General features: G+C 63.5%; 60 protein-coding genes and 1 pseudogene (1 of these 61 only partly in view). 25 read left to right on the top strand and 36 right to left on the bottom strand.

Annotation, left to right across the window (positions count from 1 at the left end):
- Positions 1-134 precede the first annotated feature (134 nt).
- From U873_RS0128030 to U873_RS0128020, 3 genes are all read right to left on the bottom strand, one after another.
- Positions 135-917, bottom strand: a complete 783-nt coding sequence (locus U873_RS0128030) for a hypothetical protein (protein ID WP_025131404.1) — start codon at positions 915-917, stop codon at positions 135-137.
- 97 nt (positions 918-1,014) lie between these two features.
- Positions 1,015-1,248, bottom strand: a complete 234-nt coding sequence (locus U873_RS0128025) for a hypothetical protein (RefSeq protein WP_025131403.1) — start codon at positions 1,246-1,248, stop codon at positions 1,015-1,017.
- A gap of 72 nt (positions 1,249-1,320) precedes the next feature.
- Entirely contained in the window at positions 1,321-1,614 is a 294-nt protein-coding gene (locus tag U873_RS0128020) for a hypothetical protein (protein ID WP_025131402.1), read from the bottom strand.
- A gap of 213 nt (positions 1,615-1,827) precedes the next feature.
- Between U873_RS0128020 and U873_RS0128015 the strand changes: the two genes are divergently transcribed.
- The 3 genes from U873_RS0128015 (at position 1,828) to U873_RS0128005 (ending at position 3,609) form a co-directional block, all read left to right on the top strand.
- On the top strand, positions 1,828-2,115 hold the full coding sequence (locus U873_RS0128015) for a barstar family protein (protein WP_025131401.1): 288 nt from the start codon (positions 1,828-1,830) through the stop codon (positions 2,113-2,115).
- 80 nt (positions 2,116-2,195) lie between these two features.
- Complete coding sequence (locus tag U873_RS0128010) at positions 2,196-3,047, top strand: EcsC family protein (RefSeq protein WP_025131400.1); 852 nt, start codon at positions 2,196-2,198, stop codon at positions 3,045-3,047.
- A gap of 13 nt (positions 3,048-3,060) precedes the next feature.
- Complete coding sequence (locus tag U873_RS0128005; RefSeq protein ID WP_025131399.1) at positions 3,061-3,609, top strand: GNAT family N-acetyltransferase; 549 nt, start codon at positions 3,061-3,063, stop codon at positions 3,607-3,609.
- Positions 3,610-3,674: 65 nt separating this feature from the next.
- Here the strand turns inward: U873_RS0128005 and U873_RS0128000 are convergent, their stop codons facing one another.
- Complete coding sequence (locus U873_RS0128000) at positions 3,675-4,109, bottom strand: hypothetical protein (protein ID WP_025131398.1); 435 nt, start codon at positions 4,107-4,109, stop codon at positions 3,675-3,677.
- Positions 4,110-4,478: 369 nt separating this feature from the next.
- The gene (locus tag U873_RS0127995; protein WP_029978702.1) at positions 4,479-5,069 is read right to left on the bottom strand and encodes a hypothetical protein; all 591 of its coding nucleotides are present in this window, start codon (positions 5,067-5,069) and stop codon (positions 4,479-4,481) included.
- A 121-nt stretch (positions 5,070-5,190) separates the two neighbouring features.
- Between U873_RS0127995 and U873_RS0127990 the strand changes: the two genes are divergently transcribed.
- The 4 genes from U873_RS0127990 (at position 5,191) to U873_RS0127975 (ending at position 7,726) form a co-directional block, all read left to right on the top strand.
- Positions 5,191-5,970 carry a hypothetical protein gene (locus U873_RS0127990; RefSeq protein WP_025131396.1) on the top strand — a complete coding sequence of 260 codons (780 nt, stop codon included), beginning with the start codon at positions 5,191-5,193 and terminating at the stop codon, positions 5,968-5,970.
- A 44-nt stretch (positions 5,971-6,014) separates the two neighbouring features.
- A complete protein-coding gene (locus U873_RS0127985; RefSeq protein ID WP_025131395.1) occupies positions 6,015-6,644 on the top strand; it encodes a DUF4375 domain-containing protein in 630 nt (209 codons plus the stop codon).
- Between the two features lie 66 nt (positions 6,645-6,710).
- Entirely contained in the window at positions 6,711-7,103 is a 393-nt protein-coding gene (locus tag U873_RS0127980) for a hypothetical protein (RefSeq protein ID WP_025131394.1), read from the top strand.
- Between the two features lie 176 nt (positions 7,104-7,279).
- A complete protein-coding gene (locus U873_RS0127975) occupies positions 7,280-7,726 on the top strand; it encodes an NUDIX hydrolase (protein WP_025131393.1) in 447 nt (148 codons plus the stop codon).
- Between the two features lie 151 nt (positions 7,727-7,877).
- On the opposite strand, the gene U873_RS0127970 is transcribed toward U873_RS0127975, so the two are convergent.
- The 3 genes from U873_RS0127970 to U873_RS0127960 form a co-directional block, all read right to left on the bottom strand.
- A complete protein-coding gene (locus tag U873_RS0127970; protein ID WP_025131392.1) occupies positions 7,878-10,325 on the bottom strand; it encodes a TonB-dependent siderophore receptor in 2,448 nt (815 codons plus the stop codon).
- Between the two features lie 109 nt (positions 10,326-10,434).
- Positions 10,435-11,406: a FecR domain-containing protein gene (locus U873_RS0127965; RefSeq protein WP_025131391.1), complete on the bottom strand. Its 972-nt coding sequence runs from the start codon at positions 11,404-11,406 to the stop codon at positions 10,435-10,437.
- Positions 11,403-11,930, bottom strand: coding sequence for an RNA polymerase sigma factor (locus U873_RS0127960; RefSeq protein ID WP_025131390.1), 528 nt, complete (start codon positions 11,928-11,930; stop codon positions 11,403-11,405). The genes U873_RS0127965 and U873_RS0127960 overlap by 4 nt, the downstream gene beginning before the upstream one ends.
- A gap of 498 nt (positions 11,931-12,428) precedes the next feature.
- On the opposite strand from U873_RS0127960, the gene U873_RS0127950 reads away from it, so the two are divergent.
- Positions 12,429-13,049 (top strand): cell wall hydrolase, encoded by a 621-nt coding sequence (locus tag U873_RS0127950; RefSeq protein WP_025131388.1) that lies wholly within the window; start codon positions 12,429-12,431, stop codon positions 13,047-13,049.
- 27 nt (positions 13,050-13,076) lie between these two features.
- Here the strand turns inward: U873_RS0127950 and U873_RS0127945 are convergent, their stop codons facing one another.
- Positions 13,077-13,442 carry a hypothetical protein gene (locus U873_RS0127945; protein ID WP_256245069.1) on the bottom strand — a complete coding sequence of 122 codons (366 nt, stop codon included), beginning with the start codon at positions 13,440-13,442 and terminating at the stop codon, positions 13,077-13,079.
- A 31-nt stretch (positions 13,443-13,473) separates the two neighbouring features.
- Entirely contained in the window at positions 13,474-13,875 is a 402-nt protein-coding gene (locus U873_RS0127940; protein ID WP_025131386.1) for a GFA family protein, read from the bottom strand.
- A 302-nt stretch (positions 13,876-14,177) separates the two neighbouring features.
- On the opposite strand from U873_RS0127940, the gene U873_RS0127935 reads away from it, so the two are divergent.
- The 3 genes from U873_RS0127935 to U873_RS37015 all read left to right on the top strand — a co-directional run bounded on the left by U873_RS0127935 (position 14,178) and on the right by U873_RS37015 (position 15,063).
- Positions 14,178-14,639, top strand: coding sequence for an isoprenylcysteine carboxylmethyltransferase family protein (locus tag U873_RS0127935; RefSeq protein ID WP_025131385.1), 462 nt, complete (start codon positions 14,178-14,180; stop codon positions 14,637-14,639).
- A 144-nt stretch (positions 14,640-14,783) separates the two neighbouring features.
- Positions 14,784-14,906 carry a hypothetical protein gene (locus tag U873_RS37295; RefSeq protein WP_256245063.1) on the top strand — a complete coding sequence of 41 codons (123 nt, stop codon included), beginning with the start codon at positions 14,784-14,786 and terminating at the stop codon, positions 14,904-14,906.
- A 1-nt stretch (position 14,907) separates the two neighbouring features.
- On the top strand, positions 14,908-15,063 hold the full coding sequence (locus U873_RS37015) for a hypothetical protein (RefSeq protein WP_177330322.1): 156 nt from the start codon (positions 14,908-14,910) through the stop codon (positions 15,061-15,063).
- A gap of 29 nt (positions 15,064-15,092) precedes the next feature.
- On the opposite strand, the gene U873_RS0127920 is transcribed toward U873_RS37015, so the two are convergent.
- Both U873_RS0127920 and U873_RS0127915 read right to left on the bottom strand, forming a co-directional pair.
- Positions 15,093-16,280, bottom strand: a complete 1,188-nt coding sequence (locus U873_RS0127920) for a hypothetical protein (RefSeq protein WP_025131384.1) — start codon at positions 16,278-16,280, stop codon at positions 15,093-15,095.
- Positions 16,281-16,426: 146 nt separating this feature from the next.
- Entirely contained in the window at positions 16,427-16,864 is a 438-nt protein-coding gene (locus U873_RS0127915; RefSeq protein ID WP_029978700.1) for a hypothetical protein, read from the bottom strand.
- Between the two features lie 198 nt (positions 16,865-17,062).
- On the opposite strand from U873_RS0127915, the gene U873_RS0127910 reads away from it, so the two are divergent.
- Positions 17,063-17,590 (top strand): DUF1993 family protein, encoded by a 528-nt coding sequence (locus U873_RS0127910; RefSeq protein WP_025131382.1) that lies wholly within the window; start codon positions 17,063-17,065, stop codon positions 17,588-17,590.
- Between the two features lie 63 nt (positions 17,591-17,653).
- Here U873_RS0127910 and U873_RS0127905 read toward each other — a convergent pair whose 3' ends face one another.
- Positions 17,654-17,968, bottom strand: a complete 315-nt coding sequence (locus U873_RS0127905; RefSeq protein ID WP_025131381.1) for a hypothetical protein — start codon at positions 17,966-17,968, stop codon at positions 17,654-17,656.
- A 149-nt stretch (positions 17,969-18,117) separates the two neighbouring features.
- On the opposite strand from U873_RS0127905, the gene U873_RS0127900 reads away from it, so the two are divergent.
- Positions 18,118-18,540: a DUF1801 domain-containing protein gene (locus tag U873_RS0127900; RefSeq protein WP_025131380.1), complete on the top strand. Its 423-nt coding sequence runs from the start codon at positions 18,118-18,120 to the stop codon at positions 18,538-18,540.
- 135 nt (positions 18,541-18,675) lie between these two features.
- Here U873_RS0127900 and yfcF read toward each other — a convergent pair whose 3' ends face one another.
- Positions 18,676-19,308, bottom strand: coding sequence for a glutathione transferase (gene yfcF / locus U873_RS0127895; RefSeq protein WP_025131379.1), 633 nt, complete (start codon positions 19,306-19,308; stop codon positions 18,676-18,678).
- A 192-nt stretch (positions 19,309-19,500) separates the two neighbouring features.
- On the opposite strand from yfcF, the gene U873_RS0127890 reads away from it, so the two are divergent.
- The 3 genes from U873_RS0127890 to metE all read left to right on the top strand — a co-directional run bounded on the left by U873_RS0127890 (position 19,501) and on the right by metE (position 23,105).
- Complete coding sequence (locus U873_RS0127890; RefSeq protein WP_025131378.1) at positions 19,501-20,034, top strand: GNAT family N-acetyltransferase; 534 nt, start codon at positions 19,501-19,503, stop codon at positions 20,032-20,034.
- Between the two features lie 75 nt (positions 20,035-20,109).
- Positions 20,110-20,439 carry a hypothetical protein gene (locus U873_RS0127885; protein WP_025131377.1) on the top strand — a complete coding sequence of 110 codons (330 nt, stop codon included), beginning with the start codon at positions 20,110-20,112 and terminating at the stop codon, positions 20,437-20,439.
- 380 nt (positions 20,440-20,819) lie between these two features.
- Positions 20,820-23,105 (top strand): 5-methyltetrahydropteroyltriglutamate--homocysteine S-methyltransferase, encoded by a 2,286-nt coding sequence (gene metE, locus U873_RS0127875; protein WP_025131375.1) that lies wholly within the window; start codon positions 20,820-20,822, stop codon positions 23,103-23,105.
- Positions 23,106-23,796: 691 nt separating this feature from the next.
- Here the strand turns inward: metE and U873_RS0127865 are convergent.
- Positions 23,797-24,693, bottom strand: coding sequence for a DMT family transporter (locus U873_RS0127865; RefSeq protein WP_025131374.1), 897 nt, complete (start codon positions 24,691-24,693; stop codon positions 23,797-23,799).
- Between the two features lie 120 nt (positions 24,694-24,813).
- Here U873_RS0127865 and U873_RS0127860 point away from each other — a divergent pair, with 120 nt between their 5' ends.
- Positions 24,814-26,148: a PLP-dependent aminotransferase family protein gene (locus U873_RS0127860; protein WP_025131373.1), complete on the top strand. Its 1,335-nt coding sequence runs from the start codon at positions 24,814-24,816 to the stop codon at positions 26,146-26,148.
- Positions 26,149-26,188: 40 nt separating this feature from the next.
- On the opposite strand, the gene U873_RS37740 is transcribed toward U873_RS0127860, so the two are convergent.
- The 6 genes and pseudogenes from U873_RS37740 to U873_RS0127835 all read right to left on the bottom strand — a co-directional run bounded on the left by U873_RS37740 (position 26,189) and on the right by U873_RS0127835 (position 30,758).
- A complete protein-coding gene (locus tag U873_RS37740; RefSeq protein ID WP_371261358.1) occupies positions 26,189-27,052 on the bottom strand; it encodes a methyl-accepting chemotaxis protein in 864 nt (287 codons plus the stop codon).
- A pseudogene (locus U873_RS37735) lies at positions 27,047-27,802 on the bottom strand (MCP four helix bundle domain-containing protein); the annotation flags it as partial. The gene U873_RS37740 and the pseudogene U873_RS37735, both read right to left, overlap by 6 nt.
- Positions 27,803-28,062: 260 nt before the next feature.
- Entirely contained in the window at positions 28,063-28,944 is an 882-nt protein-coding gene (locus tag U873_RS0127850; RefSeq protein WP_025131371.1) for an alpha/beta fold hydrolase, read from the bottom strand.
- 87 nt (positions 28,945-29,031) lie between these two features.
- Complete coding sequence (locus tag U873_RS0127845; protein ID WP_025131370.1) at positions 29,032-29,553, bottom strand: alpha-ketoglutarate-dependent dioxygenase AlkB; 522 nt, start codon at positions 29,551-29,553, stop codon at positions 29,032-29,034.
- A gap of 54 nt (positions 29,554-29,607) precedes the next feature.
- Positions 29,608-29,925 carry a hypothetical protein gene (locus U873_RS0127840; RefSeq protein WP_025131369.1) on the bottom strand — a complete coding sequence of 106 codons (318 nt, stop codon included), beginning with the start codon at positions 29,923-29,925 and terminating at the stop codon, positions 29,608-29,610.
- A gap of 107 nt (positions 29,926-30,032) precedes the next feature.
- Complete coding sequence (locus U873_RS0127835; protein ID WP_025131368.1) at positions 30,033-30,758, bottom strand: murein L,D-transpeptidase catalytic domain family protein; 726 nt, start codon at positions 30,756-30,758, stop codon at positions 30,033-30,035.
- A gap of 153 nt (positions 30,759-30,911) precedes the next feature.
- Here U873_RS0127835 and U873_RS0127830 point away from each other — a divergent pair, with 153 nt between their 5' ends.
- Complete coding sequence (locus U873_RS0127830; RefSeq protein WP_025131367.1) at positions 30,912-32,483, top strand: murein L,D-transpeptidase; 1,572 nt, start codon at positions 30,912-30,914, stop codon at positions 32,481-32,483.
- Between the two features lie 214 nt (positions 32,484-32,697).
- Here U873_RS0127830 and U873_RS0127825 read toward each other — a convergent pair whose 3' ends face one another.
- Positions 32,698-34,578, bottom strand: a complete 1,881-nt coding sequence (locus tag U873_RS0127825; protein ID WP_025131366.1) for an amidohydrolase — start codon at positions 34,576-34,578, stop codon at positions 32,698-32,700.
- Positions 34,579-34,692: 114 nt separating this feature from the next.
- Between U873_RS0127825 and U873_RS0127820 the strand changes: the two genes are divergently transcribed.
- Positions 34,693-35,064: a hypothetical protein gene (locus tag U873_RS0127820; protein WP_025131365.1), complete on the top strand. Its 372-nt coding sequence runs from the start codon at positions 34,693-34,695 to the stop codon at positions 35,062-35,064.
- A 3-nt stretch (positions 35,065-35,067) separates the two neighbouring features.
- Entirely contained in the window at positions 35,068-35,250 is a 183-nt protein-coding gene (locus U873_RS0127815; RefSeq protein WP_025131364.1) for a DUF1289 domain-containing protein, read from the top strand.
- Here U873_RS0127815 and U873_RS0127810 read toward each other — a convergent pair whose 3' ends face one another.
- A complete protein-coding gene (locus U873_RS0127810; protein WP_025131363.1) occupies positions 35,251-35,736 on the bottom strand; it encodes a hypothetical protein in 486 nt (161 codons plus the stop codon).
- A gap of 12 nt (positions 35,737-35,748) precedes the next feature.
- Positions 35,749-36,390: a LysE family translocator gene (locus U873_RS0127805; protein ID WP_025131362.1), complete on the bottom strand. Its 642-nt coding sequence runs from the start codon at positions 36,388-36,390 to the stop codon at positions 35,749-35,751.
- Positions 36,391-36,636: 246 nt separating this feature from the next.
- Between U873_RS0127805 and U873_RS0127800 the strand changes: the two genes are divergently transcribed.
- Positions 36,637-37,311: a hypothetical protein gene (locus U873_RS0127800; RefSeq protein WP_025131361.1), complete on the top strand. Its 675-nt coding sequence runs from the start codon at positions 36,637-36,639 to the stop codon at positions 37,309-37,311.
- A 488-nt stretch (positions 37,312-37,799) separates the two neighbouring features.
- Here U873_RS0127800 and U873_RS0127790 read toward each other — a convergent pair whose 3' ends face one another.
- The 4 genes from U873_RS0127790 to U873_RS0127775 all read right to left on the bottom strand — a co-directional run bounded on the left by U873_RS0127790 (position 37,800) and on the right by U873_RS0127775 (position 41,752).
- Positions 37,800-38,852 (bottom strand): NAD(P)-dependent alcohol dehydrogenase, encoded by a 1,053-nt coding sequence (locus tag U873_RS0127790; RefSeq protein WP_025131360.1) that lies wholly within the window; start codon positions 38,850-38,852, stop codon positions 37,800-37,802.
- A 214-nt stretch (positions 38,853-39,066) separates the two neighbouring features.
- Entirely contained in the window at positions 39,067-39,912 is an 846-nt protein-coding gene (locus U873_RS0127785) for a CAP domain-containing protein (RefSeq protein WP_177330323.1), read from the bottom strand.
- Between the two features lie 100 nt (positions 39,913-40,012).
- A complete protein-coding gene (locus tag U873_RS0127780) occupies positions 40,013-40,708 on the bottom strand; it encodes a hypothetical protein (protein ID WP_025131358.1) in 696 nt (231 codons plus the stop codon).
- An 84-nt stretch (positions 40,709-40,792) separates the two neighbouring features.
- Positions 40,793-41,752, bottom strand: coding sequence for a GlxA family transcriptional regulator (locus U873_RS0127775; RefSeq protein ID WP_025131357.1), 960 nt, complete (start codon positions 41,750-41,752; stop codon positions 40,793-40,795).
- A 98-nt stretch (positions 41,753-41,850) separates the two neighbouring features.
- On the opposite strand from U873_RS0127775, the gene U873_RS0127770 reads away from it, so the two are divergent.
- Positions 41,851-42,306 (top strand): tautomerase family protein, encoded by a 456-nt coding sequence (locus U873_RS0127770; protein WP_025131356.1) that lies wholly within the window; start codon positions 41,851-41,853, stop codon positions 42,304-42,306.
- 26 nt (positions 42,307-42,332) lie between these two features.
- Here the strand turns inward: U873_RS0127770 and U873_RS0127765 are convergent, their stop codons facing one another.
- Genes U873_RS0127765 through U873_RS0127755 form a run of 3 tightly spaced genes read right to left on the bottom strand, consistent with a single transcriptional unit; the run spans position 42,333 to position 44,391 of the window.
- Complete coding sequence (locus U873_RS0127765; RefSeq protein ID WP_025131355.1) at positions 42,333-42,827, bottom strand: PaaI family thioesterase; 495 nt, start codon at positions 42,825-42,827, stop codon at positions 42,333-42,335.
- A 53-nt stretch (positions 42,828-42,880) separates the two neighbouring features.
- The gene (locus U873_RS0127760; RefSeq protein WP_025131354.1) at positions 42,881-43,519 is read right to left on the bottom strand and encodes a hypothetical protein; all 639 of its coding nucleotides are present in this window, start codon (positions 43,517-43,519) and stop codon (positions 42,881-42,883) included.
- Positions 43,516-44,391 (bottom strand): hypothetical protein, encoded by an 876-nt coding sequence (locus U873_RS0127755; RefSeq protein WP_157838128.1) that lies wholly within the window; start codon positions 44,389-44,391, stop codon positions 43,516-43,518. Before U873_RS0127755 ends, U873_RS0127760 begins: the two co-directional genes overlap by 4 nt.
- Before the next feature lie 658 nt (positions 44,392-45,049).
- On the opposite strand from U873_RS0127755, the gene mqo reads away from it, so the two are divergent.
- The 3 genes from mqo to U873_RS0127740 all read left to right on the top strand — a co-directional run bounded on the left by mqo (position 45,050) and on the right by U873_RS0127740 (position 48,525).
- Positions 45,050-46,687 carry a malate dehydrogenase (quinone) gene (gene mqo / locus U873_RS0127750; protein ID WP_025131352.1) on the top strand — a complete coding sequence of 546 codons (1,638 nt, stop codon included), beginning with the start codon at positions 45,050-45,052 and terminating at the stop codon, positions 46,685-46,687.
- Between the two features lie 265 nt (positions 46,688-46,952).
- Positions 46,953-47,675: a GNAT family N-acetyltransferase gene (locus U873_RS0127745; protein ID WP_025131351.1), complete on the top strand. Its 723-nt coding sequence runs from the start codon at positions 46,953-46,955 to the stop codon at positions 47,673-47,675.
- A 67-nt stretch (positions 47,676-47,742) separates the two neighbouring features.
- Positions 47,743-48,525: a DeoR/GlpR family DNA-binding transcription regulator gene (locus tag U873_RS0127740; RefSeq protein ID WP_025131350.1), complete on the top strand. Its 783-nt coding sequence runs from the start codon at positions 47,743-47,745 to the stop codon at positions 48,523-48,525.
- 181 nt (positions 48,526-48,706) lie between these two features.
- On the opposite strand, the gene U873_RS0127735 is transcribed toward U873_RS0127740, so the two are convergent.
- The 5 genes from U873_RS0127735 to U873_RS0127715 all read right to left on the bottom strand — a co-directional run.
- Positions 48,707-49,504 carry a nucleotidyltransferase domain-containing protein gene (locus U873_RS0127735; protein WP_025131349.1) on the bottom strand — a complete coding sequence of 266 codons (798 nt, stop codon included), beginning with the start codon at positions 49,502-49,504 and terminating at the stop codon, positions 48,707-48,709.
- 86 nt (positions 49,505-49,590) lie between these two features.
- Positions 49,591-50,919 carry an MFS transporter gene (locus U873_RS0127730; protein ID WP_025131348.1) on the bottom strand — a complete coding sequence of 443 codons (1,329 nt, stop codon included), beginning with the start codon at positions 50,917-50,919 and terminating at the stop codon, positions 49,591-49,593.
- Positions 50,920-51,073: 154 nt separating this feature from the next.
- Positions 51,074-52,267 carry an L-2-hydroxyglutarate oxidase gene (gene lhgO / locus U873_RS0127725; RefSeq protein WP_025131347.1) on the bottom strand — a complete coding sequence of 398 codons (1,194 nt, stop codon included), beginning with the start codon at positions 52,265-52,267 and terminating at the stop codon, positions 51,074-51,076.
- A gap of 132 nt (positions 52,268-52,399) precedes the next feature.
- Positions 52,400-53,110, bottom strand: a complete 711-nt coding sequence (locus tag U873_RS0127720; protein WP_025131346.1) for a FadR/GntR family transcriptional regulator — start codon at positions 53,108-53,110, stop codon at positions 52,400-52,402.
- A 111-nt stretch (positions 53,111-53,221) separates the two neighbouring features.
- On the bottom strand, positions 53,222-53,702 hold the 3' portion of the coding sequence (locus U873_RS0127715; protein ID WP_025131345.1) for a GNAT family N-acetyltransferase. 47 nt of this gene lie beyond the right edge of the window; the window shows 481 of its 528 coding nt (coding positions 48-528); its start codon lies off the right edge, out of view; the stop codon is at positions 53,222-53,224.

Here is a 53,702-nt window from a genome sequence, read left to right as displayed (position 1 = left end):
CATGCTCCCCCGGGCCACTCATGTACTGGGGCACTCTGGCTCCTTCAGCCCACGAAGAGCAGGGGGACCTGGGCTAACCCTCTATCCGTGCGGCGACATGCGCCATGCGGCTTTCAGAGCCCTTTCGCCAAGCGCTATTCCACATAGCGCAGCCATAGATAGCTCCGATCGGAAATAGCCTTGGTGACGACTGAAATCAAGGCTTGCCGGTGTTCATCGCCGGTGTTGTAGAGCGCACAAAAGTCAGCCGCCACAGCCTTGGCTACGGATGGCTCGGGAGGCTCTGCACGCAGGAAACCAAGATAAGAGGCGCCCACCCCCATCAACTCATAACCATGGGTGAGAGCAAAATGGCGCGCGACGGCAAAATTTTGCGCGGGGTTGAGGTCGCAACTGAAATAGCCGTTGGGAAAAGCAGCCAGCGCCTGACAGGCATGTTCGACTGGAACCAGAAGTGCCGAGAGGGGCTGGTCGAGCAGTGAAACAGGATTCTCCTGATAATCAATCCACTCTTGAAGAGCTTGCTCGTCGAGGGTCAGGCCATGGGCGCAGGCGTCTTCGAACGAGGAGGCTGCGACCAGATCGGTGAAATTGCGCAAGCAGATGGCAAACTCGGCTTTGGTGGTTGGATAACCCAGGTACTCCCCGTCCTCGAAGCATTCGGGAGGCAACCCGACGATGTCCTGATCGGAGGCGTCGTCCAGGCCCAGATTGTTGCGCGCGTGCCCGGAGGTGTAGCGGGCCTGGGACAGGTCATCAAGCGAGATGAGTGGTCTGAAGCCGGGGTGGTTGGCTGCGATCTTCCGATAGGCCTCAATCAGCTCATCCAGGCTGGAAATTGCACTCAGGTTGTACTCATCGCATGTGCCTACGGCTGGGTTTTCAGGCTGTGCGTTCCCGCGAAATTGGATATCCATCAAATTGCTACCTGCTTCAGGTTGATACTGGGGTAAATGAGTAAATCTCAGTAGGGGGGTATGGCCGGATACGACGTAGAAAGCGATTGCCTTTTGACTATTCATCCCTGAGCCGCTCACAAGCGGCCTGCAGAAGATCGGCGTAACGGCCCTCGGGTAGGTTCAGGTGCTTTTCCAATACACAGCACAGGTTCCCCAAGGCTCTTTGTTCTGCTTGATTTTCAAGGGTCAACCGATCGCTGTTGCTGAAGCGGCTGACGAATTCGGACAGCACTATGGCTTCATCCGGAGTCAGAGGAATGAAGAGCGTGTGGTCGGATACTGCAGGCATGTCAGTTGTCCTCTGGCGGATAGCGTCCTTCGATGACCGACAGGAGTCAGGCTTGAGCAGGGCGATGGTGAGTCAATCGAACTGGCTGAAGAACTCCCCCGAGATCATTTGCTCCAGAAACGCCTTCTGCTCGGCGGTCACCAGGCTCCTGGGGGTATAGCCATGTTCATCGGGAGGTGCGAGCAAACGGGCCTGGGTTTCCCTGGCGACTAGGGCCAGGGCGGCTTTTTCCGCGTCGGAGATCACTGCGAAATAGGTCTCCAGGGACTCCAGCATGCGCACGGACAAGTCCTGTTCCAGATAGTCCTCATCGGTAAACATCAGGTGCCAGATGTAATCGAATGCCAGGTTGGCCAGGGTTTTCATCGTGTCGGTGTCCTTGCAGGAAAGAGTGGCGGCATGCTCATTGACGGCGCTATCCGTAAGCCACGACATTCTACCTTGAGCCATTGGCCCAGATCTGGTGAGTGATCATCGATCACGACCCGGTACTGTCTGGGAGGGCATGTCCTCCAAGCCTGCCGGCACCATAGACTTAAGTTATCCTGCTCACCGACATAACCCCTTTGGATGCAGACGATGGACCGTGCAGCGGTGATAACAGTGGACTTGAGCGCCGTGACGAGCTCTCGGCAATTGCATCTGACCTTGAGAGACGCCCTGGATTTTCCCGACTGGTACGGCTGTAACTGGGATGCGTTCTGGGACGCCATCAGTGGGCTGGTCTGCCTGCCTCTTCACATTCAGTTCGTGGGTTGGCCGGCGCTGTGCCAGCGCCTGCCCGAGGATGCGCGCTTGATGACGGAATGCCTGGCCAGGATGACGGTCCAATACCCGGAGTCCGCCGCTGATGTAGGGTTTGACTGAATGCAGGTGTTCCTGCGCCAAGGCAGCCCACCCGACCAGGCCGCAGAAAGATGATTGATAAGCGCACAACAGATCATTCAATGGAGAAGCGATTGAGCATCCAGGACCATCCCGAGGACTACAAGCAATTGCGGCAGGCGGTGGCCTTGCTGGAGTCTCCCTCCTTGACTGCGAGGATCTCCGGCCTGATCGGCTCGCCCATCGAGAGCGCGGTCAAGGCCTTGCCGGCATCGGTCTCGAAGAAGATCAACGGCGCCGTGGTGGCGGCCTTGCATTCCTCCGCCGACGCAGCGTTGTGGAGCCTGGAAAACAGCCCGAAGAAGCAGGCATCGAACCTGTTGCACAAGGTCTATGCAGCTACCTCGGGTGCGGTAGGTGGGGCCTTTGGTTTTGCCGCTTTGTTTGTCGAACTGCCGATCTCCACCACCATCATGATGCGCTCGGTGGCCGATATTGCCCGCAGTGAAGGTTTCGACCTGGATGACTTCGCCACCAAGCAGGCGTGCATCGAGGTGTTTGCCATGGGCGGCAATACCCAGGCCGATGACGCTACGGAAACCGGCTATTACATTACCCGCAGTTTCACTACCCAGGCCATGCAGCAATTGTCCAAGGAACTGGCGGCCATGGCAGCGAAGCAGGGTGCCGGCGCCGCAGGCAGGCTGTCGCCGGGGCAGGTGGGCAAGTGGCTGGCGCTGCTGATCGAGAAAGTCGCTTCGCGTTTCGGCGTGACCATCTCCAGCAAGTTCGCAGCGCAAGCGGTGCCGGTGATCGGCGCCTTTACCGGCGCCACCATCAATGCACTGTTTACCGACTTCTACCAGGACATGGCCCGCGGGCATTTCATCGTCAAACGCTTGGAGGAGAAGTACGGCTTCGAGCCGATCAAGGACGAGTACGCGCGAATCACCGCCCGGCTGGGTGCCCGTTGAAGTCCTGGGTCCGATGAGCGATTTCCCCCTGCTCGACACCCCGCGCCTGCGTCTACGGGAATTGACCCGGGCCGATGTTCCTAAGTTGTTCGCCATTCACTGCGATGCCGAGGCCATGCAGTGGTTCGGCACCGAGCCACTGACCGAGTACGCTCAGGCCGAGCAGTTGCTGGCCTTGTTCGCCAGTTGGCGGACCTTGCCCAACCCGGGTATTCGCTGGGGCATCGAGGGCAAAGCGGAGTCCGGGCTGCTGGGTACTTGCGGCTTGTTCAAATGGAACCGCCAGTGGCGCAGTTGCGCCATAGGTTTCGAACTGGCGCCAGCGGCCCAGGGCCAGGGGTTGATGGGCGAGGCGCTGCACGCCTGCGTGCGCTGGGGGTTCGAGCATATGGCGCTGAACCGGATCGAGGCCCAGGTGCACCCGCACAACCTCAAGTCTCTCAGACTGTTGGAGCGAGTGGGGTTTGTCCGGGAAGGTGTATCAAGAGAGGCGGGTTACTGGCTGGGTGCCCATCATGACCTGGTTCAGTTGTCTCTTTTAAAGACCGATGTCACGGATTGATGCCGCGAGCAGGAATCAGGTTTCGCTTTACCCCCAGGCGCTGCACTGGGTGCTCGCGACATCACTCAATGTCCGTCATCCACCGGATCGTGGAGGTTCACGATCGGCCCCAGGCCATGGAATGAGGGAAACACCTGCCTTGAGTCGATCTTCAAACCTTGTGCCTGCGCGCACTCCCGGGTTTGTGTCGAATTCCAGGTACGGCGCTCGCCAGTGTAGGTGTGGATGAGTTCGCTGCTGTCCCAATACAGACGTTGCAACAAGCGCTCGAACTGAGTCAGCCAGTCCTTATCGATAGCGTAGAAATCCTTGAAGTACATGGAAAAATGTATCAAGTGGCCGTAATAGCAATGCTCCCGGGAGTTTGGCAACAGGCTGAACAGCGGCTTGCTGATCATTGCGCCGGTCACCGGCAAGCTGTGCAGGATGGCCTGGTTGTAGGATTGGGCTTCGGGCGAAGCATCGAAGCAGTGAATGAAACCGTAGAGGATGCTGCTCATCGGTGGATTGTTCTCCAGACTCGGCTATCTGCAACTGATAGTTTGGTTTTGCTTGGCCAGCTGTTTGATCGACCGTGCTCCCGCGAGCAACTTCTCAACAGCGCTGGCGTTGGCTGAATACAAGTGAATCAGCGGCGGACGGAAATCATTCAGGGCAACGGCTTCCTTGGTCCACGGGATCCCCTCATAGCCGGTGCCGCACTTCTTCCCAGGTCATGGTCGAGGTTGGCTGCACTGATATTACCGGCCTTCAACCGCGCGACGACTTCATCTGGCCGTTAGTGCGAACCCAGCCTTCAGGGAGGTGCGCCTTTAAGGCAGGTCTTCAGCGTCATGGCAGCGTTTCCCTGTCTCGTCGAGGCGCGGCCGTCACGCCAGTCTTTTGCGCAGAGCCTCGAGCGCGGCCTCGGCGTACCAGACTTCGACGTCAATCTCGATGCCGTTCAGAACCTCGGGAGCCAGCTCGATGCGCGTGGCAATGCCCTGGCTGGCGAGCAGTCGTTGTGCTTCCTGGAGGCGCCTGCGGCTGGCCGTCAGCCAATGGGCCTGCTCTCCGGAGAGCAGTGCAAGGGCTTGGGGATAGGTGCATGCAAGCTTGCGTCGCAAGTTGATCAGCGCTGGCTTGTCGTCACGCCCAAAGGCCGGAGCCAGTACATAGACGCCACCGGCAGCAGCCCGCAGGTCATATTTGTCCTGCAGGTACTCCTCAACGCTGGTGCAGTTGGCAACTGTCTCGATGGCGCCGGTTTCGACGTCGACCAGATGGGCGCTGACACCTACATAACAGTACTCGGCCAGCCCGTGTACGACGTAGTCCTCGCTGTTGCAGCAAACGGCCCAGTAGTCGCCTCTGGTGGTCAGGGTGCACGACTGGATAACAAAGCGTTCCTCGACTCCCTCCCGTAGAATGCCGGCGTGGTCGGCCAGGACCCTGGCACATGCTTGTTGCGCGGATAACATCGATCCATGACCTTTTTCAATCGTTGCCGGCCCGAGTACCCAGCGTGATGCGGGATCTGGCGGGAGCGCACCAGCAGGCGTTGTTGAATGCACAACAGGATACCAGCCCATGAGGGACGAGATGAAACCCAACCCTGAACTTCGCTTGTGGGCCGTGCTGCTGTCGGGCGGTCTGGTCTATGCCGGGGCCAAGGGGCTGGTCAACGGCTGGAATGGGGCGCAACTCTTCTCCGGGTTTCTGTTCGGCACGCTGATCGCCTTGTGCCTGGGTATTCCCCTGTTGCTGTTGAGCGATCGTCGATGCCCCGGCTTCAGAGGGCGGCATGTTCTCAGTGGTCTGATCCAGGCTCTGGTGGCCTGTCTCCTGATACGGGTTTCGACCCTGCAACTGGTGCTGTTGTCGCTGGGAGGAGGGCTGGCCTGGAGCGCGCTGTACAGCCTGCTGGAGAGTGCCGTACAACGGCTTGCGGTATCCGAGCGGCCGAGTGGGTGGCGGTTGCTGGCGCTGCCCCTGGCGGGCGCCCTGACCCTGGGCGGCCTCGCTGCCTTGCTCTATCCCAAGGGCTCGGAAACTGTGGTGGTACTGCTTCTCGGTGCCGCCATCGGGGCCTGGCTGAGCATGTTGGTCTGTTGGCCAGTGCAATGGCTGGTGGAGCGCTGGCTGCGCACTGCCTGGCGCCATGTCATTGGCGGCGGGCTCAGTGGTGGCTTGATCGGCGCGTTGTCGGGGGTGCCCTGGCCTGTGATCAATCCCCAGGGGCCAGGTGCTGGCATGGGCTTCTGGGGGCCGCTGCTGACCCATGGAATCGTGCCCTTTGTGCTGATAGGGTTGCTGGCCGGTGGACTGTTCAGCTTGCTCAATCGGCTGTTCCGGCAACCCGGTGTTGCGGCCGGAAACTAGACGGCAAACCCTAATCCGATGCATGACCCAGGAAGGCGTCTCGAATGAACGATAACCCCATCACCCAGGTTGGTTTCGATGCTGAAATGCTCTGCCTGGAATGGGCTGATGGCCTGCGGCTGCGCCAACCCCTGAAGCGTTTTTCTGCGCTGCAGGCAGCCAGCGACCAGCAGCGTGCGGATTGCTTGATCCAGGCCCGAGGGCGCTCGGTGTGCTGGCCGCACCTTGCGCCGGACGGCATCACCCTGGAGGGCCACGACTGGATCTGGGAGCACCTGTGCGAGCAGGCCATGGGGCGCTTGAAGGCCTTGGATTGGGCGCTGGATGCCCTGTGTTCCAGGGATCAATCCATCGTTGCCCTGTGGCGCCTGGAGGCGGACGGCTACAACGGCGGTTTCCTGCAGTTCTTCTGCAACTGGGGCGAGCAGACCTGCCAGCTGGCGCTGAATGCCTTGGCGGCCATCGGCGCTCACGCCACCCACGAGCTGGTCAGCCGGCAACGGCAGTTGATTGCGCACCTTGAGGATCATCCCGAACTTGAGGGCTTGTGGGACATTCCGGGGCTGTTGAGTGATGAGCAGCATGAGCTGATCAGTGGCGAGCTGGATGAGCAGCTCTGGTCGGCGATGGAAGAGCTGCCGGCGCTGGCGGCGGATTATTTCTATGGGGGCTGAGGGGGAAGCTGGTCTCGGTGGAACCGGCATCCACCTCAAGTTCCGGGACCGATACGCAGATTCGCAATGCACGCGCTGATCAGCCAGAAAGATGGCTTGGCCTTGTCTGTCAGTAGCAAGGCCAGCGAAGCCGATCGCATCCTCAGCGTGCGACTACAGGGCACCCAGTTCGATGCTGCAATCGTCGTCGGCAATGAGCCGGTGGAAGGTTGTGCCCCATTGCCTGATTTCCTGCGGCTGGCGGCTGATCTGTCTTCTGGTACGCCGCTGCAATGGCGCTCCATGTGCCTGGAGCTGGGGTTCCAGGCGAGTGTCAGCACGTTCGCTGCAGCGCCGCTCATGCTCAGGGTCTTTATGGGGTCGACCTCTGACGATGAGTGCGACTGGCAGGTCAATGCTTCGTTGTTGCTGTGCCCTGTGCAACTGCGTGAGTTTGCCGACGCACTGGAAGTGGCTTGAAACCGGCGGCTTCAGGTTGCCGTTTGCCCAGCCAATTCGAGCAGCCCCGAGACGCGCGGGCACGCGGGGTTTGCCTGAACTGCCCACGATACTCCACGGACACTTCAAGCGTTGGCTCCGGGCCCCCGAAGCGTGCTGTAATGCCGCGCCCAATTATGGCCAATGGACTGCAGCTCATGACCCAACCCCGTATTCGCGCCCTGGCGCTGTGCATTTTTCATCAGGCGGGCAAGATCCTGGTCAACCGCTTCCATGATCCGCACACCCTGCAGTCGTTCTTTCGTCCCTTGGGCGGCGGTATCGATTTTGGCGAAAGGAGCGAGCAGGCCATCGTCCGGGAAATACACGAGGAGCTGGGGCTGCCTATCCACCAACTGCGGCTGATCGGCACTCTGGAAAGCCTGTTCGTCTATGCCGGCAAACCCTGCCATGAAATCGTCCAGGTGTATGACGCGCGGTTCGAGGACCCGAGCCTTTATCAGCGATCCCATCTCGATGCCCAGGAAAGCGACGGCGCGCCCTTCACCGCCAGTTGGCATGACAGCAGCAGCTTCACCGCGCAGTCGCCGCTGGTTCCCGAAGGGCTGCAGGACTTGCTCGAACAGTCGGGAATGCTCGGCTGAGGCGCTCGGCGAAAGTGCCTCATGCAACATGACGAGGGCCGGCGCCAGTGCCTGTGGGATTGGCGCCGAGAATTCGTCGAGGAGGTTTGCCCGGGTGTTGGCTGAGCGAGCCTGATCAGTGCCCCGGACAAGCCGTCCGGGGCGTAGTGCATCAGAAGTCCCAGCGGGTACTGAGCATGAAGTTGCGGGGTTCACCGTAGGCCGCCGAGTTATAGAAACCGACGTTGGTGTAGTAGGACTTGTCGAAGATATTGTTGACGTTGAGGGTGGCCGAGAGGTTCTTGCTGATCTGGTAGCGGGTCATCAGGTCCACCAGCCAGTAGGCATCCTGGGAGATCTCCTCATTGCGCTGCAGGGGCGAGTTGTAGAGCGAGTTCCAGCCCCGGCTTTGCCAGCGCAGACCGCCGCCGACGGTCAGCTTGTCCAGCTCGCCCTTGAGCTTGTAGCTGGTGTAGAGGTTGACCTGGTCCTCGGGCTCGAAGGTGGAGATCTTCTGGCCGTCATCGTCGCGCACGATCTTGTGGGTATAGCCGGCCTGGACCTGCCAGCCCGGGCTCAGTTCGCCGGACACTTCCAGCTCGTAACCCTTGGTCACCGCCTTGGCGCCCTTGAAGGCATAGTTGTCCGGGGTCGGGGTCTGATTGTTGTAGGCGTCGTCGGGCACCGAACGGTTGGTCTCGTGCACTTCGAAGTAGGCCAGGCTGCTGTTCAGGCGCCCGTCGAGGAATTCGCCCTTCAGGCCCAGTTCGTAGTTCTGTCCTTCGTCCGGCTCCAGCAGCCTGCTGTTGCGATCCTTGTTCCAGCTTTCCTGGGGCATGAAGATATCGGTGTAGCTGGCGTACGCGGTGAAGTAGTGGTTCAGGTCGTAGGTCGCGCCGACGTAGGGGACGAAGCGTCCGGTTTCCTTGTAGGACGGTGTTAGCCCGGTCAGGTGGTAATTGACCACACGCCCGCCCAGCAACAGCTTTAGTTCATCGGTCAGGTTCAGTCGGGTGGTCATGTAGGTGCCGGTCTGGCGCACCGTGTCGTCGGTGCGTTGGGCTGGCGCGCCCCAGATCGGCCGCTCGATCTTGCCGTTCCAGTTGTAGAAATCCACCACATTGCCGTTGGCCCCTGGAAAGTCGGGGCTCCAGTAGCCCTTGCCGGTCCAGCGCGAGGTGCCGATGGAGCCGCCGATCACCAGTTCATGCTCGCGGCCGAACAGGTTGAAAGGTCCACTGGCATAGAGGTCGGCGGAATCGCTGGTGGTGTCTCCGGTGTACTTCTGCGCGTTGATCTTGGCCGTGCCGTCGGTCTGCGGCTCGTCGAACTGGATCGAGCCGAGTTCGGCATGGTAGCTGTTGATCTTGTGGTCCAGTTGCAGCTTGGTGACCCAGCCATCGCCCAGGTCGTGCTCGAGCATGGCGAAGGCGGTGCGCGTGTATTGTTCCCAGCCGCTCCAGGTGGTGCCGTTGTTATAGGAGCGCGACATGCTGTTATGGCCGCCCTGAGCGTTGATCAAGGGGAAGGTGCCCGACCAGCTGGAACCCTTGGGAATGTTGTCCTGATAGTCACCGCCCACCGTCAGCAGGGTGTCGGGGGACAGGTCGAATTCGAGGATGCCGTAGTAGGTCGAGGTCTTGCGTGAGTAGTGATCGAGAAAGGATTTCTTGTCCTGGTAGGCCGCCACCGCCCGGCCGCGGACATTGCCGGTTTCGGTCAGCGGGCCGCTGACATCCAGTTCGTTGCGGTAGTTGTCCCAGGAGCCCACGCCCAGGGTGGCGTGGCCCTGGAAGTCGGCGGTGGGCTTCTTGCGCACCAGGTTGATGGTGGCTCCCAGGGAGCCGGCTCCGGTGAGCAGGCCGGGGGCGCCCTTGAGTACCTCGACCCGGTCATAGATGGCCATGTCGCTGAGGGTGTTGCCTGCCGAATAGGCAACGTTGCGCACGGTGGAGGGGATGCCGTCGTACTGGAAGTTGTTGACCGAAAAACCGCGAGCGTAATAGTTGGTGCGGTCGGTGTCGTAGGCCGACACGGTGATGCCCGGGGTGTGGCGCATGACGTCGTCGACGTTGTTCAGGCCGAAGTCCTCCATGTGCTGGCGGGTGATCACGGTGATGGACTGCGGTGTCTGCCGCGGGCTCAGGACCAGTCGGGTAGCGGTGGCGATGGTGCCCGGGGTGTAGGAGCCGGACCCTTCGGTGACGGTGCCCAACTGGTTACTGATGATTTGCGAGGCCCCCAGGTCCATCGAGCCCTCGGCCTGGGGTTGGCGCACCAGCATCACCCCGTTGGCGCCGTTGGGCTCATACCCCAGCGCGGTTCCGGCGAGCAATCGGGCCAGGGCCTGGGTGGCGCTCATCTGGCCACTGACCCCCGGTGATTCCAGGCCCTGGGCCAGGTCTGCCGAATAGGCGATCTGCAGGCCGCTCTGCACGCTCAGTTGATCCAGGGCATTGGCCAATGGCTGGCGGGCGATGTTGAAACTGTGGGTGTTCTGTACCTGGCTGGAAGCAGTGCCTGATGCGGGCTGGGCAGCCAGGGCCTGGGTACACGCCAGGCAGATGGCCAGGGCCAGCAGGCTGCGGCAAGGAAGCGGGTTGTGGGTTGAAAGGTGCATGCGAGCCCCGTGCTGAATAGGAATTATTTGCAAAAGCAAACACCTTGACGGGTTGGCTGCGACAAAGCCGTAAAACTATTTTTCGGGCCCTTAATGCAGCCCATGACGCTTATCGAACCAGCAGAACGCCTCCCGGCAGCCGGGTTATTCGGGTCTGTGTCACCTTGCTCAGGGCCTGGGCGATCGCCAGCGGATCATCCACCTGGTAGTTGCCGCTGACCCGTTGTCGGGCCGCGTTGTTATCGAGCAGCAGGATGGGCGCCGGGTAGTAGCGACGCAGCTCGCCCAGCACCTGGGCCAGGGGCGCGTCCTGGAACGACAGGCGGCCGCTGGTCCAGGCCATCTGGCGCTCGCCGCCGTCCTGATGCAAGGGTTGCAACTGGCGGTCCGTCAGTTGTTGCCAATTCCCGGCTTGCAGCAGGCTGCTGTCGCCGGTGGCGCTGGTCAGGCGCACCCGGCCTTCGCGCACGGCGACTGTCACCTCGTCGCCGCGTTGGCTGACGCTGAACCGGGTGCCGACCACCGTCACCGTGGCGTGCCCGGCCTCGATGGTCAGTGGCCGGGTCGGGTCATGGAAGGCTTCGACATAGAGCTCGCCGCGCAACAGGCGGATGCGCCGGTGGTGCTTGTCGATATCGGTGCTGATGGCGCTGTGGCTGCCCAGCACGATGTGCGAGCCATCGGCCAGGTCCAGGGGTTCGATCTTGCCGGTCGCGGTCAGGTGATCGGCCTGCAGCCGCAGCGGCAGGTCGGTCATCCAGCCGCCACCGAGCATCAGCAGCAGGGCCGCAGCCACGGCCAGGTAACGCTGGGTGGCACGACGACGAGGCCGTGCGACCACGGCGGGAGGCAACTCCAGGTCGCTTGCCAGGTCCTGCAGGGCCTGTTCGAACGCGCGGTCGTTCCATAGGTTTTCCATGGCCTGGTAGGCGTTGGCATGCTCCGGGTCGGCGTTGCGCCACTGCTCGAAGCGCTGGCGCAGACAGGGATCGTGCTCAAGCGCCTGGCGTTGGCTGAACCAGTCGCTCGCCTGTTCTTGTGCGCATTGTTGGGCGCTGGCATGGCGCGGGCGTTCAGTCATGGGATCTGTCGGTCAGTGGCTTTGATGCAGGCATTGAGAGCGGTGCGCAGGTCTTTTTCCACCGTGCTCAGGGACACTTGCAAGCGTTGGGCGATTTCGCCTTGGGAAAGCCCCTGCAGTTTATGCAAAACCAGGATCTGTTGCTGACGTTTGGGCAAGGTCGCCAGGACCTGCCCAAACCGCTGCAACTGCTGCTGGTCCTGGGCCTGGGTTTCCGGGCCGGGTGCCGGGGTTGCCACTTCACTGGCCTGGTTGTCATCCCCCAACTGGCACTCGAAGCGCCGTTTGCTGCGCTGGCTGCGCAGGTGATCGAAGGCCAGGTACTGGGCGGTCTGATAGAGAAAGGGTCGCAGGTGCTCGATAGGCCGGGCATGCAAGGCCTTGGCGACTCGCAGGTAGGTTTCCTGAGCCAGGTCCTCGGCCAGGCTGGCGCAGCCCACCACCCGTGACAGCATGCGGATCAGCGCACCACGCTGGCCGATGAACAGCGTGCTGAGCTTGTGTTGGTTGTCCCCTGTATCCATACCGACGCTCCCCACTGCCTGGATTCGGTAGCCGCGTGAATGGGCGGGTATTTTAATGAGAATTCATATCAATACCAGTTATTTCAGAGGGCCGACGCCAGGCTTGCAGCGCTGCCGGAAACGGCTCCCTTCATCGAGAGCAAGAGGGCATCGGCGGTTTGCAGGCGCCCAGTGCTGGAGGTGCATGCCAGTGTTGTTGAGCGCCAGCTCCACGTGCGGTGATTGGTCAGGCAGGTAGAGGAGGGCCCGCCACCTGCCAGAACGCCTTGAGGCCAGCATTGCTGCTGATGATGATGCGACGGTTGAAGGGCGCCGCTGATGGGCCGCCTGCCCCGGGAATGATTGGCGCCGGGCGCTGTCGACTCAACAAGGCTCCCTGGCGAATCGTTCGCCCCAGTCAGCGCCAGCGTGCCCACCTGAATCGGTTCAATATCTGTTCGCGCACGCTAGCCTGTGGCGGCCAGAGGGGGCAGCAAGACTCAATGGGAAGGTTCGAATATGCGCTTCATTTCAAGCGTCACCTGCCTGATGCTGCTGGTACTTGTCGGTCGGGCCTGGGCCGTGGATCCGCAACCGGCGGTGCAAGCGGCCCAGGACAAGGCCCAGGCTCTGGAGCAAAAGGCCGCGGACAGGCAAAGTCCGAAAGCGGCCCCCCAGGCCGCGGCCATCACCAAGACCGAAGTCCAGGCGGTGGATCCCGCAGGCCAGGCACCGGTGGACGATGCCATCACCTGCCTGTCACGGACGATCTACTGGGAAGCCAAGGGCGGTGAATCCGCCGACATGGAAGCCGTGGCCAATGTGGTCTTGAACCGCCTGGGGCACGAGGGTTTTCCCGGGACCCTGTGCGAGGTGGTCAAGCAAGGCTCGGAAAAGAGCCCTTGCCAGTTTTCCTGGTGGTGCGACGGCCGTCCTGACCAGGTCGAGGAAGAAGGGCGCTACGGCATCGCCAAGGAAATCGCCCGCAAGGCCTTGAACCAGCAACTCCAGGACCGCACCCAAGGCGCGCTGTATTTCCACGATCGCAGTGTGTCGCCGGACTGGGCCAAGGCCTATATCAAGACCACCGAGATCGGCAGTTTCCTGTTCTACAAGCCCAGGGACGTGGCTGCTCGATAGCCGCACCGAGAGGGTTTTTCCCGAGGCTCAGCCTTGAGGTTCCAGCCGTTGCCAGCGCCGGGCGAGGATGACCAGCCTGTGGCGGACGGATTGTGCGAGTTTTTTTTGCGAAGCCAGGCGCAGCAGGGTGTCCCGCAGCGCAGGATCCAGTGGAAAGCCATCTTCCAGCCAGCGTGTGGCGCATTGCGCCCAATAGGCGGAGTCGGATTCCAGGGCGGTCAACAGCAGCTCGCGCAAGGCGATTGGCTCGGGTACCGGGGCTTCGATTCGGTTAACGAGCCCTGCGAGGTACCGGTCCTGGCTGTTCACGACCGCCTGATAGGGCTGCTCGAGCAGCGGCAGTAGCCATACGTAGCTGAACGGTTGGGTCATCTTGTTACCGGGAATCTCCATGTTCACTGGCACGCCTATCGAGGGGCAGTGCTCATTGCACCTGCGGGTGCTGATCGGTAATGGCATGCCAGTCGGCTTTCATGGCTACGCAAAGGTGCTTCTGTTTGGGGGGGCAAAATGGCGTGTCCAGAGAAGCAATGGCGATGGAGATCCAATCGCGGAACTCGCCCTGGGCATCGCACCAGAACAGTGAGGAACCACAGGAGGAACAGAACTGGCGGAGTACGCCGGGTGAAGATTCATACCCCTTGAGCAGGGCTTGGGGGTCACTGATGCCGAGGGTTGAGCGAGGTACGCTGGCATAGGTGGCGAAGGCCGCCCCATGGCTTTTCCGGCATTTGCTGCAATGGCAGTGGGTCACGGCTTTGAGCGGGCCGCAGACCTGGTAAGTCACCGCGCCGCACAGGCAACTGCCTTGATGTTGGTTATCCATGCTGATGGTTTCCGCAGATTCAGAGGCAGCATTGCCGCGCAGGAAGGAAGCCTTTATAAACGGCCTGCTACTGTAGCGCCACAGTGACAGCAGTGGCGGTCCGACCCCCTGGCTGCAAGGAGCGACATAGTGAGCCCATCACCTTACCCTCTCAACACTCCTGATCCTGCCTTTTCCATTTTCGCCGGCATTCGCCTGTTCCGCCTGGAGCGACAGCAAAGGGGGCCGGACCACCAACCAGCTCCAGGCCGGGGATTCCTGGTTCGGATTCCTGGCACGGCAAGGCGCAGGGGAACACCATGATGCAGTCATTGGAACACCGGATCCCGCCACCCATTGTCACCCTGGTGTTCGGGGTATTGATGGGCCTGGCCGGCCGCTGGACACCAAGCCTCGACCTGACCTTGGGCACGCGCTGGCTGCTGGCGCTGCCGGTGTTCTGTGTGGGGCTGTTCCTGGTCCTGGCGGGTGGCATCTCTTTCCGGCGGGCCAGGACCACCGTCAACCCGCTGCAGCCGGAGCGCGCCTCGGCACTGGTCACTTCGGGCATCTACCGGCATACCCGCAACCCGATGTACGCAGGCTTTGCCCTGTTCCTGCTGGCCTGGAGCCTGTACCTGGCCTCGCCCCTGGCGCTGCTGGGGGTAGTGGGTTTCGTCCTGTACATCAACAGGTTCCAGATTATGCCCGAGGAGCGGGCCCTGGCCGGTTTGTTTACCGAGGATTTCAGTGCCTATGCAGCACGGGTCAGGCGCTGGTTGTGAGCGACCTGGCAGGGGGCGGCAAGGCGCAGCCAGGGTGGCTGGGTGGTGGACTTTCTTCCCGGCCAATTCCTGCGGGTTTGCCACCCAGCGGTTGATGATGGGGGCGATCTCCTTGATCACCCATCAATTACCGAGGATGCCAGCATGGCCAAGCACGACGATGACAACCGAGCCAATCAATTGAACCCGGAGCACGATGCCTATTGGAGCTCCCGGGGCGACGACGAGCGCCCTGACGACTGGGACCATCGCGAGGAGGATGAATGACATGGCCGCGAATCAGAAGAACCCCAAGGATGCCCGTGGCGATATTCGCAATGCCAACAAGGGCAGTCCAGGCACCAACCGCATCTATGACCAGGCCCAGGGCAACCGGGGCAAGCAGTTGAACCCCAATCAGGTGCACCAGCAGTCCAAGGGTTAGTCATCGCAGGGCCGGCGCTGGGCCGGCCCTCATGATTCGGGCAGAGGAACGCCGAGGAGCTGTCGGGCCCGGCGGTACTCTTGCCCATAGCAAGCGAAGACCTGGCTGATCTGTCTGTCCGGAAGGCCTGCGCGAGTCATTTCCTGTTGCAGGAAACGGCAGGTTTCGGCGAAATGCAGCATGTGCGCCAGGCTGTCGACCAGCGGATCATCCTCAGTTGTTTCCAGGCCGCGCACGGCACCGGCCGCCAGGCTGACGGCTTGTGCCAGCGAACGCACATTGGCGGGTTGCGGCCGGCCCTTGGTGCCGCTGATCCAATCGCGAAGCGAGCGCTGCTTGGAGGCCAGGTCGAGGATCTGGCCCTTGTGGTACTGGTGTTGCGCCCAGAGCTGGCCGAGGGCGGCGCAACTGCTGACATTGCTGGGGCTGCGACAGAGCCTGGCAAAATGCTCCAGGCAATCGCCGAGCGGATTGCTCCATTGCTGTGGCTGGGGCCCGACCCTGGGCAGGAACTGCTCCATGAACAGTTGGTCCTGGAAACCATCCTGTGCAAGCAGTTGCCAGTTGATCAGGCTGCCATCGACCACCAGCCAGGCGGCAAAGCGCAGCAGCACCGAGACACAATCCGCGATCCTGCAGTGGTGGAGCGTCGTGTGCTTGAGCAGCGCGTCGTCATCTTCCGTGGTGGCCAGCAAGGCCAGGAGTCGCTCGGGTGTACCGGGGCATCCCAGTTCGCGAGCCAGCGTGGACTCGGCCAGCAAGGCAACCCGCGCCCGGAGGGAGCCGGCGATGGGCAGTTGCCTGCAAACCAGGTCCCATTCGTCCTGCAGCCTGGCTTTCCAGTACGTCGTGCATTGCGCGTGGGCGAACAGTGATCCGGCGAGCATTCCCGACCATTCGACATAAGGGCGCCACAGCACGTCCTTGGCGAGCGCGTCCTCAAGTACCGGCTGCATGCTGGGGCGGCTGCGCAGCATTCTCAGCAGTTTGCCCAATTGGCTGGGGCGCATCTGCATGGCTGACGGCGGGCGCTGAAACCATTTGCTGAAAGTTTTCCAGGTCAGCCAGCCGGGGTGCTGCGCCTGCTCGTACAGGTGCTTCTGCGCGTTGGGCATGTGCATCAGTTCGAAGACCGTGGCCAGGGGCAAGAAGTACAGGCAGCCCTCGCGGTACAGGATCGAACGGGTGTCGTCGAAGGGCAGCAGGTTGGATTCCATTCCAAGATCCTGATCGGTCGAGGCGCTCCGGCAACCCGGCTCATGTTTCAGGCAAGGGCTGAGGGCCGGATCCGGTGCTGGTTTCTGGGCCCTCACCGGGGAACATGGAGGGCACTGTCGGAACGTTGCTTGAGGTTGACGCCGGCTCAGGCTGCCACTTGCGCCTGAAGTTGCAGTTGCCCGTCCACATCCTGGACCAGACCGCAGGTCACGAACAACGGCACCAGCACCTTGTGCAGTTCCGGCTCGACGAACTCCTTGACGGTGTCCAGTTCCAGGTTGCCGCTGGCCGGCAATTCGCCCTTGGTGTAGGACAGCCAGGCCTTCTTCAGGGCCAGCAGCACATCGCTGCCGGCAGTGGAGGCAAAGCGACGGTTGGCCACGCGGCCGGCGAAGTTGAAGGTGTGCGGGTATTGGTAGCCGGTTTCGTCACCCTGGCTGGCGACGCAGCGACCGCAGCGGCAGGGGCCGTCGATGAAGGCGGCGCGCAGGTAGTTGTTGAAGTCGACGATGGGCTTGAGTGCCAGGCGCTTGTCGACTTCGAACAGGTCGCCGGTCATTTTTGCTTCACTGCTCAAGGTCATTTTCCTCAGGGTCAGGCGGTGTATTTTCACAGGGCCGCACCATAACAGCCAGAGGGGGGGCAGGGGTACTTTTCTGCGCCTGGAAGGCTGGCGGGACGGGCATCGGGCCAGGGCCGCGCTCTGCTAGGATCAGTCCCTTGCGCGCACCGGTTAACCGAGCGCGGGTTTCCCCTGTCAATCATCCTTCGAGGAATCAGCATGTCGATCTACGCCGTGACCGTCCCCTGTTTTGCCCAGATGTTGCGCGCCTTGAGCACCCTGTTGGCCAAGGGCGAGGAGCGGGCCCGGGAGTTGGGTTTCGACCCGCAAAACCTGCTGGATGCGCGCTTGGCGCCAGACATGCACAACCTGGCCGCCCAGGTGCGTTTCACTTGTACCCAGGCACGGGAAGCGGTCCAGCGTCTCAGCGGCCAACCGGTCACGACGCTGGCGGCGCCGGCCAGCATGGCTGAGGCCAAGGTGCTGATCGAGAGCACCCTGACTTTTCTCGCCGCGGCGGATCGGCGGCTGATCGACAGCAGTGACCGGCGAGCGGTGGCCATCGAGTTGCCCAACGCTATCGTCTTCGACATGACCGGGGAGGAATACGCGTTGAACTGGGCCACGCCGCAGTTCTATTTCCACCTGGTCACGGCCTACAACATCCTGCGACACAACGGCGTGCCCCTGGGCAAGGCCGAGTATGTGCAGCACATGTTTGCCTATTTGCGTCAGCCGCAGGGCTGATGGGGCCGGGTATCGGTTGCAGGCATGACGGTAGCCCGTGATCGCGGCAGAGAGGGCGGCCGCTCAGAGTCTCTGGTAGATCACTTCATAGTCGCTGCCCAGTTCGACCTCCAGTAGCTGGACAAGAGCAAGCGCGGCCTGGTCGAAATGCGCTTGCTCCTGCGCCGTCCACGGGCTGGGCGCCAGCGGGTCGGCCCAGTCCAGGGCACTGTCATGCCACTGCGACAAGGCATTGAGCTGCTCCAGTATTGTCGGGTCGATGGGCAGTTGCTCCTCGACCGGCCCAGGCCGTAAACAGGCCCGGGCCGTATCGTTGGCGCTCCAGAGTGTTCCGCCTCCCCACTCGAACAGCAGGTGAAGGCGCTTTTTCTCGATCATCGGCTTATCCCTGTGTAGGCAACGGCAATAGGCCGCGGGGAGTGGATCGTAGCCGTTCTGCCGGTCCGGGAAACAGCAGGGCAGCTTGAGAAAAGGCCTCGCTCATCAATACTCAAGTGGCAACCATCCAGCGAGGGCGGCTACCGGTCATGTCTCAGTTGAAGAGTGATGCCACAGAGGTCGGGAGCGCCGCCACGGCCGGTGCGCAGATTGATGCCAAGATCGCCGGGCTCGGCGATTGGCGAGGCGAAATGCTTGGGCGAATCAGGGCGCTGATCCACCAGGCCGATCCTGACGTACTGGAAGCAGTGAAGTGGCGCGGCGTGCCGGTGTGGTCCCATGCCGGCATTCTCTGTACCGGCGAGACTTACAAGTCGGTGGTGAAAATGACCTTTGCCAAGGGCGCCGCCCTGGCGGACCCGAGTGGCCTGTTCAATGCCAGCCTGGAGGGTAATACCCGCCGCGCCATCGATTGGCATGCCGGCCAGCATATTGATGAGCCCGCCTTGCTGGCGCTGATCCGTGCTGCCGTGATCCTCAATACCTCGGCGCCGGCCAAGGCCCGGGGTTGATCACTGCGAGCCTGTCGCCAGGTAGCCCAGGAGGGGGCATCACCCGGCGTTGCAGGTCCTGTGTGTCCAGTTCGTCCTGCCCGTGACATCGATCAGGCCATGGGGCCTGGCGAGCGCACCCGCTCCGGCCTGCGGCTAGAGCGTCGGCCGCTGAAGGTGCAGCCATTCCTGCACCGCCGGCCGTTGCCACTGGCGCCGGGCGTACTCCACCAGGGCTGGCGGCATGGGATCGCCGTTGAGGATCAGCCGGTTGAGCATCAAGGCCAGGTCGAGATCGGCGATGGACCACTGGCCGAACAGGTAGGGGCGGCCGTCCGCCAACAACTCCTGGGCAGCGGCGATCAGCTTGCGCGCCGCCGACTCGGCCGCCGGCGACAGGGCGGCGCCCTTGCAGCCGTAGAACACCACCAGGGTCGAGCGCTCCTGGCGAATCGGCAGCAGGTCGCTGCGCAGCCAGGCCTGGACCTGGCGCGCCTTGGCCCGCTGCCGCGGGTCGGCCGGGTAGACCGGTGTGTCGGGGAACAGCTGTTCCAGGTATTCGGCGATGGCCGAGGATTCCGACAAGGCAAAACCGTCCAGCACCAGGGTCGGCACCCGTTGGGTCTGGGACAGCCGGGCATAGTCCTGGGTCTGGTTCTCACCGGCATCGAGGTCTAGGGTCAGCAGTTCGAAGTCGATGGCTTTTTCCCGCAGCACCACGAACACCGACAGGGCGTAGGGGCTGGTGAACTGGGCGTCGACATACAGGCGTGGGCGGGAAGGGGGCACGGCATGATCTCCGGTGGTGAAGTGGACACGCTAAGAGATCTGCGGTGAGAAATAAAATGCGCGATTTTTATCCCGGCATTCCTTGCTGGAATACTGGAGTAGATCGAGAATCAGGTCCCGCCGATCGCCAGGATGCTGGGCGGGCAGGACGTGTCGAGCAGATACCCACGCCGTATTCGCCAGGAGCCATCAGTGCCGTTGTTTGAAACCCCACGCCTCATCGCCCGCCCGTTGTCACCGGACGACCTGCCGGCGTTGACCGCCATCCTCAGCGATCCGCAAGTGATGGAGTATTCCTTGCGCGGGGTCTGTGATGAGCAGGCGACCCTGCAGTTCATCGAATGGTGCCTGCAGTGCTACACCGAGCTGGGCATCGGGCCCTGGGCCCTGGTGGAGAAGGGCAGTGGCGAGCTGGTGGGCTTCTGCGGCGTCAGCCCGGAGCAGGTGGGTGAGGTCCAGGAGGCCAACCTGGGGTATCGACTGGCCACTCGATTCTGGAATCGGGGGCTGGCCTCGGAAGCTGCCCGTGGGGTGTTGCAGTGGGTGTTTTGCCAGCATCAATTGGCCTCGGTGGTGGTCATCATCGAGCCGGCCCACGGTGCGTCCTTGCGGGTGGCCGAGAAAGCCGGGTTCAGCGAGTTCCAGTTGCTGAGGTTGCATGATCGTCCCGTACGCTTGTACCGCCTGACGAGCCATCAGTGGCAGGCACTTTGCCTTATCGAATAAGGCAAAGTGCTGGCCCCGCAGTTCCTCAGATCTCGCCAAAATCACTTTATTTTCAGGTGGTTAGGTGACCGCAAAATGCGCCATGTATTGATTACGCTGACTTCGTTTGCCTTGCTGGGCGGGGTGGGAGCGGCCCAGGCCAGGGAACTGCTGGCCAATGACCGCTATGTTTGCAGCTGGGGCGCGGGGACGGCAGCCAGGGCTCAGGAGCTGAAACTGTCCGGGGTGTCGCTGTATGCGGCGCGGCAGAAGATCCAGACCTACAAGTTCAGCAAGGGCTGGATGCGCATGATGGCCCTGGGCATCACTGAGCAGACTTACGACAGCGGCTCGCGAATACGCCCTGAAGCCTTGCGCAAAAGCTTTTACGATGACTGCGTTCGGTATAAGTTGGCCCGCCGATAACCCAGGTGAATCCCCATGCCTTGCCATGCTGATTTCATGCGCCAGGCACTGCTCGCTGGCCGCCGGGCCTTGCCTGGCTGGCCAATCCGCCGGTGGGTTGTGCCCAGGTCACAGGTCAGCAGGTCGTTGGTCAGGGCTTCACCCAGCCTTCCGCGGAACTCCCGCTTGGCCTCACGCCGCAGCGGCAGCACATCCTCTGCGCGCTTGAGCTGGCGCCAGCCCGAGCGGGTTTGGCCCATGGCCTGGACCGCCTTGGGGTAGCGGATATTGACCTTATGATCATGAGTAAAATTTGTAGTGATCAGGATTAAATTGAGTTTGTCTCACCTGCGACCTGCTGTCGACAATGGCCTCCATCAAACAGCTTGGAGTGTCTTGTCATGGCTTTGGCCCATTCCCTTGGATTTCCGCGCATCGGCCGCGACCGCGAACTGAAAAAAGCGCAAGAGGCCTTCTGGAAAGGCGAGCTCGACGAAGCCGGCCTGCGGGCCGTTGGCCGCGACCTGCGCCAGGCTCACTGGGAACTGCAGAAGAAGGCCGGGATCGAGCTGTTGCCAGTGGGCGATTTCGCCTGGTACGACCAGGTCCTGACCCACTCGCTGATGTTCGGCGTGATCCCCGAGCGTTTCCGCCCTCATGATGGCAAGGCTTCCCTGCAGACTCTGTTCGCCATGGCCCGTGGGGGCAGCGATAGTTGTTGCGGCGGTGCCCACGCCGAGGAAATGACCAAGTGGTTCGACACCAACTATCACTACCTGGTGCCGGAGTTCAGCGCCGACCAGCAGTTCCACCTGGGCTGGGAGCAACTGTTCGAAGAAGTCGAGGAGGCCCGCGACCTGGGTCACTCGATCAAGCCCGTGGTGATCGGCCCGCTGACCTACCTGTGGCTGGGCAAGGCCAAGTGCGCCGAGTTCGACAAACTGGAACTGCTGGACCGCTTGTTGCCGCTCTACGGCCAGATCTTCCAGCGCCTGGCGGAGCAGGGCGTGGAGTGGGTGCAGATCGACGAGCCGATCCTGGTGCTGGACTTGCCCCAGGAATGGAAGAACGCCTTTGAGCGTGCCTACAACCAGATCCAGCGCGAGCCGTTGAAGAAACTGCTGGCCACCTACTTCGGCGGCCTGGAAGAAAACCTCGGCCTGGCGGCGAACCTGCCGGTGGATGGCCTGCACATCGACCTGGTGCGCGCCCCCGATCAGTACCCGACCATTCTCGACCGCCTGCCGGCCTACAAGGTTCTTTCCCTGGGGGTGGTCAACGGCCGCAATGTTTGGCGCTGCGACCTGGACAAAGCCCTGGCCACTCTGCGGCACGCCCATGCACGCCTGGGTGATCGCCTGTGGGTCGCGCCGTCCTGCTCGCTGCTGCACTGTCCGGTGGACCTGGCCCGTGAAGACCAGCTGGACGCCGAACTCAAGAGCTGGCTGGCCTTTGCCGTACAGAAGTGCGAAGAGGTGGCGATCCTCGCCCGCGCGGTGAGCGAGCCCGAGGCAGCCCCTGTACTCGAGGCCCTGGCGCAAAGCCGTGCGGTGCAGGCCGGGCGTGCCGCCTCGTCACGTATTCACAAGCCCGCGGTGCAGGCCCGCGTGGCGGCCATCACCGCCCGGGACAGCCAGCGCCAGTCGCCGTTTGCCCAGCGGATCGCCCGGCAGCGCGCCGGCCTCGACCTGCCGCTGTTCCCCACCACCATCGGCTCGTTCCCGCAGACTGCTTCCATTCGCCTGGCACGCCAGTCGTTCAGGCACGGCAAATTGAGCGCGGCCGAGTACACCGAAGCCATGCAGAGCGAGATCCGACACGCGGTGCAAGTGCAGGAGCGCCTGGGCCTGGACGTGCTGGTGCACGGTGAAGCCGAGCGCAACGACATGGTCGAGTACTTCGCCGAGCAGTTGGACGGCTATGCCTTCACCCGGTTTGGCTGGGTGCAGAGCTACGGTTCCCGTTGCGTGAAGCCTGCGCTGATCTTCGGTGACCTGAGCCGCCCCAGGGCCATGACCGTGGAGTGGATCCGCTACGCCCAGGGCCTGACCGACAAGGTGATGAAGGGCATGCTCACCGGCCCGGTCACCCTGCTGATGTGGTCCTTCCCCCGTGAAGACGTGAGCCGTGAACTACAGGCCCGTCAATTGGCCCTGGCCATGCGTGACGAAGTGCTGGACCTGGAAGCCGCCGGCATCAAGATCGTGCAGATCGACGAAGCCGCGTTCCGTGAAGGCCTGCCCCTGCGCCGCGCCGACTGGCCGCATTACCTGGGCTGGGCTACCGAGGTGTTTCGCCTGTGCGCTTCTGGCGTGCGTGACGAAACCCAGATCCATACCCACATGTGCTACAGCGAGTTCAACGATGTGATCGAATCCATCGCCGCCATGGATGCGGACGTCATCACCATCGAGACGTCCCGTTCCGACATGGAATTGCTGGATGCCTTCGAAGCCTTCGCCTACCCGAACGAGATCGGCCCGGGCGTCTACGACATCCACTCGCCACGGGTGCCGGATGCCTCGGAGATGGCCAGCCTGCTGCGCAAGGCTGCTCAGCGCGTGCCTGCCGAGCGCTTGTGGGTCAACCCGGACTGCGGCCTGAAGACCCGCGGCTGGGCGGAAACCGAAGCGGCCCTGGTGCACATGGTCAGCGCCGCCCGGCAGCTGCGTAAAGAACAGGCCTGAACCTTGGCGGCCCATGGCACGCCAGCCGCAGCCCTTGAGGGCGCGGCTGGCTTTTTCATTCAGTGGATTCAATCAGGGCGCCTGTTCATGGTCCCAGTCAATAGGCCGCCACTGAGCTTGCCCGAGAATGCCGGCCCTCTGCTCCTGTGTTCCCCGCCAGGGGTGGTGATGGAGGCCGTCAGCTTATGAGGCCAGAAGCGGCGCAAGGGCCGTGGGCGTGCTGCGGATGATCGAGATTGGCCAACGGGAGAAGTTCTACCCTCAGGGGCACCGTGGCTGCGGCCATTTCCTGCGCTGCACCAAGCATCAGAGTCAGGCGTTGGGGGGGAACTCATCCGTAGCGGCGACCAGCATTACCCCGACGAGGCGTGATCTGTACTGCGGATCGCCCCATCTGATCCGTATTTTTCTCGCTCATCTGCCTCTGTAATCAGAACAGCCAAGGTTCGAAAATGGCGCGCCCGGCCGGCCTTCCTCCGAAGACCGCCTGCGCTGCACCGCACCCCTAATGTTCAGGAGGCCTGATGACTAAGATGGCGTTTTTCTTGTTTGGATTTTTAGCCTTGACCATCGCGATCGGTGCGCTTGCGACTATTTCTCCGACCTAGACCCGGGACTGCTTGCGGTTCCTGCTTCACTTCCTTGTCACCCTCAGTGGCAGAGCCGATGAACTCTGCCGCTGCCTTCGGTTTCACTTGGCAAACCGGCGCGCCCCGGCCACGCACAGGATCACCGCCACGGTGACCCCAAGCATGCCAAGGCTCACCTGCTCATGCAGCAGGCCGGCCGCCAGGGCCAGGCCGAAAAACGGCTGCAGCAACTGCAGTTGGCCGACGGCGGCGATCCCACCCTGGGCCAGCCCGCGGTACCAGAAGACAAACCCGATCAACATGCTGAACAGCGAGACATAGCCCAGGCTGAACCACGCCGGCAGGCTGATGCCGCTGAACGAGGCGGGGGCGCTCCACAGGCTCAGCGCAATCATCAGTGGCAACGACAGCACCAGGGCCCAGGAAATCACCTGCCAACCGCCCAGGGTCCGTGACAGCCTGGCGCCTTCGGCATACCCCAGGCCGCAGACCAATACCGCCAGGAGCATCAGCAGATCGCCTTCGGGGGATGCGCTAAGGCCCTGGGCAACGGCGTAGCCGATCACCAGCAGGCTGCCCAGCACCGAGAACAGCCAGAACACCGGGCGCGGCCGTTCACCGCCGCGCCACACGCCGAAGACGGCGGTGGCCAGGGGCAGCAGGCCGAGAAACACGATGGAGTGGGCCGAGGTCACGTATTGCAGGGCCAGGGCGGTCAGCAGGGGAAAGCCCAGGACCACGCCGATGGCGACGATAGCCAGGGGCAGCAACTGGGCCTTGGTCGGCCGTCGTTCCTTGAACAGCAGCAGGATGCACAGTGCCAGGAGCCCGGCGAGGGTGGCCCGGGCCACGGTGAGAAACAGCGGGTCGAACTCCAGCACCGCGACGCGAGTCGCCGGCAGGGAGCCACTGAAGATCAGCACCCCGATAAAGCCGTTGAGCCAGCCACTGGCGGTCTTTTCCAGCGCTGGGGATTGCAGGTTCGGTGTCCGTTCCATTCAGGGGGCTCGCTAGGGTTGGCAGGGGCAAGCCCACGGCAGCGTCGGCCGGGCTTGCGTTGCGCCCATCCTAGGATCGAAAATCAGCACAATCAAAAAATTGTCATGGATACAGTCCCTATGGCCCGTGCCCGCTACAAGCAACTGGTGGATGCCTTTGCCGCCGATATCCGCAGTGGGGTGCTGGCTCCCGGCACTCGCCTGCCCACTCACCGCGAGTTGGCGGCCCAGGAGCGCCTGGCGCTGGTGACCGCCTCGCGGGTGTATGCCGAACTGGAGGCCATGGGCCTGATCAGCGGTGAAACCGGTCGTGGCACCTTTGTCCGGGAAACGGCCTTGCCACCGGGCCAGGGCGTCGACCAGCAGGCCGTGGCGGCCGGCACCCTGGACTTGAACTTCAACTACCCGGCCGTGCCCGGGCAGGCTGAATTGCTCAGGGGCGCATTGCGCCAGCTGGCATCGGCCGGTGACCTGGAAGCCCTGCTGCGCTACCAGCCCCATGCTGGCCGCAGCCACGAGCGGGCCACGGTGGCGCGGCACCTGGCTTGCCGCGGGCTGGCGGTGACCGGTGAGCAGGTGTTGATAGTCAGTGGTGCCCAGCATGGCCTGGCGACCACCTTGATGGCCTTGCTCAAACCCGGTGACGTCGTGGCCACCGACGCCTTGACCTACCCCGGCTTCAAGGTGACGGCGGACGCCCAGGGCCTGGAGTTGCAGGCCATTGCCCTGACGGCCCAAGGGCCGGACCTCGATGCCCTGGAGCGCCTGTGCCAGCGCCGGCGGGTACGGGCGGTGTACGCCATGCCGACCGTGCACAACCCCATGGGCTGGGTGCTGGACCTGGCCTGGCGCGAGCGCCTGGTGGCGATCGCCCGCAAACATGGGTTGCTGATCATCGAAGATGCGGCCTACGCCTTCCTCGCCGACAACCCGCCCGTGCCCCTGGCAGCTTTGGCAGCGGAAATCACGGTCTACGTCTCCGGTTTTTCCAAGAGCGTGGCCACCGGGTTGCGGGTGGGTTATGTGGTGGCGCCGCCGGCCTGGGTGGCGTCGATCGAACGGGCGATCCGCTGCACCACCTGGAACACTCCGGGGGTGATGACCGCCATGGCCTGTGCCTGGATCGACGACGGTACCGTGGCGCGCCTGGAGCAGGAGAAACGCGACGATGCCAGGCAGCGCCAGGCCCTGGCTCGCGAGATGCTGGAAGGGTTGGAATACATCGGCCATCCCGACGCCTACTTCCTCTGGCTGCCCTTGCCCGAGGAAGTGCGCGCCGACCAGGTGGCCATGGCGCTATTGCACGAACAGGTCTCGGTCTCTACCGCAGGCCCCTTTGCCTGTGCTGCCCCGGTGCCCCATGCGATCCGCCTGGCCCTGGGCTCGGTGACCCTGGAAGAGCTGCGCACCGCCCTGAGCAAAGTCCGCCAGGTGATCGCCCACTACGCGTATTGACCACAGCCGCACGTGGCAAGCTCCAAGCTTGCCGCTGCCCCTATAGCTTGAACTGGGTAACCAGGCCGTTGAGGTCCACTGCCAGGCGTGACAGCTCCTGGCTGGCGGCGTTGCTCTGGTTGGCCCCGGCCGAGGTCTGGGTCGACAGGTCGCGGATGTTGATCAGGTTGCGGTCCACTTCCCGGGCCACCTGGGCCTGCTCTTCGCTGGCGCTGGCGATGACCAGGTTGCGTTCGTTGATCATGGTGATGGCCTGGGTGATCTGGTCCAGGGCCAGGCCCGAGGCACGGGCGGCTTCCAGGGTCAGGTGGGCGCGTTCGTTGCTGGTGCGCATGGCACTGACCGCACCCTCGGTGCCTTCCTCGATGGTGTTGATCATGCTTTCGATTTCCTGGGTCGACTGCTGGGTGCGATGGGCCAGGGCCCGTACCTCGTCGGCGACCACGGCAAAACCTCGCCCGGCGTCCCCGGCACGGGCTGCTTCGATGGCGGCATTGAGCGCCAGCAGGTTGGTCTGCTCGGCAATCGACCGGATCACTTCCAGGACCTGGCCGATGTTGCGCACATCCACCGCCAGATGCTCGACCCGCTCACAGGTCTGGGTCACGTCCTCGGCCAGTTGGCCAATGGAGTCGACGGTGTGCTGTACCTGCTCGCGGCCGTGATGGGCGGTGCGGTCGGTTTCCTGGGAGGCTTCGGAAGTGCTCACGGCGTTGCGCGCCACTTCTTCCACGGCGGCGGTCATTTCGTTGACCGCGGTGGCGGCCTGTTCCACTTCGTTGCTTTGCTGGTGCAGGGTCTGGCTCGAATGCTCGGTGACCGCGTGCAGTTCCTCGGCGGCCGAAGCCAACTGGTTGGAGGAATCGGCGATGCGCTGCAGGGTGCCGCGCAGGCTGGCCTGCATGGTTTGCAGGGCGTGCAGCAGGCGCGCCGGTTCATCCTTGCCGCTGATCGCGATGCTCTGGCCGAGGTCGCCGCTGGCGATGGTTTCGGCCACGGCCACGGCTTGCCCCAGCGGCCGCACGATGCTGCGGGTCAGGAGTATCGCCAGGGCCACGGTCAGGGCCACCACCACCAGCATGATCAACAGGACCATGCCGATCGCGCTCTGGAACACCTGGTTGCTCTGGGCCGCTGCGGCGACGCCGCCACGGGTGTTGACGTCGATGATAGTCAGCAATTCCTTGAGCATGGCATCGGCATTGGCCAGGAACGGACCACCGTCGACGATATCGATCGCCGCTTCCTTGTGGCCCTGGCGCATCAGTTCGACGATCCGGTGCTGGTCCTTGAGGTACAGCGCCTTGGCGCTGACAAAGCGCTCGTAGGCGGCGCGCTCGTCTTCGACGTTGATCAGTTTTTCGTAGGTTTGCTGTTGTTCGTCCTGCTGCTGGTCGAGCTCGGTGAGGCGCGAAAGCAGGGCCTGCACGTCATTGCTATCGCGTACCACCAGCATGCGCAGGGTCAGGGTGCGGATCTGGGTGCTGGTCAGGGCCAGGGCATTGGCGGCGACGATGGAAGGCTGCCAGTTCTGGTCGACCTCAAGGGATTGCTGGTTCATGCGTTGCATTTCCAGCAGGGAGAAACCTCCCAGGGCCAGGGCCAGCAGGGCGATCAGGGCAAAGCTGAACCCTGCACGGCGGGAAATGTTCATCGTTCTCAAGAGCATGATGGTGTTCCTTGTGGCGGCAAAAAGTACAACCGGCGAAGCAAGTCGCGGTTTGCATCGGTGCGGTGCGCGGTGGAGCGAGGCCCCACGGCACCGTCGGCTTTTTGCACACAAGGCAGGCGGCTGGCGCATCTGATCGGCGCCTTTGTCCGTGCTTTCCAGGGTTGGCAGGTTGCACGACCTGCCTGGAAAACCTGCCGATGATAGCACGGTGACATCTATCGCGGGCGCCTGGCCCGCGGCTTTCAGTGGCCTTCGGTCTGAAGAAAGCCTTCGATGGAGCGCGCGCTGGTCACCGGGTCGACCTGCATGAAGCAGTGCTGGCCGTCGAGTACCTGGGTGCTCAGGTGCCGATTGAGCGTCGCCCAGCGCTGGGCCGAACGGGCCACGTAGGGGTAGCTGTCGCGGCCGTGGATCACCAGGCTCGGGGTCTGTATCTGGCGCAGCGAACGCCACAGGCGGCGGGGAAAGGAGCTGAAGATGTCCACCTCGCGCTCGGGGGCGCATTTGAGCGCCACGCCTTCGGCGGTGTCCTTCAACCCGTGTTCGACATAGGCCTCCAGGGCCTCGTCACTCCAGCCCTTGAAGATCCCCCGGTTGGCCAGCGCGGCCTTGGCCGAGGCGCGGTCCGGCCAGCGCTGGCGGCGGGCAGCGGCCTTGCGCGCCAGGCTGTGGCGGCGGTTCAGGCCCAGGGCCGAAAGCAGCTTGAGCGAGCCGATCATCGACGGGCTGAAGATCACCGGGTCGAGCATCACCGCCTTGCGAAACAGCTGCGGTCGTTCGGCCACGATCAGGCAGGTGAGCACCCCGCCAAAACTGTGGCCGACCGCGTAGCGGGGCACCTCGCCGTAGGCTCCGAGCCCGGCCTCGAAGGCCTCGGCCGCCAGTTCCGCGGTCCGGTTCCAGCCCAGGAACGGGCCGCCGTGGTCCGTGTCGCCATGGCCTTGCACGTCGCTGAGCCACAGGTCGAAGGACTCGGCCAACAGCGCCAGCATCGGTCGATAGGCCATGGAGCAGAAGCCGTTGCCGTGGAGAAAGTGCAGCAGCGGCTTGCCCGAAGGCGCGGAGCGCAGGCCGCGCAGGGTAAAGCCTTCGGGGCAGGGATAGGACCAGGGGAGCAACTGCATGGGGCCTCGGGATGACGGGTGAGCACAGCCGGGCATTGTCGATGGGATGGCCCTCGAGTCAAGGGCCGATCCTGACCGACTCCAGCACTAGCAGGTGGTGAGCTGGCGAAACGACAGGCTGATGCGCTCGCCCGCGCCCGGCGCCTTGGGAATGGCGTGCAGCCAGTGTTTTTGCAGTTCGTCCGACATGTGCAGCAGGGAGCCGCTGGCCAGGCTGTAGTCGAAGGTCGCGCCGCTTTCCTTGTGGCGAAAGACCATGGTCCGGGCATGCCCCAGGGAAACGATCACCACGCCGGTGCCGGTCACCAACTGTTCATTGGCGTCGGAATGAAAGCCCATGGAGGATTGGCCGTCGGGGTAGCAGTTGAGCAGGCAGTTGTTGGGACGAAAGCCCAGTCGCTGCTCGATGGGCCCGCACAGCTGTTGCAGAAGCTCGGGCATCGGCACGGCAGGGTAGGTGATCTGCGAATAATCGTAGGGCGCGCCGAAGCTTGCGGTCTTGCGCGCACGCATGCGCTCGTCCCACAGCACAGAGTCCTTGAGCTGGCTGAACAGCCGGTGGGGGTCGGCGATGAAGTCGGGAATGAAGTCGATCTCGGGTGGAGTCATGGGTGCGCTGCCAGTGTGTGAAGGTGAGCGGCTGCCAGGGGGCAGGGCCCATCCTTATCGGTCCTTGATGGGGTGCTGGAGGGTGCCGCCTGCAGCCGACTGGATGAAGTGCGCGGCCTTTTCCGCCAGCGCCGCTTGCGAGGCGCGGATGATCAGTACCAGGGGCACCAGGGACAGTGGGTCGATGTCCAGGCGTTGCTCGCTGGCATCGCGCAGTCTCAGGGGCAGTTCGGTCCACTGCTCATCGTCGGGAGTTCGGCTGTCACCATCGGAATCGACATTGCAGCCTGTGCCCCATAAGTGCTCGGCAACCCGGTAGTAGGCCGGGCGTGGTCCGGGATCATGGAGGAGCAGGCTGTGCTGTATAGACATGGCGTCCGGCTTGGGCGAGGTGGCGTTCCAGGCCGGTAACGGTATCTCGCCACCGGCGCTTGATGCAACCCGCGAGAGGGCTGGCGCCGGGGTGTCAGCGCGGCCTGTCAGCCGCCATTGGCATTGAGGATGCTCGCCACCTGGCGGGGTTGGCAGTTGAGGTAGGGCGAGGACTTGAGCCAGCGTTGGTCCGGGTACCAGGAAAACATGAACTGGCCATCCTTGAGCTTGTCTATCACCTGGCGCGCGACTTGCGGGCGCACGGCCGGGCAGCCCTGGCTGCGGCCGATGCGGCCCTGGCGTTGGCTCCACAACGGGTTCACGTAGTCGGCGGCATGGATCACGATGTCGCGATCGCGGGCGCGGTCGTTGAAGCCGGGCTCCAGGCCGTCCATGCGCAAGGAGTAGCCGTGGCTGCCTTCGTAGCTTTCCTGGGTGCGGAACAGGCCCAGGCTGGACTGGTAGCTGCCCAGGCGGTTGGAGAACTGGGTGGCGAAGTTTTCCCCGGACTTCTGCCCGTGGGCCACCAGGTCGCGCAGCACCAGCTTCTTGCTGCGCAGGTCGAAGATCCACAGGCGTCGGGCGGTGGAAGGTTGCGAGTAATCGATCACCGCCAGGTGCCGGGCCTGCCGGGCGCCGCTGTTGACCGCGCACTGCATGGCGTTCAAGGCGCTTTTCAGGGCCAGGGGATTGAGTTCCGGGGCGGCGTGGGCGAGGCTGGCGTACAGCGCGGGGCTGGTGGCAGGGTGGGGTTTGCTGGCGGCGAAGGAAGGACTGCAAATGGCGCCCAGGGCAAGGGCCGCCAGGCAGAATCGGCACAAGAAGGTCAACATGTATAAAGCATCCCCATGGTCACTTCAGCTCCTGACGTCCTGTCGTTATCCCGGCAGTCTGGTCTATATGTTTATCACCCAGGCTTGATTGTTTTCCGCATCTGCCATAACGCTTGGCCGTCAAACCGACGGCCACGGATTGGAGTAAAGCAGTTGTTCAAAAAACACGCATGTTACTTGAGCCTGTGCCTGCTCGCTGCGCCACTGGTCGCGCTGGCCGAAGAGCCGCCCTTGCAGTCGGCGAGCCCCTTGCAGTTGGCATTGAGCCAACTGGCCCAGGCGTGTCCGGCCCTGGCTCCGCGCCTGGACCCGTCCACCCAGCAGCAGTTGCAGGCGTTCTATCGCCAGCATGGCGAGCAGCCAGCCTGGGCCGTCGACGGGCGCCTGGCCAGCTTGCAGGCGCAGTTGGCGCAACTGGTCGATGACGGCCTGGACCCGGGGCATTACCACTTGCCGGCAAGCACCCCGGCAGGGGATGGCCTGTGCGCCGATATCGATATCAGCCACCAGTACCTGAAAGCCCTGCAGGACCTGCATTACGGGCGCCTCTCACAAACCCGCTTCGAGCCCGTGTGGCGAGCCCAGCCGCTGCCGGAGGATCGCCAGGCAACCTTGCTGGCGATCGCGGTGCCGGGGCTTGAAAACATCGCCGGGGCCTTTGAGCGGGCGCGTCCCCAGCTTGCCCAGTACCACAACCTGCGCCAGGCCTATGCCCAGCAACGCCAGCAGCCATTGCCCCAGTGGCAGGCGGTAGGGAGTGGGCCCCTGCTGCGCCCGGACATGCAGGACAAGCGCGTGCCGGAACTGGCCGAGCGTCTCTACCACGGAGGTTACCTGCAGAGCCCGGCGGTCAACCCGGACAATGCCTACAGTGGCGACCTGGTGAGTGCGGTGAAGCACTTCCAGCTCAGTCACTCGCTGCAGGCCGACGGTGTGGTCGGCGCGGGCACCTTGAAGGAGATGAACATCAGCCCGGCCCAGCGCCGCGAGCAGTTGCGGGTCAACCTCGAGCGCCTGCGCTGGCTGGCCCAGGATTTCGAGCCGAACCTGGTGCTGGTCAACGTCGCTGCGGCGCAGTTGACCTTCTACCAGCATGACGCCGTGGTCTGGCAGACCCGCACCCAGGTCGGCCGCGCCGAGCGCCAGACGCCGTTGCTGAAATCCCAGGTCACGCGCCTGACCCTGAACCCGACCTGGACCGTGCCGCCGACCATCCTCAAGGAGGACAAGCTGCCGGAAATCCGCCGTGACCAGGGCTTTCTCAACCGCCAGAACCTGCAGGTGCTGGACGCCAACGGCCAGCCCCTGGCCCCCGAGGACATCGATTGGGACCGCCCGGGCAATATCCTCCTGCGCCAGGGTGCGGGGCCGCGCAACCCCCTGGGCCGCATCGCCATCCGTTTTCCCAATCCGTTCTCGGTGTACCTGCACGACACGCCGAGCCAGGCGTTGTTCAGCAAGGGGCCGCGGGCCTTCAGCTCCGGTTGCGTGCGGGTCGAGCAGGCGTTGCAGCTGCGGGACTGGCTGCTGACCCCGGCGGAGCGGCTGCGTACCAATGATCTGCTGGCCACCGGCCTGACCCATGAGTTCCGCCTGGCCAAGCCGGTGCCGATCCTGCTGAGCTACTGGACGGTGCAGGCCGACAGCCATGGGCAGCTGTTGTATGCGCCGGATATCTACAGTCATGACGGGGTGCTGGCGGCGGCGTTGGGCAGCAAGATCTAAGCAACTGGCGGCTGCGAGGAGGGCGGCTGTCGCGGTTGTGCGCAGCGGTCATTTTGAGCGCTGCGCCCCAGAGCACCGGCCGATTGAGCGGGAGCAGGCTCCCGCGCCGCACAGCGCTTTGATTGTGGCGCAAGAACGGCGCTCGGGACGCAGTTCCGGCGGGTAGGACAACGCCGCTTTCCCGGCATCGGGAAGCGGCGTTTTCAGTGGCGGCTCAGGGGTGGGCCGGGGTCAGTTTGTCGTAGATCACATCCAGCGCCGGGCCCAGGTCACCGTCGCCCTGGGCCACTGCCTTGATGCCCGCAGGCGCCGGCAGGGAGGGGTCGCCATGCATGCCGAACGGCGGCGGCAGCAGCGCCAGCTTGGCCGGGCGTTCGTAGATCACCCGGCCCTCCTTGACGGTCTTGAGCACCTGGATTTCGTTCAGGGTCGCGGGCGCCACGGTCAGCGGGTTGGCCGAAAGCACCACGAAGTCCGCCAGCTTGCCCGGGGTGATGGAGCCTTTGCGGTCTTCCTCGAAGTGCTGGTAGGCCGACCACAGGGTCATGGCCTTCAGCGCCTGCAGCGGTGTCACCCGCTGGTCCGGCCCCAGCACGTAGCCGCTGCGGGTGGTGCGGTTGACCGTGGCCGCCAGCACTCGCATCGAGTCCGGCAGGGCTACCGGGGCATCGTGGTGAGTGGTGAACTTCAGGCCCTCCTTGAGCACCCACTGGGTGGGCGAGATGTTCTCGGCACGCTCGGGGCCGAGCACCGATTGCCGGTGCCAGTCGCCCCAGTAGTAGGTGTGCATGGGGAACAGCGACGGGAAGATCTTCAGTTGCTTGAGCTCGGCCACCTGATCCTGGCGCAGGGTCTGGCCGTGGATCATCACCGGGCGCACATCGACCCCGGGGTAGGCTTTTTCCGCGGCTTTGATGGAGGTCAGCAACTGCTCGATGGCGCGGTCGCCGTTGGTGTGGGAAAGGATCTGCCAGCGGTTGGCCAAGGCCTCCTTGTAGATCGCCAGCGCTTCGTCGTCCTTGACCACGCCGTAGCCGGCATAGCTGGCGTCCTGGCCCTGGGGCGGCTTGAAGTAGGGCTGGCTGAGCCAGGCGGTCTTGCCCTGGGGCGAGCCGTCGAGGGTCAGCTTGACCCCGCCGATGCGAAAGTGCCGGTCATAGACCACTGGCTGGTTGGTCGGGTGATACCAGGGCGCAACCAGCAGTTCCTTGGTGCCCTGGGTGAGGATGTCGGGGTAGGAGACGATGTCCGCCAGCAGCTTGCCGTCGCTGGCGGCCTTGATTGCAGTGCGCACCTGGTCCGGGGAGGAGCGGCCGTCCTGCAGGGTGGTGTAGCCATAGCTGATGTACAGCTTCTGTCCGGCGCTGAGCATGTCCACGGCCTGGTCGGCGGTCAGCTTGGGGAAGATCTTCACCAGGGCCATGAAGAAGGCATTTTCCTCCAGCACCCCGTTGGGTTCCTGGCTGCCCTCGACCCGCCGGATCACCCCGCCATCCGGGTTGGGCGTCGACGCGTTGATCCCCGCCAGCTCCAGGGCCTTGCTGTTGAGCACCCCCAGGTGCGAGGACTGGTGGACGATGGCGATCGGCATGTCCTTGTTCACAGCGTCCAGGTCAGCCTTGGTGGGGTGGCGCTGTTCCTGGAGCTGGGAGTCGTCGTAGCCAAAACCGAACAGCACGCCGAACTGCGCCGGAATCGGCGACTGCTGCTCGAAGCTGCGCAGGGTCTGCTGGAGCTCGGGGATGTTGCTGTTGGCACCGTCCGGCGGAGGCAGCAGGTTGGCGCTGGCGGCCTGGAAACCTACCATCGACACATGCCCGTGGGGGTCGATGAACCCCGGCAGCAGGGTCGAGCCCTTGAGGTCGAGCATGCGCGTGGCCGGCCCCTGGTTCTTGAGAACCTGCTGGCGGTCACCGACGGCGAGGATCTTGCCGTCCTTCACCGCCACCGCCTGGGCGTTGGGCTGGCGGTCGTCGATGGTGATGATCGGGCCGTTGAACCAGATGGCGTCGGCCACCGGCGGCGTGGCCGCCAGGGCACTGGCACTGGCGAGCTGGAGCGCTGCCACAAGCAGCGCGAAGGAGGTCTTTTGCATGTGCGTTCTTCCTTGAAGCGGGCAGGAGCGCACTAGCCTAGCCGCAAAGCGCCGCCGCGGGCGAGTGGCTTGAGGTATGGTGTGCGGCCTTTTAGCTGCGACTCAAGGCTTGTCATGCCATTCAACAAACGCCAGCAGGCGGCCACGGAGCGCCTGCTGGCCGCCACCCTGACCGAGGCCTGCGAAGCGGCCAAGGCCGAAATCGTCGGTTTTTCCTGGTTGACCCACGAAGTGGACTACGCCGCCTTTGCGGCGAGCCTGGTGGTGGTCTGGGTCTTCGACACCCAGGCCCACAAGGAGCAGGCGCTGGCGGCCGGGCAGGGCGCGCGGATGCTCGAACTGACGGCCCGGGCCCTGGAGGAGGCCGATGTTCACCTCGACTCCCTGGAAACCCGTGTGTTCTTCGACAGCGAAGAGCAGTGCCGGCGGATCAATGCTGGCGATTGGGCGCAGCGCCTGAAGCGTCTGCGCCCGGGCCGGGGTTGAGCGATGGCCAAGGAAATCGACAACCCCTGCATCGCCCTGTGCCGGCTCAGTGGCGACCTGTGCCTGAGTTGCGGGCGCAGCAAGGACGACATCCGCAAATGGAAGCGCATGAAGCGCCCGGAAAAGATGGCCGCCGTGCAGCGGGCCAGCACCCGGCTCAAGGCCTTGCAGAAAAACAAGGGCTGATCAGGTATCGCTCTGGAATTGGCCGGGGCCCAGGCGCCGTACGCTCAGCCAGAAGTCTTCCTCAGGTTCGTATTCGGCCAGAGACAGACGGTGCGCCTGTCCCAGCTCGTCTTCCACCATCAGGCTGGCCTCCCAGTCGAAATCCGGGTTCTGGGAAATGGTGTAGGACGGGTCAGGGCTGTTGATCTCGAAGTGAATCGAATAGACCTCCAGTGGCGGGCACGACAGAAGGCCTTGGGCATACAGCTGCCAGACCTTGCGTATGCCGGGCACGCACAGGCGCTCGGCAAAGGCCAGGGCCTGGGGGATGTCGTCCCAGGCGCCCTGCACCCCGTGCTGCGCGACCGCGAGCCGGCGCTGGGGCGGTTCGTTGCTGGGGTGCTGGACGTAGACCAGGCGGCTGCCGAACTGCAATTCGCATTGCAGCACGCCGGCAGCGATTTCCCAGTGGCCCAGCAGCGATTCCTTGAGCAGATCTATTTGCATCGCATCTGAGGTTCAGGCCGTTTGCCGGCGCATGGCCAGGATGGTGGTGCCGAAGAAGATAAAGGTGGAACCCACCACCCGGTTGACCCACTTGGACAGGGCTGGCCGGGTCAGCACGCCCTTGGCCCGGGAGGCCAGCACCGCGTAGACGCTGAGGGAGGTCAGCGACAGCGCCATGAAGATCAGGGTCAGGATGAAGAACTGTGGCAGCAGCGCGGCGTGCTGGTCGATGAACTGGGGGAACAGGGCGGTGAAGAAGATGGTTGCCTTGGGGTTGGTGGCGGCGGTCAGGAAGGCCGACTTGAACAGCTTCAGGCGCGGCGGCTTGCCAACCTGGGTGCTGTCTGCGCTGGCTTCGCTCAGCAGTTGGCTCTTGCTGAACAGCTGCTTGGCACCGAGGTAGAACAGGTAGCCGGCACCGATGATCTTCACCGCGTTGAAAATCCATTCGGAACTGGCAATCAGCGCCCCGAGGCCGAGCATGGCCGCGGCAGACATGCAGAACAGCCCGCTGATATTGCCCAGGGATGACCAGATAGTGGACTTGGCGCCGTAGGCCACGCTGTTGTGCAGCGCCACCAGGGTCGCCGGGCCGGGGCTGGCGATGGCGATGGCTGCCACCAGGGTGTAGGTCAGTATCGAGTGAGCATCCATGGTCCGGACTCGTCTTGCAGAAAAAGGGGGCTTGATTCTATCGGGGCGAGGGCGAGCTGTATGCCAGAAATTGACGGCTTTATCGAAGGGCGCGAACGGCGCAGGCCAGCGCCTTCGAGGCGCATCGGTGCCCATTGTCAACCATTGCTGCAATCGATAGTTATCATCAAAAAGTGCAGGTTCCGTTTTTCCGGCAAAGGAGGAAGATAGCGCTTACACCGTGCTTGCTGCAGAAGGAAACACCCGATGAAAATCTCGACTCTAGTGACCCTTGTGGTGCTTTTGATCGCGGCAACCGGGGCTTCTGCGGCGACCCTCGCCACTGACGACGCCTCCTGCCACTTCCTGCCCATGGCCGACAGCAGCGCCGACCTGCAACACGCGCAGTCGGTAGGCGTGCTGTACAGCGAAAACACCATCAGCACCCTGCAATACCTGGAGCACTACCATTCGGTGGCGCTCAACGGGGCGAAGAATGCCGGCCTCGATCCGCGCATCAGCCAAGCCTTCGTCAACAGCTCGGACCCGAAGCGGGCAATCGACTGGCTGCTGGCTTCGTTGCAGCAGCATTTCGGCTCGGTGACTGTCTATGACAGCCTTGACGCGGTGGTCCAGGCCCACCCCGATGTGGTGGTGATGCTCGACACCTACAACCAACTGGTGACCAAGCGCAACAGCAAGGTCGAGGCGCGCTTCATCGCCAAGTTCTATGACGCCAACCTGCAGTACATCGGCCAGGCCGCCGGGATCCAGACCAAGGAACTGCCGTCGGTCTGGGTACGGGGCAAGGCGGCGCCGGAGATCGCCGCGCAGATCAACCAGCAGACCGAGTTGCAGGTCGATGCCCTGAAGCAGTTCGACGCATCGCTCAAGGCCCTGGTGAGCCAGGGCGACGCGGGGCAGATGGCGGCCAACCAATGAGCTGCAGCCAGGCCTGATGAAAAAAGCCCCGAAGATTCGGGGCTTTTGCGTGGTGCCTGGCGGAATCCGCCTGTGGCGCGCTCCCTAGGCGGAGGCCTGAACCCCCGCGACCAGTAACCCTATGCCCAGGTACCAGCCCCAGAGAAAGGGCCGGGCTTGCGGGGCTTTCCTGGCGTAGGCGTACACCTAGAAGGGAATGAACAGGCTGAGGATGGCATTGCCCAAGCAATGCTTCAGGGCCACGCAGACAATCGCGAACTGCATCGCCACCCTAAGTGCCAGCCCTGACAGGATCAGCACAATCACCATTGAGTCGTCTCGCTATCGAATGAAGGTCGGTCGCCTCCTTTGGCGCGCCGCGGCCCGGATGCGGGCCGCGGTGCGTCAGAGGGAGCGGTGTGACGGGATATCGACAGGGCGCTGCAAAAAACTGGGCAAGGGCGCCGCCACCGTCCCTTCATTCACGTGCGAGCGGGTAACTGCGGGTGTCAGGCGCCGCTGCCCAGGGACGCCATGTCGATCACGAAGCGGTAGCGCACATCGGCCCGCTCCATGCGTTCGAAGGCCTGGTTGATGTCCTGCATGGCGATCATTTCGCAATCCGGGAGGATGTTCTTGCGCGCGCAGAAGTCGAGCATTTCCTGGGTCTGGGCGATGCCGCCGATGGGTGAACCGGCCAGCCGGCGCCGGCCCAGGAGCATGGGCAGGGTCAGTTGTTCGTCGATCGGCCCGACCTGGCCGACGATCACCAGGGTGCAGTCGATGTCCAGCAGGGGCATGTAGGGCGAGACATCGTGGCGCACCGGAATGGTGTCGATGATCAGGTCGAAGCTCGACTGGGCGCGGGCCATGGCCTGCGGGTCGCTGGACACCAGCAGTGCATCGGCGCCCAGGGCCAGGGCGTCGGCGCGCTTGTCGGCGCTGCGGCTGAGCACCGTGACCTTGGCTCCCATGCCCACCGCCAGCTTGACCGCCATGTGCCCCAGGCCACCGAGGCCGATGACCCCGACCCGGCTGCCGGGCCCGACATTCCAGGTGCGCAGCGGCGAATAGGTGGTGATGCCGGCGCACAGCAGCGGCGCGGCCTTGGCCAGGTCCAGGCCCTCGGGCACCCGCAGGACGAATTCCTCGCGCACCACCAGGTGCTTGGCGTAGCCGCCGTAGGTCACCTCGCGGGTGATGCGGTCCAGGCCGTTGTAGGTCTGGGTATTGTGCTCGCGGCACATCTGTTCTTCGCCCTTGCGGCACTGGTCGCACACCTGGCAGGAGTCCACCATGCAGCCGACGGCGACGCTGTCGCCGACCTTGTACTGCTTGACCTCGGGGCCGACGGCGGTGACCCGGCCGACGATCTCGTGGCCCGGGACCATGGGGTAGCGGCTGGCGCCCCAGTCGTTGCGCGCCTGGTGCAGGTCGGAGTGGCAGACCCCGCAATAGAGGATTTCCATCGCCACATCGTTGGCGCGCAGGGCGCGACGCTGGAAGGTGAAAGGCACCAGGGGAACCCCGGCGGACTGCGCTGCGTAACCGAAGGTTTGCATGATCAGCGTTCCTGTGTGAGGGCGTACGAATGATCCGAAGGCAGGGCTACAAGCATAGAAGCCCCAGGCGCACCGTGAGGGCGGCCGACCGATGGTGGTGCGGGCCAAACGGCGTCGCACCGCTGAGGTCGGGGCGAGTGAGTGTCGCTCCTTTGTTGTCGTGGGTGCCCGGTTGCCGCTTCAGGGCGTGGCAGCCACGCCCCGGGCACAGGGCTCAGGGGGCGCCGAACATCGCGGTCCAGTAAATGCCGGCATCGCTTTTCGGGTCCACCGCGTAGGCCGCGCCCAGCTCGCTGTAGGCCGGGTTCATCAGGTTGGCGCAATGCCCGGGGCTGGCCAGCCAGCCGTCCACCACCTTGCGCACCGTGTCCTGGCCGGCGGCGATATTCTCGCCCACCTGCTGGCCGGCATAGCCTGCCAGTTCCGCGCGGTCACCCGGGGTGCGGCCGTCGTGGTCCTTGTGGTCGAAGTAGTTCTGGTTGGCCATGGCCCGGCTGTGCTCCTCGGCGGTGCTGCCCAGGGTGGCGTTCCAGGCCAGGGGCGCGGTGGCGGCGAAACTCTGGCCACCGCACTGGCGGGGTTGGCCGCGGGCACTGTTGATCTGCGCGAGCAGTTGCTGGCCCTCGGCCTGCCAGTCCCCCAGGCGTGCGGACAACAGCGGCCGGGCGAGCACGATGCGCCACTGGTTGGCCTGACGATTGACACCGATATCGACGAACTGCGGGTCCAGCACCACCTGGCAGAAGCTCTCGCGCACCGCCTGCATCGCCGCCTGGGCATCCCGGGGGCCGGACAGGCTGATGGCCTGCACGTTGACCATGGGGTAGGCCGCCCGGGCCAGGGCTTGCTGCAGGTCGCCGACGTTGTCCACCGGCAGCACCAGGCGCGGATCGCTGGCCAGTGGCGGCAGCTCCGAGGAGGCCTGGTTGGCGCAGCGTTGCGGTTGGCTGCGGTAGGCGTTGATCGACTCGATCAGTTGCGACTGGTCGTCGGCCAGGGCGCCGGTGGCCGCCAGCAAGCCGAGGGCCAGGGCTGCGGCGGGCAAGAGCAGTGAGCGCATGGGCATGCAAGTCTCCCGGAAAATGGACAGCGCCCATGATGCACCCGGCGCCGAGGCTTTTCACCCGCTGGCGGATGAAATCGGCGTTAACCGCGATGCCTCAATAGAAGTCGAAGTACAGCGCCCACTCGCCGCTCTCGCGATGCTTCCAGAACATCAGGCTGCCGTTGTGGACCACGTTGAGGTTGATCTTGGCATCGGAGGAAATCTGCAGCACGAACTCGAAGCCGTCGCCTGGATCGATCCCCGACTGGCAGAAGGACGGGTAGCCCCCCAGCTTATGTTCGTAGCAGTGCTCCACCAGGTCGTAGTAGCACTCGATGGTGCCGGCCTGTTCCAGCGCGACGATTTCCCGTTCCAGATCCTCGGGCACGCCACCGCCGTCCCACAGCGGAAAGTCGGCGGGTACTGCCTCGGGCTTGAGCGGGAAGGGCTTGAGAAAGGCCCCGGTGGCGGTCAGTTCCTTGCGCACCAGCACGTCCTCGGCACGGTATTCGCGGATCAGCCAGCGCTCGCCCATGGGCTCCAGGGGCTCGGGAAAGGGGTTGGCGACGAACACCGTGAGCACCCGCACGCCTTCCAGCAGCGGGTTGTGAAAGGGCAGCGCCGGCAGATAGAACTGGGCGAACGGCAGCAGGGTTTCCCCGGCGCTGTTGCGTGGCAGTTCTTCATCCTCGCGAAACAGAAAGACCCGGCCCAGCCAGCTTTCCTCGTCGCTGTAGGTTGGGCGGAAACCGCCGGCGGTGAACTTCAACGCCGGCTTGGCCAGGCGGTGCTGGATGTCCTGAATGTCCATGGTCAGGGTGAGTGTCCTGTTCGAAAGGGAGGGAGCGGAGCGGCAATGTACCAAAAGTCCTTTTGCCTGGGGACTGTGGTGGGCTCAACGCAATTGCCTGGGAGTGGCATTGAGCAACTTGCGCATCAGCCGGCGCAGGGCTGTGGCGTCCTGGTATCCCACCTGTTCGGCCACGCGCTCCACCGAATATTTGCTGCTTTGCAACAGAGCCCTTGCCCGGTTCAGTTGCACGTTCTGGATCAAGCGCAAGCTGCTGTGGCCGGTGACCTTGCGTATCTGACGACCCAGGGTCCGTTCCGACATGCTGAACTGTGCAGCCAGTTCGCCGACGCTGGGCAGGTTTGGCAAGCAGGCTTCGATATGAGCTGTAAGCCGGCTGATCAGGGTACTGCCCTGGGCCATCATTGCCGGTACCCGAAACGGTGCCTGCAATTGCCGCCGATCGATCAGCAGCGTTTGCCCCACCGCGTCGGCCAAGCTCGTGCCGAAACGGCTGCGCAGCAGATGCAGCATCAAATCCGATTGGCCAAAAGCTGCTCCGGCGGTGGTTAGCGGAGGGTCGACCACTACCATCTGGTCCGGATCCACCTGGGTGTCGACGGCCCATTCTTGCAGCAGCGGCGCCAACCACCAGGAGGTTGTAACCCGGCGCCCGGGCAGGAGTCCGGCGGCATGCAGCAGGAAAACGGCGGAACAGGATGCCGCCACTTCGCCTCCGAGTTCCAGGTGATCGCGCAGTGCATTCAGCATCGGGGCAATGTCTGCTTGCAGCAGGCGCTGGGCGATGGCTTCGGGGGCGTCGATGCCCAGCCCCGGCACTATCCAGCAGGAGCGATCAGCGCTCCTGGCATCCAGGGCCTCGACCTCAAGCAGCAGGCCCTGGCCCAGGGCTACTTGGCCGCCCTGCAAGGCACAAACTCGCCAGCGCGGGGCCCCGAGCCCCAGGCGTGGGGCCAGCAGTGCGGCGCTGGAAAGCATGTCCAGGGTCAGGGCGACGCTGGAGGCAAAGGCACCGGGGAGTAGCAAAACGGTGAAATCGTTCATTGGCGGATTATGCATGAAAGATGTCGAATCGGTCGCTGTTGGCCAGGGATGAGCACAGGCTCAATAGCCGCTCCTTTTTTGTGGAAGTGGTGATGCCAATGCCTAATATTCTGATCAAGATCCCCCAGGGCGCCTTCGATGCCCAGCAGCGTGCCAAAGCCCTGCAAGCGGTTACCCAAGTGGCCCTGACGGTGGAGCAAATAGGTGATGACCCTCGTCAGCGGGCGTTGTGCTGGGTACTGCTGGAGGAGCTGGCGCCGGGCTTCTGGAGTTGTGGCGGTGCCGACTCTAGTGCCCAGACGGTTCCTTGCATGGTCCGGGTCAAGGTCCCGGCGGGCGTGCTCGATGCTGCCCAGCGCCAGGCGTATGTCGAGGGCTTGCATCAGGCGCTGGCGGCCTGTCTGGCAGAGGACGATCCGCGACTACTGATGACCTCGATCCTGCTGGATGACGTGGCTGAGGGCACCTGGGGGGCCAACGGTTCGTTGTGGCAACTGGCGGATTTTGCCCGCGCTGCGGGCTATCGGCACCTGTCTCACCTGCACGCGCGATAGTTCCGGCGGCCCTCCCAGGCCCCGGCTCAGGCGTCTCTACCGTGAGCCGCTGCCGCGAGTTGCGAGGTATCGACCCGCACGAACACCGAATCGCCAATGGCGGTCAGCACATCGCCGGCATACACCTCGCAGATCACCTGGCTCTTGCGGCCCACTTCACCCTCGACCCTGGCGCGCAGGGTCAGGGGCACGCCCATGGGTGTCGGCTTGATAAACTTGATGCCCAGGTTGCCGGTGACGCAGTCGATGCGTGGCAGGCTGCCGGGCTCGCGCTGTTCGTTGCGGTAGTGGTAGGCCATGGCGGTCCAGTTGGAGTGGCAGTCCACCAGCATGGCGATCAGGCCGCCGTAGACCAGGTCCGGCCAGCCACAGTATTTGGATTCCGGCAGGTGCTCGGCGACCACGTGCACACCGTCCTCGTGCCAGTGGCTCTTGATGTGCAGGCCGTGATGGTTGCTGCTGCCGCATCCGAAACAGATGCCTTCGGGGGCGGTGGTGTCTTGCAGGGAAGTGGGGTGCATGGGTGTTCCTTGTTGTTCTTGGGTTCAGAGCGTGTTGCGGTTCAGGGTGTTTGTCAGCGGGGTAATGCCCGGAACTGGCCGGGCTCCTTCGGTACTTTTGCGTACCTGACTGCACCGGCCTCCGACAGCCGCTTCACCGCGCTGTTCTCCAGCAGCAACGCGGCCATGGGGTTGATAATGCAACGCTGAACATCAGCGGGGCTATTGATATCGGTCAGGCGCAGGCTGTAGCACCAGTAGCCATCTGGCCAGCGCAGTAGTCGCTGGTTTTCCAGGTCCGGCTCGTCACTGTCCTCGACATCCAGTGGAAATATCATGTGGATGATGTCGAAATCGATGGGGGCGTTGAACCGGCCGATGTGTATTAGGGGTTCGTGATTATCGAGGGCATCGACTCCCATGCCGGTAAGGCTGATTTGCACGATCAGGTAGTCGCTAACGGAGCGCTTGGGTTTGATGACCAGGGGCAATGAACTGGAGATATCTGTGATTACCCAGCCATGGTCATCTTCGGCATTGACCTGAATCCACTCGCCGCCTGCGCGGTAGCGCCGGGCGATTTCCGAAGTTAGCAGCAGGCGGCTGACTTCCTCTCTGATCAGTTGCGCCAGACGGTCGCATTCGGCGCCAAGTTTGCTGACGAACGCGATGTTTTCGCTGATCGCCTTGCCGAGGTCGGACATCATGGTCATGGCATGGAGCTCCAGATAAAGGCAGAAGAGTGCTGGGTGGATGGCAGAGGGGCAGGCGGTTTGAGTGTGGCGAAGCCGTTTACTGGGGTCCAGAAAACCGTAGGGCTGTTGATGGGGGGAGGAGCACTGAGTTGGGTAAACCCCTGGAAACGCTTGATCCCCAGTTGCTCGAGAAAACGGCAGACCTGGATCGACCAGCGCTGCAGCAGCACCGCTTCGGGACCTGTGAGGTTGCGCAATATGCTGATAATCGAAGTCCACGACCGTAGCAGAAGCCGCCCATTCCAGATGTCCTGTTCGCTCAGGGCGTTCAGGCCGGCGCTGAGTTCCGGGGCGATAAACAGGTGATACGCCTCATCACGCTCGCAGGGCGAGAGGAACTCCTGCCACTGTCGATGCAACTGATCATCACCACTCAGGCGTGCATTCCATTTGAACTCCACTAGAAGCAGGCGCCGTTCCCCGCTGGGCCAATGCAGTTCGACAAACAGGTCCGGCTCGACGCCTCGGCGTGGCCAGAAGTGCATACGCGCCCGGTCGACAGGGCCGGCAGGGAAGGGCAGCGCTGGGTACTGCCCGCCTTGTTCGACCACGGCACTCCAGAATGCACCGATGGCTTGGGCAGGTAGATAGTCCAGCGGCCCCATGATCAAAGCGGTGATTTCATCTTCTTCACAGACTCTGGTTTCGCCTTCATCCCGGTGTCCGAGGTAACGTTTGAACAGGCGGCTTTTTCCGTGGCAAAAGGCGTGCAGCATTCCATTGGCTTCTATGAGTTTTATCGAGCGCCATAATGGCGTTTTGGTTTGGTGCTGGCTAGAACACAAAGGTTTTTTTGCCCGCCCGATAAGGCTTGGCACCAAGTTGATCACGTTCTGGGCGCCTGGCCCCGATGCTTCTTTGGGGCTGGTGCCAGTCTTTCAGGGCATTGCTCAAGCCAGCGTCGCTGTGACGCATTGCCTGCGGCGGGAGTCGTAGAAAATCGCGGCTTTGCACAAGGCCCAGGCAGTGGTTCCAGCCAAGACAGGCTGATGCCGTAATGATATTCTTGCGCTGAATCGGTTCATCGTTTGTGCAAAAATACCTTCCCTGTGCTTTGCTTCAAATGGCCTGATCGGGTCCTTTGCAAGCGTGCGGGAGTGTCTTGGCAAGCCCGTCGAGCTTGATGTCAGGCAGTGTTCGTTGACCGTTTCTGGTCAGCCCCGACCCTTTTTCTCCTGCTGGCCCCTGTGACAACGGGCGCCATCGTTGTGCGTCCAGCGACGCCGGCGCAGGGGCAGGATTGGGGCCGAACGGCCTGTGGGTTGCGTCCCGTGACGAGCCCTGAGAAACACGTGTCACTCAAGTAGCTGAAGCCAAAAACGATAAGAAGTCAGCGCCGGAGCGATATAAAACTGAGGTCGAGCCAGTCTCGTCGGCCTTGTGTGCCCACCCTCCAGTTCTTTTGAATGGGCGAGTCCAGGATTCATCCGGGGCCGTGCAGGATCGAGGATGGGGCGGCGGATGGCGTTCTATCGTAGGTACTAAACAATGTTTAAGAAGGTGAACACGGCCCTGATCGGGCTGGCGATGTCCATAGGCCTCACGACCGCGCACGCGGCTGAGCCCAAGAAAGTGGATGTACTGCTGATTGGCGGCGGCATCATGAGTTCGACCCTCGGGGTCTGGCTCAACGAGCTGCAACCGGATTGGTCGATGGAGATGGTCGAGCGCCTGGATGGCGTCGCAGAAGAAAGCTCCAACGGCTGGAACAACGCCGGTACCGGTCACTCTGCCCTGGCTGAGCTGAACTACACCCCGGAAGGCAAGGACGGCAAGATCGAGATCGCCAAGGCCATCGAGATCAACGAAGCGTTCCAGATCTCCCGGCAGTTCTGGTCCTGGCAGGTCAAGAACGGCGTCCTGAAGAACCCGCGTTCGTTCATCAACTCCACGCCGCACATGAGCTTCGTCTGGGGCGATGACAACATCAAGTTCCTCAAGGCCCGTTACGAAGCCCTGCAAGCCAGCCCGCTGTTCAGCGGCATGCAGTACTCCGAAGACGCCGAGCAGATCAAGAAGTGGGTTCCATTGATGATGGAAGGCCGCGATCCTGCGCAGAAGATCGCCGCCACCTGGTCGCCGATCGGCACCGACGTCAACTTCGGCGAGATCACCCGCCAGTTCGTCGCGCACCTGCAGGCCCAGCCTAACTTCGACCTGAAGCTGTCCAGCGAAGTGCAGGCGATCGAGCGCAACACCGATGGCTCGTGGCGCGTGACCTACAAGAACCTCAAAGACGGTTCGAAAACCGAGACCGACGCCAAGTTCGTGTTCATCGGCGCCGGCGGCGGTGCCCTGCACCTGCTGCAGAAGTCGGGCATTCCCGAGGCCAACGAATACGCCGGCTTCCCGGTGGGCGGCTCGTTCCTGGTGACCGACAACGCCAGCGTGGCCGAGCAGCACCTGGCCAAGGCCTACGGCAAGGCTTCGGTTGGCGCGCCACCGATGTCGGTTCCGCACCTGGACACCCGTGTGCTGGACGGCAAGCGAGTGATCCTGTTTGGCCCATTCGCCACCTTCTCCACCAAGTTCCTCAAGGAAGGTTCGTACTTCGACCTGCTGACCAGCACCACCACCCACAACTTCTGGCCGATGACCAAAGTGGGCATCGAGCAGTACCCGCTGGTGGAGTACCTGGCTGGCCAATTGATGCTGTCGGATGACGACCGCTTCGCCGCACTGAAGGAATACTTCCCCAACGCCAAGCAAGAAGACTGGCGCCTGTGGCAGGCCGGTCAGCGCGTGCAGATCATCAAGCGTGACGAAGAGAAGGGCGGCGTGCTGAAACTGGGCACCGAGATCGTCGCTTCCGAAGACGGCAGCATCGCCGGCCTGCTGGGCGCCTCCCCAGGTGCCTCGACCGCCGCGCCGATCATGCTCAGCGTGCTGCAGAAGGTCTTCAAGGACCAGGTAGCGACCCCGGCCTGGCAGGAGAAGCTGAAGCAGATCGTGCCGAGCTACGGTACGGCCCTGAACGACAGCCCTGAGCGTGTGGCCAAAGAATGGGCCTACACCGCTGAAGTACTGCAACTGACCCCGCCACCGCCGGTCAAGGGCGCGGCGCCTCAGGCTCCGGCCAGCCTGGCCAAACCAGAGAGCAACCCAGCGGCCGACATGGCGCTGTAAGCCTCGGCCCCGCCCGCGTTCGTCGGGCGGGGCAGCGCGGATGCCCTCGTGCATCCGCCCCTCGCTTGGGTAGCGGCGGCAGCTTTGCTGCGGTCGCTACTGGCTGGCCTAGCCAGCGCTTCCCTGAAGATGCATCCCCCGTTTTTTCGACAGTGCCAGCGTTCAGTTCGGCGCACTTGTCATGCGCCTGTGCCTCCCGTGACGGGTTATCATGGCGGCGCCCGCAGCCTTCGGGCACGCCTCAATCCTCGGAGTCCCCGCCTCGATGTCCAGCATCACCCTGTTCCAAGCCCCGCCGCCCGAAGCCATCCAGAGCCAGATCCAGCAGATGGTGGTGGATTACATCACCGACATCAGCGCGGTGGCCATTGCCCCGAGCAACCCGCTGTACAACCTGTACCAGTACGGCGTTGGTTTTGAGGTGCACCTGTACCTGCAGGCCATGGACGGCTCCCGGGGGATTCCGGTGGAGTTGGTGGTCGCCAGCGACAGTCAGGACCCGGAGCAGGTGTTGGGTTTTGTGCTGTACCTGCCATTCAAGGACGACCCCCGGGCCTGCGCCGTGGCCTATATGGCGGTGCTGCAAGGTCAGCGGCGCCAGGGGATTGCCCGGCAGATGCTGGAGACGATGCTGGCGCGCTACCCGCATGCGGAGCTCGCCTGCAATGTGGCCAAGGTCGATTGTTTCGAGGCCCTGGGCTTCCAACTGCTGGGCGCCCGCGGCCCGCAAGTGCTGATGAACACCCGCGACCACGGCAGCGACGGCCTGCTGGCGGTGCTGGATGTGGCGCCGATCTACCAATCGGTGGAAGTACGGCAGATCCACACCTACCTGCTGGCCCAGCATGGGCGCAAGGCGATGCTGGAAGCGGAGAAGAAACGTGACCGGCAGCTGGACCAGATGACCCGCCAGGCCCAGGCGCTGGTGCGCGAGCGCCTCGGAGAAGCGGCCTTGTACAGCTCACGGGCGCCGCAGTTGATCAACTGATCGGGCTGCTTGTTTTTGCCTGATTGTCTGTGTAGTTTTGCGAAAAAACGCAATAGCGGGCATAAACATGCAAGGTCAACACCCGATAGCCGAGCTGCCATCCTTGCGTCGGCAAAAAATCCTTCTGCTGCTGGAGCGCGACGGCAAGGTCATGGCGGCCGAGCTGAGCCGGCATTTCGCGGTCTCCGAAGACACCATCCGCCGCGACCTGGCGGAGCTGGATGCCGGCGGCCTGGTGCAGCGGGTCCACGGTGGTGCGCTGCCGCGGCCTAAGGACAGCGGCAAGGACTACTTCACCCGGGTGGGTGAAACCAGCGAGGCGAAAGTGCGCCTGGCGCAGTTCGCCGTGCAGTGGGTGCGGGAGGGGCAGACAGTGATGTTCGATTCCGGCTCCACCACCCTGCACATCGCCCAGTCGCTGCCGGCGGGCATCAGCCTGACGGCCGTCACCGCCTCGCCGATGATTGCCGTGGCCCTGGCCGAATACCCCAAGGTCAAGGTGATACTCGCCGGCGGCCAGCTCAACCCGGCAACCCTGTCCGCCAGCGGCCATGAGGCACTGCGGATGATTCAAGGGATCAAGGCCGACCTGCTGTTCACCGGGGTCTGCGCGATCCACCCGGAGATCGGCATCAGCTCCCTGCATTTCGACGAGGTGCCGATCAAGCAGGCAATGTTCGACAGTGCCAGCGAGGTCATCGCCGTGACCACCGCCGACAAGCTCGGGGCCATGGAGCCCTTTGTCGTGGTGCCGTGCAACCGCCTGCACCGGCTGGTGACCGAGCAGGAGGCGTCGGGTGTGGATATCGAAGGTTATCGCCAGTTGGGAATCGAGGTGCTGCAGGTCTGATCCGGCGGCCTTGGCAGAGCAGTGTCTGGGTCTGGTCGGCTCTGCGGGACCCGCAGAAATCGTTGTCCGGCGGCGACCTCGGTTCCAGGGCGGCCTGCTGATCCTGGGTCAGCGCCTCGCGGGGCTGATCGGGGGCCAAGCCCTGGTGCAGCCGTTGCCGGGAACGGCGCAATTGCAGGGGTCAATGCCTGGGGGACGGCGGGGGCAGTTCCTGGTTCATCCATTGCGCCATCTGCCGCAAGCGGTCGCTGAAACCGACGCTGGCGGGGGCCGTCGCCTCGGCGGCCTGGCGGAACTCGTCGATGGGGCCTGCCATTTCCGGGTAGTGCTGCACAAACAGCTGCACGTGCTCATCCAGGCTCTGGGGCCAGCTCGGCTCCTGCTCCTGGCGCAGCAGGTTGGTGGCGCGAACCAGCTTGCGCGAGGCCTGCCGTTGCAGCCGGAGGACTTCGGCGGGCATCTGTTCGCGGTCGAGGTGCATGGCGTAGTCGTTCAGCACTGCGAGAAAGTCGCCGTTCACCGCCAGGGCAATGTCCCGGCTGGGCCTGAAAGGTGCAAAGCGCGAGCGCAGGTCTTCGCCCCACAGGCAGCGGCAATGGTGCTTGAGCCAATAGCCCCAGCTGTCGAGGTTCTGGGTTGCCAGCACCTGTTCAAGGTGGCCGATATCGAAATCGATCTTCGACACTAAAGGGTGCCGCGCTTGCAGCGTCTGGCGCAGGTTTTCCAAATGCAGGAGCTGGGCGGTGTCGGCGGGATCTTGCAGAATCAGGCACAGGTCGAGGTCGGAGGCCCCGAGGGTGGCCGTGCCACGGGCGACGCTGCCGTACAGGTAGAGGCTGTGCAGCGGTGGGCTGGCGGGAGCGCAGAGGGCGGTACGCAGCTGGTCGAGCAGGGCGCGGTATTCGGGTTGCAAGGGTGGTTCGGCGGGAAGGCTGATCCTGCCGTCGGCATCGACGCCGAATGCGCTATTGGGTGACATGGGGTAGCCCGTAATACGAGTTCAGCGGCCACCTTAGCAGAGTCTCCCCAGGCCGCTGCAGCGGCCTGGGAAGGGAGCCGCCAACCTCAGTTCTTGAATGCCGAGTGCTTGCGGCCCTGGTCGCACAGGGCGAACACCACCACCAGCACCGCGGCGACGGCGAGGATGATCACCACGCCATCGGTGGAGTGGGTGGCCGAGGCGGTCACCAGGGACAGGGCACCCAGCGGCGCCAGGCCGCCGGCGATGGCGGTGCCGATCTCGCGCCCGGTGCCGAAGCCCGAGGAGCGGGTCGCGGTGGGGAACTGGCGGCTGAGGAACGAACCCTGGGGCGCGAACATCATGGGCGCCAGGATGCCGGTGCCGACACCGATGGCGATGTAGATCATCAAGCTTTCGCCGGTGTTGAGCAGGGCCAGGAACGGGTAGGCGAACAGCAGCGAGAACACGCCGCCGAGTACCAGCACGGTCTTGCTGCTCCACTTGTCGCAGAGCCAGCCGAAGAACGGTACGGCAACGATGGCGATCAGGCTGGCGATGGTCACCGACAGCGAGGTGACGTGTACGTCCACGCCCTTGTACTGGGTCAGGTACGCCAGGGAGAAGGTCTTGAAGATGTAGCTCAGGGCGTTGTAGCCGATGGCCACGAAGAACACCACGCCCAGGCCCTTGAGGTCATTTTTCAGCAGCGCCTTGAGGGGCGAGGCCTGGACCTTGGGCGCGTCCTTCTTCAGTTCCTTGAACTCCGGGGTTTCCGGGATGCTGTTGCGCACCCAGAGGCCGACGCCCACCAGCACGATGCTGCAGACGAAGGGGATGCGCCAGCCACCGGCCAGCAGGAACTCGTTGCCGTTGATGGTCAGCAGGTAAATGGTCAGCGACGACAGCAGCAGGCCCAGGTTCAGCCCCAGTGCCGGCCAGGCGCCCTGGCTGCCGCGCTTGCCTTCGCTGGCATGTTCATAGGAGGTGACCGCCGCGCCCGAGAGCTCGGCACCGGCCCCCAGGCCCTGGATGATGCGGATGGCCACCAGCAGGATCGGCGCCCAGATGCCGATCGAGGCGTAGCTGGGGATCAGGCCGATCAGCGTGGTGCACACGCCCATCAGGCAGAAGGTCAGCACCAGGACCTGCTTGCGGCCGAACTTGTCCCCCAGGTAGCCGAACAGGATGCCGCCGAAGGGCCGGGCGATAAAGCCGATGGCGAAGGTGGAGAAGGCCATCAGGGTGGCGGTCTTCGGGTCGCTGTTGTCGAAGAAGATCTTCGAGAAGACGATGGCCGCCATGGTGGCGTAGAGGTAGAAGTCGTACCACTCCAGCATCGAGCCGAAGATGGTCGCCGCCGCGACCTTGCGCAGGCGCTTCTTGGTTTGTTGTGGGGTTTCCGCTGCAGTACTGCCGGTTTCAACTGCGGTCATTCTGTACATCCTCTTGGATCATTGTATTTATTGTCGAGTTGACGCGAGCCATGTCCAGCGCGCCGAAAAAGGCGTTGCCGGAGGTGTTGCGGCGGCACGCAGCCCTGCTGGCTGTGCTTGGGCACAGGGCAAGAACGGCATGGCGCGGGGTGTTTCAATCCGCCTGGAAGATCCGGTCGGCAATCATCGAACCAATGGGAATTGCCGAGGTGGCGGCGGGTGAGGGCGCGTTGCAGACGTGCAACATGCGCGGGGTTTCGGCGAACAGGAAGTCGTGCACCAGGCTGCCGTCGCGCATCACCGCCTGGGCGCGGATCCCCGCTTCGTAGGGCAGCAGGTCGTCGACTTCCAGGGACGGGCAGTACTTGCGGCATTGCTCCAGGTAGCCGGACTTGAACAGCGAGTTCTTCATCTCGGTGGTGCCGGAGCCGAGGTTCTGCCAGATGGTTTTCCAGAACCCGGGGAAGCTGGCGTACTGCGCCACATCGCGCCAGTTGATCGAGAACTTCTTGTAGTTCTCACGGCCCAGGCCCAGTACCGCGTTGGGCCCCACGGTGACGCTGCCGTCGATCATGCGCGTCAGGTGCACCCCGAGAAACGGCAGCTCGGGGTCGGGAATCGGGTAGATCAGGTGATTGACGATGTCGTTCTTCGACGCCGGCAGACGGAAGTATTCGCCACGGAAGGGGATGATCTGGTGGTCGATGCTGATCCCGGCCAGGGTCGCCAGGCGGTCCGATTGCAGGCCGGCGCAGGCCACCAGCTTCTTCGCCCGCCAGCTACCGCCGTGGGTGCTGACGGTGACGCTGTCGGCGCTTTCCTGGATCGCGGTCACGGTCTGGCTGAGGCAGATTTCGCCACCGTCGCGGCGGATCACCCGGGCCATGGTGTCGCAGACTTCGCGGTAGTCGACGATGCCGGTGGCGTCGAGGAACAGCCCGCCAAGGCCGACGATGTTCGGTTCACGCTGGCGCAGTTGCTCGGCGTCCAGGCGCTCGACCTTCAGGCCGTTCTGCTGCGAGCGCTGGTACAGGGCCTCCATGCGTTGCACTTCCAGGGCGTTGGACGCCACCAGCACCTTGCCGCAGACCTCGAACTTGATCCCGTGCTCGCTGCAGAACTGCTTGGTGGCCTCGGCGCCACGCTTGCACAGGTCGGCCTTGAGGCTGCCGGGCGCGTAGTAGATCCCGGCATGGATCACCCCGCTGTTGTGCCCGGTCTGGTGTTTGGCCAGCACGGTTTCCTTTTCCAGGATCACCAGCGACGCGCCGGGCTGGCGCTTGAGGATCTCCATCGCGGTGGCCAGTCCGACGATGCCGCCGCCGATGATGCAAAAGTCATAGATCATTGTTCTGGGTACCTTGGATCACTTGTTTCAGGTCTGGTTATCAGGTTGTCAGACTAACTAATCCGACAAAACTCTGCAGGCTTGCGCCGGCTGTCAAACGTGCAGCGTGAGGCGTGAATTTTCTAGCAATGGTTAATCGGTAGTCGGCAGTTCCAGGCCCAGGCGCTTGGCCGATGCGCGCAAGTGGGCATCGGCGCAGGCTGCGGCCGCTTGCCGGTTGCCATCGGCGATGGCCTGGTACAGCGCCTGATGTTCCTGGATGGCATCCGCCGAACCGCCTACCTGGGGCAGTGCCGAGTTTTCCCAGGCGGTCTTGCGGGCACTGGCCAGCTGGCTGCCGAGAAAATCATGGAAAGCCACGAAATAGTCATTCTTGCTGGCTTCGGCGATGGCCCGGTGGAACTCCACATCGGCCAGGGCGGCGGTTTCCAGGTCGCTGCGCTGGTCGTGCATTTCCTGCAGGGCTCGTTGCATGCGCTGCAGGTCAGCGGCGTCGCGGCGCTGGGCGGCGATCGACGCGGCCTGGGTCTCGATCCACAGGCGCATTTCGAACATCTGCGCCAGGTCCGCCAGACGGCCTCGGGTTTGCGGGAAGCGGAAGACGGTGCCGGCCGGGGTCTTGGAAATGTACGAGCCCAGGCCACGACGGGCAATCAGCACGCCGTCGGCCTTGAGCTGGGCAATGGCTTCGCGAATCACCGAGCGGCTGACGTTCAACTGCTCGGCCAGCTGCTGCTCGGTAGGCAGGCGCGATTCGGGGGCCAGGCGGCCGGAATCGATCTCGGTGCGGATCGCATTGACCACCCGCACAACGAGAGAGTCGGGTCGCTGGAGTTCGAGCATGGGAGGGTAAAGCCTTGGTAGTCAGGTTGTCAGACAATAGCCGTTGGGATTTTTCGCTGTCAAGAAAAACCCGCACCGGGCAGGCCTGGGAGGGGGCTGACAAGCTCGGGTTCAGGCGGTCAGGGGGCAGCTGAAAATCAGGTCGTCGAACACTTCGCCACCCCTCTGGAATGCTCGTTCATCACAGTGCTGGAAGACAAAACCGCAGCGCTCCAGGACCTGGCACGACGCTGCATTGCCGTCGGTGACCGTGGCCACCAGGCGCTTGATACCCAGGCTGTGGCGGGCGTACTCCATCAGCGTGCGCAGGGATTCCGTGGCCAGGCCCTTGCCTTGATGAGCGGGGGCCAGCAGGTAGCCGACCTCGGCTTCGGCGCTGGGCCGGTCGCTGACCCGCAGGCCGGTGAAGCCCAGCTCTTCGCCGCTGTGGCGGTCGCGGATCACCAGGCACAGCCAATGGCTCGCATCCATGTCCCAGTGGGGCAGGCGCGAGGTGAAACGCTCCTCGATCTGCGCCCGGGAGAGCGGATCGCAGACATAGCGGAGGTTTTCCGGGTCGCTGTGCAGGGCCAGAAACAGGTCCCAGTCATGG

Origin of the sequence: Pseudomonas sp. PH1b (assembly GCF_000633395.1) — a bacterium.
Taxonomy (GTDB): Bacteria; Pseudomonadota; Gammaproteobacteria; order Pseudomonadales; family Pseudomonadaceae; genus Aquipseudomonas.
The sequence above is the reverse complement of the archived record's forward strand: the minus strand, read 5'-3'. Positions and strand labels throughout refer to the sequence as shown.

Bases quoted from the DNA above. Each gene is read 5' to 3' on its own strand.
- U873_RS0128030 (WP_025131404.1), bottom strand. From the start codon at position 917: ATGGATATCCAATTTCGCGGGAACGCACAGCCTGAAAACCCAGCCGTA.
- U873_RS0128025 (WP_025131403.1), bottom strand. From the start codon at position 1,248: ATGCCTGCAGTATCCGACCACACGCTCTTCATTCCTCTGACTCCGGAT.
- U873_RS0128020 (WP_025131402.1), bottom strand. From the start codon at position 1,614: ATGAAAACCCTGGCCAACCTGGCATTCGATTACATCTGGCACCTGATG.
- U873_RS0128015 (WP_025131401.1), top strand. From the start codon at position 1,828: ATGGACCGTGCAGCGGTGATAACAGTGGACTTGAGCGCCGTGACGAGC.
- U873_RS0128010 (WP_025131400.1), top strand. From the start codon at position 2,196: ATGGAGAAGCGATTGAGCATCCAGGACCATCCCGAGGACTACAAGCAA.
- U873_RS0128005 (WP_025131399.1), top strand. From the start codon at position 3,061: ATGAGCGATTTCCCCCTGCTCGACACCCCGCGCCTGCGTCTACGGGAA.
- U873_RS0128000 (WP_025131398.1), bottom strand. From the start codon at position 4,109: ATGAGCAGCATCCTCTACGGTTTCATTCACTGCTTCGATGCTTCGCCC.
- U873_RS0127995 (WP_029978702.1), bottom strand. From the start codon at position 5,069: ATGTTATCCGCGCAACAAGCATGTGCCAGGGTCCTGGCCGACCACGCC.
- U873_RS0127990 (WP_025131396.1), top strand. From the start codon at position 5,191: ATGAAACCCAACCCTGAACTTCGCTTGTGGGCCGTGCTGCTGTCGGGC.
- U873_RS0127985 (WP_025131395.1), top strand. From the start codon at position 6,015: ATGAACGATAACCCCATCACCCAGGTTGGTTTCGATGCTGAAATGCTC.
- U873_RS0127980 (WP_025131394.1), top strand. From the start codon at position 6,711: ATGCACGCGCTGATCAGCCAGAAAGATGGCTTGGCCTTGTCTGTCAGT.
- U873_RS0127975 (WP_025131393.1), top strand. From the start codon at position 7,280: ATGACCCAACCCCGTATTCGCGCCCTGGCGCTGTGCATTTTTCATCAG.
- U873_RS0127970 (WP_025131392.1), bottom strand. From the start codon at position 10,325: ATGCACCTTTCAACCCACAACCCGCTTCCTTGCCGCAGCCTGCTGGCC.
- U873_RS0127965 (WP_025131391.1), bottom strand. From the start codon at position 11,406: ATGACTGAACGCCCGCGCCATGCCAGCGCCCAACAATGCGCACAAGAA.
- U873_RS0127960 (WP_025131390.1), bottom strand. From the start codon at position 11,930: ATGGATACAGGGGACAACCAACACAAGCTCAGCACGCTGTTCATCGGC.
- U873_RS0127950 (WP_025131388.1), top strand. From the start codon at position 12,429: ATGCGCTTCATTTCAAGCGTCACCTGCCTGATGCTGCTGGTACTTGTC.
- U873_RS0127945 (WP_256245069.1), bottom strand. From the start codon at position 13,442: ATGGAGATTCCCGGTAACAAGATGACCCAACCGTTCAGCTACGTATGG.
- U873_RS0127940 (WP_025131386.1), bottom strand. From the start codon at position 13,875: ATGGATAACCAACATCAAGGCAGTTGCCTGTGCGGCGCGGTGACTTAC.
- U873_RS0127935 (WP_025131385.1), top strand. From the start codon at position 14,178: ATGCAGTCATTGGAACACCGGATCCCGCCACCCATTGTCACCCTGGTG.
- U873_RS37295 (WP_256245063.1), top strand. From the start codon at position 14,784: ATGGCCAAGCACGACGATGACAACCGAGCCAATCAATTGAACCCGGAG.
- U873_RS37015 (WP_177330322.1), top strand. From the start codon at position 14,908: ATGGCCGCGAATCAGAAGAACCCCAAGGATGCCCGTGGCGATATTCGC.
- U873_RS0127920 (WP_025131384.1), bottom strand. From the start codon at position 16,280: ATGGAATCCAACCTGCTGCCCTTCGACGACACCCGTTCGATCCTGTAC.
- U873_RS0127915 (WP_029978700.1), bottom strand. From the start codon at position 16,864: ATGACCTTGAGCAGTGAAGCAAAAATGACCGGCGACCTGTTCGAAGTC.
- U873_RS0127910 (WP_025131382.1), top strand. From the start codon at position 17,063: ATGTCGATCTACGCCGTGACCGTCCCCTGTTTTGCCCAGATGTTGCGC.
- U873_RS0127905 (WP_025131381.1), bottom strand. From the start codon at position 17,968: ATGATCGAGAAAAAGCGCCTTCACCTGCTGTTCGAGTGGGGAGGCGGA.
- U873_RS0127900 (WP_025131380.1), top strand. From the start codon at position 18,118: ATGTCTCAGTTGAAGAGTGATGCCACAGAGGTCGGGAGCGCCGCCACG.
- U873_RS0127885 (WP_025131377.1), top strand. From the start codon at position 20,110: ATGCGCCATGTATTGATTACGCTGACTTCGTTTGCCTTGCTGGGCGGG.
- metE (WP_025131375.1), top strand. From the start codon at position 20,820: ATGGCTTTGGCCCATTCCCTTGGATTTCCGCGCATCGGCCGCGACCGC.
- U873_RS0127865 (WP_025131374.1), bottom strand. From the start codon at position 24,693: ATGGAACGGACACCGAACCTGCAATCCCCAGCGCTGGAAAAGACCGCC.
- U873_RS0127860 (WP_025131373.1), top strand. From the start codon at position 24,814: ATGGCCCGTGCCCGCTACAAGCAACTGGTGGATGCCTTTGCCGCCGAT.
- U873_RS37740 (WP_371261358.1), bottom strand. From the start codon at position 27,052: ATGCAGGCCAGCCTGCGCGGCACCCTGCAGCGCATCGCCGATTCCTCC.
- U873_RS0127850 (WP_025131371.1), bottom strand. From the start codon at position 28,944: ATGCAGTTGCTCCCCTGGTCCTATCCCTGCCCCGAAGGCTTTACCCTG.
- U873_RS0127845 (WP_025131370.1), bottom strand. From the start codon at position 29,553: ATGACTCCACCCGAGATCGACTTCATTCCCGACTTCATCGCCGACCCC.
- U873_RS0127840 (WP_025131369.1), bottom strand. From the start codon at position 29,925: ATGTCTATACAGCACAGCCTGCTCCTCCATGATCCCGGACCACGCCCG.
- U873_RS0127835 (WP_025131368.1), bottom strand. From the start codon at position 30,758: ATGTTGACCTTCTTGTGCCGATTCTGCCTGGCGGCCCTTGCCCTGGGC.
- U873_RS0127825 (WP_025131366.1), bottom strand. From the start codon at position 34,578: ATGCAAAAGACCTCCTTCGCGCTGCTTGTGGCAGCGCTCCAGCTCGCC.
- U873_RS0127820 (WP_025131365.1), top strand. From the start codon at position 34,693: ATGCCATTCAACAAACGCCAGCAGGCGGCCACGGAGCGCCTGCTGGCC.
- U873_RS0127815 (WP_025131364.1), top strand. From the start codon at position 35,068: ATGGCCAAGGAAATCGACAACCCCTGCATCGCCCTGTGCCGGCTCAGT.
- U873_RS0127810 (WP_025131363.1), bottom strand. From the start codon at position 35,736: ATGCAAATAGATCTGCTCAAGGAATCGCTGCTGGGCCACTGGGAAATC.
- U873_RS0127805 (WP_025131362.1), bottom strand. From the start codon at position 36,390: ATGGATGCTCACTCGATACTGACCTACACCCTGGTGGCAGCCATCGCC.
- U873_RS0127800 (WP_025131361.1), top strand. From the start codon at position 36,637: ATGAAAATCTCGACTCTAGTGACCCTTGTGGTGCTTTTGATCGCGGCA.
- U873_RS0127790 (WP_025131360.1), bottom strand. From the start codon at position 38,852: ATGCAAACCTTCGGTTACGCAGCGCAGTCCGCCGGGGTTCCCCTGGTG.
- U873_RS0127785 (WP_177330323.1), bottom strand. From the start codon at position 39,912: ATGCGCTCACTGCTCTTGCCCGCCGCAGCCCTGGCCCTCGGCTTGCTG.
- U873_RS0127780 (WP_025131358.1), bottom strand. From the start codon at position 40,708: ATGGACATTCAGGACATCCAGCACCGCCTGGCCAAGCCGGCGTTGAAG.
- U873_RS0127775 (WP_025131357.1), bottom strand. From the start codon at position 41,752: ATGAACGATTTCACCGTTTTGCTACTCCCCGGTGCCTTTGCCTCCAGC.
- U873_RS0127770 (WP_025131356.1), top strand. From the start codon at position 41,851: ATGCCTAATATTCTGATCAAGATCCCCCAGGGCGCCTTCGATGCCCAG.
- U873_RS0127765 (WP_025131355.1), bottom strand. From the start codon at position 42,827: ATGCACCCCACTTCCCTGCAAGACACCACCGCCCCCGAAGGCATCTGT.
- U873_RS0127760 (WP_025131354.1), bottom strand. From the start codon at position 43,519: ATGACCATGATGTCCGACCTCGGCAAGGCGATCAGCGAAAACATCGCG.
- mqo (WP_025131352.1), top strand. From the start codon at position 45,050: ATGTTTAAGAAGGTGAACACGGCCCTGATCGGGCTGGCGATGTCCATA.
- U873_RS0127745 (WP_025131351.1), top strand. From the start codon at position 46,953: ATGTCCAGCATCACCCTGTTCCAAGCCCCGCCGCCCGAAGCCATCCAG.
- U873_RS0127740 (WP_025131350.1), top strand. From the start codon at position 47,743: ATGCAAGGTCAACACCCGATAGCCGAGCTGCCATCCTTGCGTCGGCAA.
- U873_RS0127735 (WP_025131349.1), bottom strand. From the start codon at position 49,504: ATGTCACCCAATAGCGCATTCGGCGTCGATGCCGACGGCAGGATCAGC.
- U873_RS0127730 (WP_025131348.1), bottom strand. From the start codon at position 50,919: ATGACCGCAGTTGAAACCGGCAGTACTGCAGCGGAAACCCCACAACAA.
- lhgO (WP_025131347.1), bottom strand. From the start codon at position 52,267: ATGATCTATGACTTTTGCATCATCGGCGGCGGCATCGTCGGACTGGCC.
- U873_RS0127720 (WP_025131346.1), bottom strand. From the start codon at position 53,110: ATGCTCGAACTCCAGCGACCCGACTCTCTCGTTGTGCGGGTGGTCAAT.